The organism is Mucilaginibacter frigoritolerans (assembly GCF_007830615.1).
In the GTDB taxonomy this organism is placed as follows: Bacteria; Bacteroidota; Bacteroidia; order Sphingobacteriales; family Sphingobacteriaceae; genus Mucilaginibacter; species Mucilaginibacter frigoritolerans.
On record NZ_VLLI01000001.1, the window covers coordinates 288,357 to 346,027 of the forward strand.

General features: G+C 39.1%; 42 protein-coding genes, 2 tRNA genes and 1 riboswitch (1 of these 45 only partly in view). Of the genes, 28 read left to right on the forward strand and 16 right to left on the reverse strand.

From position 1 onward, the window contains the following. The first annotated feature begins 98 nt into the window (after positions 1-98). Genes JN11_RS01215 through JN11_RS01225 form a run of 3 tightly spaced genes read left to right on the forward strand, consistent with a single transcriptional unit; the run spans position 99 to position 5,229 of the window. Positions 99-1,643, forward strand: coding sequence for an alpha-N-arabinofuranosidase (locus JN11_RS01215; protein WP_144908834.1), 1,545 nt, complete (start codon positions 99-101; stop codon positions 1,641-1,643). 16 nt (positions 1,644-1,659) lie between these two features. Beyond that, positions 1,660-3,636, forward strand: coding sequence for an alpha-L-arabinofuranosidase C-terminal domain-containing protein (locus JN11_RS01220; RefSeq protein ID WP_144908836.1), 1,977 nt, complete (start codon positions 1,660-1,662; stop codon positions 3,634-3,636). Positions 3,637-3,687: 51 nt separating this feature from the next. Next, the gene (locus tag JN11_RS01225; protein WP_211360613.1) at positions 3,688-5,229 is read left to right on the forward strand and encodes a glycoside hydrolase; all 1,542 of its coding nucleotides are present in this window, start codon (positions 3,688-3,690) and stop codon (positions 5,227-5,229) included. A gap of 202 nt (positions 5,230-5,431) precedes the next feature. On the opposite strand, the gene JN11_RS01230 is transcribed toward JN11_RS01225, so the two are convergent. The 4 genes from JN11_RS01230 to JN11_RS01245 all read right to left on the reverse strand — a co-directional run bounded on the left by JN11_RS01230 (position 5,432) and on the right by JN11_RS01245 (position 13,359). Beyond that, positions 5,432-7,693, reverse strand: a complete 2,262-nt coding sequence (locus tag JN11_RS01230) for an MBG domain-containing protein (RefSeq protein ID WP_144908838.1) — start codon at positions 7,691-7,693, stop codon at positions 5,432-5,434. Positions 7,694-7,731: 38 nt separating this feature from the next. Further along, a complete protein-coding gene (locus JN11_RS24815) occupies positions 7,732-7,854 on the reverse strand; it encodes a hypothetical protein (protein WP_262713252.1) in 123 nt (40 codons plus the stop codon). A 469-nt stretch (positions 7,855-8,323) separates the two neighbouring features. Further along, on the reverse strand, positions 8,324-11,998 hold the full coding sequence (locus JN11_RS01240; RefSeq protein WP_144908840.1) for a YobI family P-loop NTPase: 3,675 nt from the start codon (positions 11,996-11,998) through the stop codon (positions 8,324-8,326). A 221-nt stretch (positions 11,999-12,219) separates the two neighbouring features. Continuing rightward, on the reverse strand, positions 12,220-13,359 hold the full coding sequence (locus JN11_RS01245) for a TlpA family protein disulfide reductase (protein ID WP_144908842.1): 1,140 nt from the start codon (positions 13,357-13,359) through the stop codon (positions 12,220-12,222). A gap of 317 nt (positions 13,360-13,676) precedes the next feature. Here JN11_RS01245 and JN11_RS01250 point away from each other — a divergent pair, with 317 nt between their 5' ends. Beyond that, a complete protein-coding gene (locus JN11_RS01250; RefSeq protein WP_170227667.1) occupies positions 13,677-14,063 on the forward strand; it encodes a nuclear transport factor 2 family protein in 387 nt (128 codons plus the stop codon). 48 nt (positions 14,064-14,111) lie between these two features. On the opposite strand, the gene JN11_RS01255 is transcribed toward JN11_RS01250, so the two are convergent. From JN11_RS01255 to JN11_RS01265, 3 genes are all read right to left on the reverse strand, one after another. Beyond that, positions 14,112-15,251 (reverse strand): sterol desaturase family protein, encoded by a 1,140-nt coding sequence (locus JN11_RS01255; protein WP_144908845.1) that lies wholly within the window; start codon positions 15,249-15,251, stop codon positions 14,112-14,114. Between the two features lie 303 nt (positions 15,252-15,554). Continuing rightward, a tRNA-Met gene (locus JN11_RS01260) sits at positions 15,555-15,627 on the reverse strand. Positions 15,628-15,764: 137 nt separating this feature from the next. Beyond that, a tRNA-Met gene (locus JN11_RS01265) sits at positions 15,765-15,837 on the reverse strand. Between the two features lie 145 nt (positions 15,838-15,982). On the opposite strand from JN11_RS01265, the gene era reads away from it, so the two are divergent. Further along, entirely contained in the window at positions 15,983-16,858 is an 876-nt protein-coding gene (era, locus tag JN11_RS01270) for a GTPase Era (protein WP_144908847.1), read from the forward strand. Positions 16,859-17,027: 169 nt separating this feature from the next. Continuing rightward, positions 17,028-18,329, forward strand: coding sequence for a ribosome biogenesis GTPase Der (der, locus tag JN11_RS01275; RefSeq protein WP_144908849.1), 1,302 nt, complete (start codon positions 17,028-17,030; stop codon positions 18,327-18,329). 124 nt (positions 18,330-18,453) lie between these two features. Here der and JN11_RS01280 read toward each other — a convergent pair whose 3' ends face one another. Further along, a complete protein-coding gene (locus JN11_RS01280; protein WP_144908851.1) occupies positions 18,454-20,049 on the reverse strand; it encodes a S41 family peptidase in 1,596 nt (531 codons plus the stop codon). A gap of 176 nt (positions 20,050-20,225) precedes the next feature. Here JN11_RS01280 and murQ point away from each other — a divergent pair, with 176 nt between their 5' ends. The 5 genes from murQ (at position 20,226) to metF (ending at position 27,722) form a co-directional block, all read left to right on the forward strand. Beyond that, positions 20,226-21,035, forward strand: a complete 810-nt coding sequence (gene murQ / locus JN11_RS01285; RefSeq protein ID WP_144908853.1) for an N-acetylmuramic acid 6-phosphate etherase — start codon at positions 20,226-20,228, stop codon at positions 21,033-21,035. Between the two features lie 77 nt (positions 21,036-21,112). Next, positions 21,113-21,679: a hypothetical protein gene (locus tag JN11_RS01290; protein ID WP_144908855.1), complete on the forward strand. Its 567-nt coding sequence runs from the start codon at positions 21,113-21,115 to the stop codon at positions 21,677-21,679. 137 nt (positions 21,680-21,816) lie between these two features. After that, positions 21,817-22,548, forward strand: a complete 732-nt coding sequence (locus tag JN11_RS01295) for a Bax inhibitor-1/YccA family protein (RefSeq protein ID WP_144908857.1) — start codon at positions 21,817-21,819, stop codon at positions 22,546-22,548. A 133-nt stretch (positions 22,549-22,681) separates the two neighbouring features. Next, a riboswitch (SAM riboswitch) is annotated at positions 22,682-22,792 on the forward strand. 199 nt (positions 22,793-22,991) lie between these two features. Next, a complete protein-coding gene (gene metH, locus JN11_RS01300; protein WP_144908859.1) occupies positions 22,992-26,681 on the forward strand; it encodes a methionine synthase in 3,690 nt (1,229 codons plus the stop codon). 84 nt (positions 26,682-26,765) lie between these two features. Continuing rightward, positions 26,766-27,722 carry a methylenetetrahydrofolate reductase [NAD(P)H] gene (gene metF / locus JN11_RS01305; protein WP_144908861.1) on the forward strand — a complete coding sequence of 319 codons (957 nt, stop codon included), beginning with the start codon at positions 26,766-26,768 and terminating at the stop codon, positions 27,720-27,722. A gap of 83 nt (positions 27,723-27,805) precedes the next feature. Here the strand turns inward: metF and JN11_RS01310 are convergent, their stop codons facing one another. Beyond that, positions 27,806-29,893 (reverse strand): M13 family metallopeptidase, encoded by a 2,088-nt coding sequence (locus JN11_RS01310; protein WP_144908863.1) that lies wholly within the window; start codon positions 29,891-29,893, stop codon positions 27,806-27,808. A 327-nt stretch (positions 29,894-30,220) separates the two neighbouring features. Between JN11_RS01310 and JN11_RS01315 the strand changes: the two genes are divergently transcribed. Beyond that, positions 30,221-32,857, forward strand: a complete 2,637-nt coding sequence (locus JN11_RS01315) for a valine--tRNA ligase (RefSeq protein WP_144908865.1) — start codon at positions 30,221-30,223, stop codon at positions 32,855-32,857. A 108-nt stretch (positions 32,858-32,965) separates the two neighbouring features. Then, positions 32,966-34,771, forward strand: coding sequence for a response regulator (locus tag JN11_RS01320; protein ID WP_144908867.1), 1,806 nt, complete (start codon positions 32,966-32,968; stop codon positions 34,769-34,771). A 2-nt stretch (positions 34,772-34,773) separates the two neighbouring features. Here JN11_RS01320 and JN11_RS01325 read toward each other — a convergent pair whose 3' ends face one another. Further along, entirely contained in the window at positions 34,774-35,226 is a 453-nt protein-coding gene (locus JN11_RS01325) for a type I restriction enzyme HsdR N-terminal domain-containing protein (RefSeq protein WP_144908869.1), read from the reverse strand. Between the two features lie 140 nt (positions 35,227-35,366). Between JN11_RS01325 and holA the strand changes: the two genes are divergently transcribed. Both holA and JN11_RS01335 read left to right on the forward strand, forming a co-directional pair. Further along, positions 35,367-36,389, forward strand: coding sequence for a DNA polymerase III subunit delta (gene holA, locus JN11_RS01330; RefSeq protein WP_144908872.1), 1,023 nt, complete (start codon positions 35,367-35,369; stop codon positions 36,387-36,389). Between the two features lie 62 nt (positions 36,390-36,451). Continuing rightward, positions 36,452-38,380, forward strand: coding sequence for a PAS domain-containing sensor histidine kinase (locus tag JN11_RS01335; protein WP_144908873.1), 1,929 nt, complete (start codon positions 36,452-36,454; stop codon positions 38,378-38,380). Here JN11_RS01335 and JN11_RS01340 read toward each other — a convergent pair. Continuing rightward, positions 38,373-38,798 carry a hypothetical protein gene (locus JN11_RS01340; protein ID WP_144908875.1) on the reverse strand — a complete coding sequence of 142 codons (426 nt, stop codon included), beginning with the start codon at positions 38,796-38,798 and terminating at the stop codon, positions 38,373-38,375. The two genes, JN11_RS01335 and JN11_RS01340, sit on opposite strands and share 8 nt — an antisense overlap. 28 nt (positions 38,799-38,826) lie before the next feature. Further along, positions 38,827-39,216 (reverse strand): hypothetical protein, encoded by a 390-nt coding sequence (locus JN11_RS01345; RefSeq protein WP_144908877.1) that lies wholly within the window; start codon positions 39,214-39,216, stop codon positions 38,827-38,829. Positions 39,217-39,609: 393 nt separating this feature from the next. On the opposite strand from JN11_RS01345, the gene JN11_RS01350 reads away from it, so the two are divergent. Beyond that, positions 39,610-40,755 carry a GAF domain-containing protein gene (locus tag JN11_RS01350; RefSeq protein WP_144908879.1) on the forward strand — a complete coding sequence of 382 codons (1,146 nt, stop codon included), beginning with the start codon at positions 39,610-39,612 and terminating at the stop codon, positions 40,753-40,755. A gap of 74 nt (positions 40,756-40,829) precedes the next feature. Here JN11_RS01350 and JN11_RS01355 read toward each other — a convergent pair whose 3' ends face one another. Further along, on the reverse strand, positions 40,830-40,985 hold the full coding sequence (locus JN11_RS01355; RefSeq protein WP_144908881.1) for a lmo0937 family membrane protein: 156 nt from the start codon (positions 40,983-40,985) through the stop codon (positions 40,830-40,832). Between the two features lie 275 nt (positions 40,986-41,260). Between JN11_RS01355 and JN11_RS01360 the strand changes: the two genes are divergently transcribed. From JN11_RS01360 to JN11_RS01375, 4 genes are all read left to right on the forward strand, one after another. After that, positions 41,261-42,415 carry an acyltransferase family protein gene (locus JN11_RS01360; RefSeq protein ID WP_144908883.1) on the forward strand — a complete coding sequence of 385 codons (1,155 nt, stop codon included), beginning with the start codon at positions 41,261-41,263 and terminating at the stop codon, positions 42,413-42,415. Between the two features lie 89 nt (positions 42,416-42,504). Further along, entirely contained in the window at positions 42,505-42,942 is a 438-nt protein-coding gene (locus JN11_RS01365; RefSeq protein ID WP_144908885.1) for an EVE domain-containing protein, read from the forward strand. Positions 42,943-42,951: 9 nt separating this feature from the next. Further along, positions 42,952-44,085 (forward strand): carbohydrate-binding family 9-like protein, encoded by a 1,134-nt coding sequence (locus tag JN11_RS01370; RefSeq protein WP_144908887.1) that lies wholly within the window; start codon positions 42,952-42,954, stop codon positions 44,083-44,085. Further along, complete coding sequence (locus tag JN11_RS01375) at positions 44,078-45,157, forward strand: family 10 glycosylhydrolase (protein WP_144908889.1); 1,080 nt, start codon at positions 44,078-44,080, stop codon at positions 45,155-45,157. The genes JN11_RS01370 and JN11_RS01375 overlap by 8 nt, the downstream gene beginning before the upstream one ends. Positions 45,158-45,204: 47 nt before the next feature. Here JN11_RS01375 and JN11_RS01380 read toward each other — a convergent pair whose 3' ends face one another. After that, a complete protein-coding gene (locus JN11_RS01380) occupies positions 45,205-45,726 on the reverse strand; it encodes an acyl-CoA thioesterase (protein WP_144908891.1) in 522 nt (173 codons plus the stop codon). Between the two features lie 147 nt (positions 45,727-45,873). Here JN11_RS01380 and JN11_RS01385 point away from each other — a divergent pair, with 147 nt between their 5' ends. Both JN11_RS01385 and dnaE read left to right on the forward strand, forming a co-directional pair. Then, complete coding sequence (locus tag JN11_RS01385) at positions 45,874-48,126, forward strand: S9 family peptidase (RefSeq protein ID WP_144908893.1); 2,253 nt, start codon at positions 45,874-45,876, stop codon at positions 48,124-48,126. Between the two features lie 409 nt (positions 48,127-48,535). Further along, positions 48,536-52,126, forward strand: a complete 3,591-nt coding sequence (gene dnaE / locus JN11_RS01390) for a DNA polymerase III subunit alpha (RefSeq protein ID WP_144908895.1) — start codon at positions 48,536-48,538, stop codon at positions 52,124-52,126. 216 nt (positions 52,127-52,342) lie between these two features. On the opposite strand, the gene JN11_RS01395 is transcribed toward dnaE, so the two are convergent. Next, entirely contained in the window at positions 52,343-53,047 is a 705-nt protein-coding gene (locus tag JN11_RS01395) for a hypothetical protein (RefSeq protein ID WP_170227668.1), read from the reverse strand. Continuing rightward, on the reverse strand, positions 53,037-53,177 hold the full coding sequence (locus JN11_RS24305; protein ID WP_170227669.1) for a hypothetical protein: 141 nt from the start codon (positions 53,175-53,177) through the stop codon (positions 53,037-53,039). Before JN11_RS24305 ends, JN11_RS01395 begins: the two co-directional genes overlap by 11 nt. 138 nt (positions 53,178-53,315) lie before the next feature. Between JN11_RS24305 and JN11_RS01400 the strand changes: the two genes are divergently transcribed. The 6 genes from JN11_RS01400 to JN11_RS01420 form a co-directional block, all read left to right on the forward strand. Continuing rightward, positions 53,316-53,801 carry a hypothetical protein gene (locus tag JN11_RS01400; RefSeq protein WP_144908899.1) on the forward strand — a complete coding sequence of 162 codons (486 nt, stop codon included), beginning with the start codon at positions 53,316-53,318 and terminating at the stop codon, positions 53,799-53,801. Between the two features lie 109 nt (positions 53,802-53,910). Next, positions 53,911-54,489 (forward strand): hypothetical protein, encoded by a 579-nt coding sequence (locus JN11_RS01405; RefSeq protein ID WP_144908901.1) that lies wholly within the window; start codon positions 53,911-53,913, stop codon positions 54,487-54,489. Between the two features lie 101 nt (positions 54,490-54,590). Then, positions 54,591-54,761, forward strand: coding sequence for a hypothetical protein (locus JN11_RS24310; RefSeq protein WP_170227670.1), 171 nt, complete (start codon positions 54,591-54,593; stop codon positions 54,759-54,761). Positions 54,762-55,056: 295 nt separating this feature from the next. Next, positions 55,057-56,538, forward strand: a complete 1,482-nt coding sequence (locus JN11_RS01410) for a glycine--tRNA ligase (protein ID WP_144908903.1) — start codon at positions 55,057-55,059, stop codon at positions 56,536-56,538. Between the two features lie 242 nt (positions 56,539-56,780). Continuing rightward, positions 56,781-57,479, forward strand: a complete 699-nt coding sequence (gene radC, locus JN11_RS01415) for a RadC family protein (RefSeq protein WP_144908905.1) — start codon at positions 56,781-56,783, stop codon at positions 57,477-57,479. A 121-nt stretch (positions 57,480-57,600) separates the two neighbouring features. Continuing rightward, positions 57,601-57,671 carry the 5' portion of a hypothetical protein gene (locus tag JN11_RS01420; protein WP_144908907.1) on the forward strand. Its footprint extends 157 nt past the window's final position, so the window shows 71 of its 228 coding nt (coding positions 1-71); it begins with the start codon at positions 57,601-57,603; its stop codon lies beyond the right edge, outside the window.

The following is a 57,671-nucleotide window of genomic DNA, read 5'->3' on the forward strand; positions in this document are numbered from 1 at the left end:
TTTACTTTCGATTTTAATTGATTTAACACCTGATAGACTGAAAAGCTGTCAGGCCCGGATTAATGATATACTCAATCGGAACAAAAAACAACCTTGATATGAAACTAAGTACTTGTTTAACTATAATTTTCTTTGGCGCTGCAAGTCTAATTTGTAATGCACAAACAACCATCCAGTTGAGTGCAGTTGACAATGGTAAAAACCCCGTCATCAGCAAATACATTTACAGCCATTTTGCAGAGCATTTGGGGCATGGTATTTATGGAGGATTTTATGTTGGGGATACTTCAAAAATTCCTAATACAAATGGTGTCAGGAATGATGTAATTGCTGCACTTAGAAAAATGAAAATACCGGCACTCCGTTGGCCTGGTGGATGTTTTGCTGATACTTATCACTGGAAAGATGGCATAGGGCCCAAAGATAAACGGCCCGAAATGGTAAATCGCTGGTGGGGTGGGGTTACTGAAGATAATAGCTTTGGTACGCATGAGTTTTTAAATATGTGCGAGCTGCTTGGTACAGAGCCATACCTTGCAGGGAATATAGGAAGTGGTACCGTACAGGAGTTGTCAGACTGGGTACAGTATGTGAGCTCTGATAGCAAAAATCCAATGTCGGAGTTGAGGAAACAAAATGGGCGCGACAAATCGTGGAAGGTAGGTTTTTGGGGAGTAGGTAATGAAGCCTGGGGATGTGGCGGCAATATGACTCCTGAATATTACGCCAATGAATTTAGAAAATATTCAACCTTTATGGCAAATGGTGGCGATGGTAAAATGTTCCGTGTAGCATCCGGTGCCAGCGATGATGATTATAACTGGACGGAAACCCTGATGAAGAACATACCACATGGTTTGGTTGAAGGAGTAGCATTACATCATTATGCTATTATTGATTGGGGCAAAAAAGGGCCATCTACCAATTTTACTGAAAAACAATATTTCCAGATCATGCAATCTGCCATGCGCATGGAAGAACTGGTGACCAAACATTCGGCCATCATGGATAAATATGATCCGGGAAAAAAGATAGCCCTTGTTGTTGATGAATGGGGTGGATGGTATGATGTTGAACCTAGTACCAACCCAGGCTTTTTGTACCAGCAGAATACTATACGAGATGCTATGATTGCTGGTGTTACCTTAAATATATTTAACAACCATAGTGAAAGGGTGCGTATGGCTAACCTGGCGCAATGTGTTAACGTTTTGCAGGCCGTTATTTTAACCGATAATGCAAAAATGATACTTACGCCTACTTACCATGTTATGGAAATGTATAACGTGCATCAGGATGCTACGTTAATTCCATTAACTGTCAAAACGGATGATTACACCTTAGGTACAGATAAGTTGCCTGCAATTTCGGCATCAGCATCAAAAGACAAAGATGGCGTAGTACATATTTCCCTGGTGAATATCGATCCTAATAAGGCAAAACAAGTTACTGTAAATTTAGGCGATATTAAATCGACTCACATTACCGGTAGAATATTAACATCACAAAAATTACAGGATTATAATTCATTCACCGAGCCTGATAAAATAAAACCGGAGCCATTTAAAGATGCTATACTAAAAAACGGCGCTATAAATATTACTATGCCTGCTGCCTCTGTTATTGTACTGGCGTTGAATTAAGAGCAAAGACAGAGAAATGAAAAAAATTGTACTTATACTTCTGAATAGTGCTTTTTGCTTATCGGCCTATTGCCAATCAAACGATACCGAAAAAGTATACACTATTAACGCGGCTACCATAAAAGCACAAGTGCGACCCACCATGTATGGGATATTTTTCGAAGATATCAATATGGCTGGCGATGGTGGGGTTTATGCAGAGTTAGTAAAGAACCGTTCGTTTGAATTTAAAGATCCTTTAATGGGATGGGACGAAGTAAAGCAAGATAAGGCAGACGGAAGTATTTTGATATTAAACCGGGGAGAAGCAAATCCCAATAACCCAAGATATATACAAATAAGTTCAAAATCTGCGAAAGGTTACGGATTAATCAATGAAGGCTTCCGTGGAATGGGGATTAAAAAAGATAACCGTTATAACTTTTCTGTTCTGGCTAAAATGGAAGAGGCTTCGGCCATAAGTCTGCAAATTGAATTAGTAAATGGAAAAGGAGAAATTATTGGCAGTACAACAGTTTCGCCATCATCAAAACAATGGAAAAAATACACCGCTAGTTTTATCGCTACAGAAACAGAGCCGAAAGCCAGCTTAAGAGTATTATTAAAGGGTATTGGTTCTGTTGATTTAGATATGATCTCTCTTTTTCCGCAGGATACCTGGAAGCAGCGTCCGGGCGGTTTACGGGCCGATTTGGTGCAAAAATTAGCCGATATGAAACCCGGATTTTTACGTTTTCCTGGCGGTTGTATTGTTGAAGGCCGCGAACTGGATACCAGGTATCAATGGAAACGGACAATAGGCGATGTTGCTAATCGCAGAATGATTGTTAACCGCTGGAATACTGAATTTGCACACCGCCAAACTCCTGATTATTACCAAAGTTTTGGGCTGGGCTTCCTGGAATATTTTGAAATGGCAGAAGATATAGGAGCATCCCCGCTGCCTATTATTAATTGCGGCATGGCTTGTCAATTTAATTCATGCGAGTTGGTTCCATTAAATCAACTTGGCCCATATGTGCAGGACGCGCTCGACCTCATTGAGTTTGCCAATGGCCCCGTGAATTCAACCTGGGGAAAAAAACGTGCAGCACTTGGGCACCCCAAGCCATTTAATTTAACAATGATGGGCGTTGGAAACGAGCAGTGGGGGCCGCAGTATATTGAAAGGTATAAAATTTTTGAGAAAGCCATTCACGCCAGGTACCCTCAAATTAAATTGGTTAGCAGTGATGGCCCTTTCTCTGGCGGTGATATTTTTAATTATTCGGACAAAATTTTCCGCAAGTTAAAAGCAGCCATTATAGATGAGCACTATTACAATTCGCCCGAATGGTTTTTGAAACATGTAAACCGTTATGATCATTATGACCGCAACGGCCCTAAAATATTTGCAGGTGAGTATGCCGCGCAAAGTGTAGGCGGCGGAAACCCTGAAAATAAAAACAACTGGAAATGTGCAATGGCTGAAGCTGCTTTCATGACAGGGCTGGAAAGGAATGCAGATGTGGTTAGTATGACCTCTTATGCACCGCTATTTGCTCACGTTGAAGGCTGGCAATGGAAACCAGACTTAATATGGTTTGATAATTTGCAATCATTTGGTACCCCCAATTACTATGTACAGCAGTTATATTCCTTAAATAAAGGTACAGATGTAGTACCTCTTACCTTAAATAACGAAGCGGTTGAGGGCCAGGACGGTTGCTATGCTTCTGCAACTCTGGATAATAATAAACACGAATTGATCATTAAGTTTGTTAATACAAGTAATGTAGTGCAAAAGGCTGATTTTTCGATGAGCGGAATAACATCAGTAACAAAAGCTTCGCTAACCTTATTGCAGAGTGATAATTTAGATAGCGTAAATTCATTGGATCAGCCGTTTGCAGTTAGTCCCCAAATAAGTAATATTGAGTTTAAGGATAACCATATCAAGCTAAATCTGAAACCATATTCTTTTAATATCATCAGGGTTAATATTGAAAAATAATGCCTTAAATAATAATAGTTATAATACAATATCATTCTTCTTTTTAATTAGATGGGATATAGCTTTATTTTAAAATCAGCAGTTTCAATAATTATAATATTACTGTTTGTTGTATATGCAAATGGGCAAGACAGTACGTTAACGATCAATATTGATCAGTCGAAAATGTACCAAACAATTAATAGTTTCGGGGCATCTGATGCGTGGTCATGCCAGTTTGTTGGTAATTGGCCCGAGGATAAGAAAAACAACATTGCTGATCTGCTTTTTAGTAAGGATACGCTTAAGGATGGGTCGCCTAAAGGCATTGCATTATCATTATGGCGTTTTAATATTGGTGCAGGTACCACTGAGCAAGCCGAACAAAGTGACATAAAAGATGAATGGCATAGAACTGAGTCGTTTTTAAGTAATGATGGCACGTATAATTGGCAAAAGCAAGCCGGACAGATGTGGTTTTTAAATGCTGCAAAGGCGCGCGGCGTAGGTGAATTTTTAGGCTTTATAAATAGCCCGCCTGTCAATTTTACTAAAAATGGAAAAGCATACGCAAATGCCGGTAAAACAAATGTAAGTGCTGACCATTTCGGTGATTTTGCTAATTATATTTCAGTAATTGTAAAAGGAGTTTATGCCCATAACCATATCGAATTGAATTATATCAGCCCGGTTAATGAGCCTCAGTGGAAGTGGAGCGATACCAAGCAAGAGGGAAGTCCCTATAGCAATAAAGAAATTGCATCCCTGGTTAGATGCATTGATTCATCCTTTGCCAAAAATCATGTAAAAAGCAAAATTTTAGTAGCTGAGGCGGGAGATGTTAATTATTTGGTTTCTAATACAAACAAAACGGAGAAAGGCAACCAGATAAATGACTTTTTTCGAGCTGATTCACCCGATTATATTGGCAACCTGAAAAGTGTTTATAAAGCAGTTTTGAGCCATAGCTATTTTACAACCTCGCCAATGGCATCTGCCATAAAACTAAGGCAAGAGCTTGCTCACGATATTAATTCTGTTCCGGGTTTAAGTTTTTGGCAATCGGAGTATTGCATTCTTGGTAATAACAATGGTGAAATTGACGGAAATAAACGCGATTTGGGTATGGATGCTGCACTATACCTGGCCAGGGTTATTCATACCGATTTAGCAGTAGGCAACGCCGCTTCCTGGGCTTGGTGGTTGGCAATTTCTCCGTATGATTATAAGGACGGACTTATTTATGTAGACAAAAACAAAACAGATGGTAACTATTATCCGAGTAAGATGCTTTGGGCAATGGGTAACTATAGCAGGTTTATAAGGCCGGGTGCGGTAAGAATTGAAACCAGCAGTTCCATATCTAAGCCGTTGGAAACACTTCCATTGGTTTCGGCATATAAAAAAGGAAAAAATATTACTATTGTTATCGTAAATAATAACAATAGTAATGTCCCTGTGAAAATAGGTTTGGGGCACGGTAAAATCACCCACGTTCGTAAATTTACAACATCTTCATCGGCTGATCTGCATGCAGAAGCTGTAGCTGATGCTTCGGATAAAATTTTAATTCAGGCCAGGTCAATCACCACTTTAACCGGAATTATTCAATAGCACCGGTATACCCTGAACCATTAGCTTGTATGTTTTATAACCAGGCTTTCAAAATTAAGTTTTTTAAGAGCATGTTGAATTTGAGGGCAACTCATAAACAGGTTCCACAATAAATTGGTACGATAGTATCTGTCATTATAAACAATCGACCAATTTTTTGTAATGGCTTGGATATTATTTCGAAGTGATTTAAAGCTTCTTGCTATTTTATAATTACCACATAGCCGGAAAGCCTTATTGAAGTTCCATCGTTCAGGTTAATAATATAATAATAGGTTCCAAAAGGAAGTGGCTGATTGTTATATTTTCCATCCCAGGCCTGGCCGTAGCCTCGGGAGTGATACAAATGCTGTCCATAGCGATCATAAATTTCCACGGTGCAGTTGGGATAATATTGCAGGTCCTTAATATCCCATAAGTCGTTTACTCCATCGCCATTAGGAGTAAAAGCATTAGGCACTTTGATGTTTTGTGGATCGGTGTAAATTGTTAGTATACCCGGTAAATAGTTTATTATATAATTGGGAGATGCTGCGCCGTACACAATAATCGGGTACTGACCTATGGGCGAGGTGAATAAAGCATCAGTTGATACCACAGGTAAAATGGTAAGTTGGGTGGGGCCTTCGTTATTGACAAATCCTGTATAAGTTACTGTAAGCGTTGGGTTAGGCGTAGCAAAAGCCCTGGATATATTATTGGCAGTAATGAGAAGTGATGCCTGATTAACGGTAATAGCGGCAGGAATATAAGTAATGTTATAATTGCTGGCATTAAAACTACCGCCGGTAGCTGCTGACGGTACTATAGAAGTGTTATAAATGCCAACAGGATCACCAGATGCTGCACCATAACCGAATGTTAGGGTAACATTCCCCACAGTCTCGCCGTTTTGTAACCCAACTGTTGTGAAGGCGGTGGATCCTGTAATGCCTGCTAATAAAGCTCCGTAAATTTTATTTACAGGCAAAGCAGTAATGGTAAGTGCCGCCGGTGTAACTTTACCTATTAATGGTACATTGATATTACCTGTTCCGGTACTGTTCAATATCAGGTTTCCGGTATAATTGCCTACAGGCGTAATTGCAGCGAGGCGGATGTAAATTGTTGTTGCTGATACTGTTCCAACGGCATCTGGGTTAAGTGTAACGGTGTTACCGAAGCTGATGTTATCGATGCTGATTTCAAATCCAGTAGGAGGGGTAACGATAATTGCGGCAGAAATGTTCGTGCCAGATACCTGTATATTAGTAGCTGTAGATGGAGTACCATAAACAGTTTGCAGCATTGATGGAATCCCGGTATATTCAATTACCGGTGGTGGCGGATCAACAGTGAGATTGCCGGATTGATAAGTAATGACATAATTATCAGGCGAAAAAGTCCCCCCCGCGGCATCCAAGGGGATAACAGAACCGGCATATAATCCCGGCGCAGATGATGCAGGTGCTCCCGCATTATAGCTGATACTTACATCGCCTATCGTTTCATTATTCACTAAACCTGATACGGTAAAATTAGTTGAAGCCGGCACATTTGTTAATGCAGTGCCATAAGGCTTACTGACATTGTTAGCCGTTATCGTAATTGGTGCCGGTAACACCACAAGGTCAACAGGAAAGTAATTGATGGCGTAATTGCCTGGCAGGAAACCGTTTTGACCTTCAAGGTCAGACAGTGTTACCGAACCCGTGTAAGTTCCTACTGGTGCAGTGGCAGAAGCACCGCTGCCAAATGAAAATGTGATAGAGTAAAAAGTATTGCCATTACGAAAGCCGGCCAAATCATAAGTAAACCCAGGGGTATTGTAATAGAATGTAGTGTTAGTGAGTACATCGCCGTATGTTTTGCCGACAGTACCGGTAACGTTTATAATAGCAGGCGATACAATACTATTGGGCATATTTACATTGACACTTGTAGCGCCATTGCTGCTTAGTACAATGTTGCCACTGTAAGCACCGGCGTTAGTTATTGCTGCTAACCTTATATAAATAGTAAATGGGCCAGTGGTACCTGCGCCGCCAACCGTAACAGTGCTGCTAAAATTTATATTATCTGTACTCACTTCAAATCCGGGTGGTGGTGTTACCGTAATACCTGTTGATAGGCTTGCACCTGATACCGTAAAACTTGCAGATATAGACGGTATACCATAGGATGTATTAACGGCATAAGGACTGCCCGATTCGATAATGGTAGGTACAAGAGCCAGAACTTTTGGTGAAAATGTTGATGGTATACCAGGACGGGTACTGCTACTGGCAATTGGCTTGTTGGAAATGATAGGATTTAAGCCTACCGGAATATCCAGCTGATCACTAATAGGTGTATTGTTAACCAGGGTGTTACTGATTTGGCTTGCATCAGATGAAATCCTAACTGTTATATTTTGCCCATATAATAGCAGTGATTTTAAACAAAAGAGGTAAATAAGGCTGATTACCAATATCTTATTGTGCATAGTTCAGGCATGGCATGTTACGACTTCGAAGATAGGATTTATTTATTTGTCATTGTAAATTCATACCAGGCTTTTTTGTCAGCAGGGGCGTTTTCTGTTGCCAGTAACACCGCACCACCCCATTCGCCGCCAAGACCTAATCCCTGTCCAAAACGAAACAAGGCTAATAATATCGGGGCCGCAATACCTAAGCTGTAGTTGGATCGCTCCCTGGGAAAAACAGCTTAGGGAATACCAGTACCGGTGGCTTGCTGGTTCATAACTCCAAACATATCAAATTTGAACGAATGCTCCAATTAGATAGGGATTGTACTGTCCCACGAATATATGACACAGTAGAAACACACCGGGCAAGGCGAAACACACAATCGTTATAAATTAATAAGTTAAGCTGCCAGGATGGGCCAGGTTGGGCTAACCTGGGACAAAAAATGACAATTTTTTTTTGAAATTGCTGTCAGGGCTAAGTTGCTTCGGGACAGTATAATTATCTGTGTAGTTATAAACTACTTGCATGCTGATCTGTAGATATAATCCACGGACGGCGGGGATTACAGATGTTCAGCTCGATAGTTTTCGTGGATCTAAAATCAAACATGAATAAAAATTATAGCTTACAGTAAGGTCGATTTATTTTTGAAAGGTCGAGATGCGGATGCCTTTTTTCTCGTCCGTTCGCTTCGATATGTATTCCAGTGTCTTTAAGTTATTGACAAAATAGTTGTTTTCTTCATCATAGGGTAGTAGTGGACGCCGACCTTTTATAGCAATCTCTGAATAAGGCGGTTGCAGTAGTTGTAATATGGGGGTCACTTCGGCGATTGAAAAACTTTTAAAGTTCATATTAAATAATTTGATCCGCTCTGATAACATGAGCGCTTTGGTTAAAACCGCCATCAAGGTTTTCTTTTGTAGCTTGAATGTTGTATATGTGATAGCAAGTCGACCTACTATGTTAAGGAGGGTCGTATTCACAATTACAAGGTTTTCATCTACGGAATAAAGAATAACCAGCTTTTGACCAATATCAAACCTATCAGACCTTAATAACTTAATTAGATCTTCGGCATCAAGCGGGTAGTTTTCGATATTTATGATAAAAGATTCTTTTTGACCCTCTGCTAATCCGATATGCTGACTTTCGAAGTTAGTTTTCAAAGAAGCAAAATTTTCAGGAGAAAGTAACACTAAGTTATTTTCAATCAGAATTTCTGTATGGTCTTCATCTATTTCTGCGAAATCTGGTTCCGGTTCAATTTCCGGTATTGATTTAACGAGAAATTCGAACGCCTTGGCTGTAATTGATGGTGCCCTGAGTAATGCGGCGATTAATAAGTGTTCATTTTCAACGGAAGGCTCGTTATTTGTAATTAAATCTTTGCTCAAGGCTTCAGCATTTGACAAGTGATTTAAAAACAAAATAGCCTGATCTGTTAATGCATTCTCATTATATTCAAAAGTGTGAAGGATATTATCCCATACTGGAGCCACACGTAGAGAGTGCAACAGAAGTGCGTCGAGTTCACTAGTTCCAGATTGATCTAACCGAGAAATAATAGCTGTGGTTTTATCCAAAATAGCTTTTTTGTCCTCAATTTCAAGATCTTCTTTGTTAAGAAGTTCGATGAGTGTTTCTTCAGGTTCCAAGGTATTGGCCTCTAAGGTCAAGTAAACCATGGCGACATATTCCGCTATGTTTTCATTTACATATGTAATTAATTGTGAAGCCTCAGAAGTTTGTATCGCCTCATAATTCGCTTTATCAAAACTGTTTTCATCGTAGATACCTTTCGCTTGAGTAACTCTGCGAAGCATTGTTTCGTTCAGATCATAAGCATTTTTTTCATAAATACAATCAACTGGGCTTTCCGGAGCATCTGCTAAAATTATATCTGTGAATTTTATTTTTAGAGCAGTAATGACAATTTCAATTTTCTCAGGATGAGTTAAATCAGAAAGCAAGCTTTGACGACTTATTAGAACGTTTTCTAGGTTGCTATCCTTTGCCATTTTTTCAATGTCTTCCAGATCTGCATAACTTATAATATGATCCAAATACTTGAACTTGAGTTCGTCCGAAAGCGCACTTTGCTGACTGATGACACGCCAGAACTGTGGCCAGGCTTTTGCGATTTTATTAATGAACTCTTCAATGTTTACGGCGGTGTCGATAAAGCCGTCTATGAATTTCAAAGATTCTTTCGAGGCAAGCTTTAGTAGTTGAAGTGTTGCACTAGTCTGGGAATCATATTTTTTAGTCGATAGCAAGAAATCTAAAAGGGAATAGTTTAAGGTATAAGCTTGTTCAAAATCATTCATTCCAATTTTGGGAACCAATTTTTCCAAATGCCGTAATTGAAAATCAAAATCCGTCACTACCTGGCTTTTTACATTTAGTAAGAAATCGCGGTCATCTTTTGTGATTGACCCCTCATAAAATATTGAAATATAATCCAAATACTCTTCATCAATGTGACCTGCTCTCAGTAAGACATTTAACAACAACGCCTTTTTCTTGTCTTCAATTTCAATTTTTAAAGCCCCTGTGGCCATAAACTCCTTTAACCTTAGATGTCTTGCGCTCGTTTTCTTTTTTTCTTTTTCGATTATCTGACGTCTTAAAGTGGCAATGTTACTGTCACTGTCTTTGGTAATTTCGGCAACCCGTTCCTCATAGGTTCTTTTTGGATCGACTTCTTTCTCAATCGTTTTGAAATCAATATCAACCAAAGCGTTTGAAAAGTTGTAAGAATTACTCCATTGAATAAACGCGAAATTATTATAACGCAATTTTTTGTCAATTAGTAATTGGAAAAGCTTCGCATCAGCCACATCCTCAAGTGAGTATTGCTTATCAATATGGTAAAATCCATGAAAGTATTGAAGGTGCTTTGGATAGCGAACTAAATACAACATTCTCAAATCTTTTATGTCGGTGACTTTAAGTTCAGACAAACGTTTTACTTCTTCTTTGAGGGCCTCGATTTCTTCGCCTATTTGCTTTTGTAAATTGCCTACATGTGTTTGTTTATTTGCAAAAACTTTGTACAATTCACCATCACGGTTGCTGAGCTTGACAAAGTCGTTCGGAAAAATATTTTTGTAAACAATCATGCTCAGTAATTTATTCTGACTGAGCTTTTCATCAAGCAATCCTTTGTAAAGATGGTATTCATTCGTAATGTTATATAATAATCGCATATCGTCAACGAACAATCCGATATCGTCGATCAAATCATCAGAAATGTCATATTTATTCTCCTGTACGATCTTTAACAGTTTATTATTCGAGTTTGATGAATTTATAACCGGGATAACTGGAATAATAAAGTCAAAAAACTTTGTGCGATCCTTATCCTGAAACATATCATCGCGCACCGCATAAACGAATGTCACATCCTTCTTGACCTTTTTTGAATTATTGATTAGCAGATTTAGCTCGCGTAACTTTGTGAATATTTCTGTTTGCTCAAATCGGTCCAGATCTTCAATGATCACAACGTCATAGGGCGTGACTTCAAAAAAATACAAGATCTCATCAAGGTGATTATTAAGGATTGATTTACTGATGCCCTCATCAATTTCAATCTCAGCGTCCTTGAATTTCAGTTTGCTCACTTTCACGCTATTTAGCAAACGTATAGAGCGATACAAAACGTAAAAGATACCGAGAATAAAAACGGCTAAGCTGATGTAATGAACGGTTAATTTATGAGCCTGCGTTATTGTGATTCCGAACAATTTATAAAATTGCTCACTGCTAAAAAGGTTAAAGCCACAAAACAACAACAGTAAAATACTTATTGCCATTCCAATTAAATAAGTTCTTTTGAAACTTCGGATTTTTTTGAACCTTGAGTCAGGAATTTTACTGTCTTTCTCGTGGTAGAATATTTGCTGGAGTATGCTTAGTTCGATAAGCCTCAGCAAATCTTTGGTCTCATCTCTGAGTTCTTTTGTTTTTTTACCTTTTTTGTTAATCTGCTTAAGTTCTTCTTTGAACGTAGCAAGCGAAAGATTTAAAAACTTGAATTGCTTTTTATGTTGCGTTTGAAAGGTCTTTAGGATACTGCTCTTTCCCGATCCGTAAGGACCTGTTAGCGCAATGTTCTTAATATCCTGAATTTTACGATTTTGTAAAGCCCACAGTAGTGCGTCCGTATATTGTCCTTCTTCAACAGTCCCGATTGGAGAAAGAGAATGATAAGGGTAACTTATATTTTGATCTTCAGCAACAGCTGTCTTACGATATTTTTGAAGAAGTTTTATAAACCTGTCAAGCAGGTGAAGCAGCCATGATTTCATGTGATAACAATAGGTTAAACCCGTTAAGATTATAAAGTTACAACCTTTTCATGAGCTTGCGAATTGTGTTAGTATTCTGCTAATCTAAAGACCAGAATAGTGAGCGTTAATAGCCCCACCTGTCTGATTTAACCCCCGCCAATTGTACCAATCACATCTACACCACAAAACAAAAAAGTCCCCAACATTCCAACTAAAGACTTTTAGCCTCCAAAAAAGTACTACTTCATCAGCTCTGCCAGTTTGCTTTCCAGCTCTTTGCCCCGAAGATTTTTAGCAATAATCCTTCCGTTCTTATCCAGCAGGAAACTATTCGGGATAGCGGTTACGGTATACAACGCAGCTGTTGGCCCTCCATATCCATTCAAATCACAAACATTTCCCCAGGTATATCCATCCTGCCTGATGGCGTTCTTCCACTGTGCAGTATTTTTATCGATGGAGACACTTAATATTGTAAATCCTTTGTCCTTATATTGATTGTATAACCTTACTAATGTAGGGCTTTCTTCCCGGCAGGGAGGGCACCATGAGGCCCAGAATTCAACAAATGTGTATTTACCGCGATAGTCTTTAAGATCGACTTTCTTGCCTGCCGTATCGGTTGAAACAAAACCTGGCGCTATAGCACCGATGGCAATCCGTTTGGTGGCATTAACCTTATTCACCAGTTGCCGGGTAAGATCATAATTAGGATATTTTTGCTGAAAGATCGATACCATCTGATTCATCAGCGTAGTATCGGTTTCTGAGTTCCAGCGTATACTATGATGTACTGCTGCAAGCGAATTAATAAAAAAGGGCTGTTCTACCCATTGCGCCAGTTCCGCTTTATAATTTTGAGATGCTTTTTCATGCTCCACATTCCAATATTCTATCCGCGCTTTGTCAGCGCTTTTAACCGCAACTGCCGAGGAATCATAGGTCCGTCTTAAATACTTATTGAATACAATTTTCCGGTTTGCTTCATAATCAATCAAATATTGTGTTTCCTTTGAGCCCGTAACCTCAATACGGTCTTTGTTAATCTTAAGAGCGATTTTGTCACCAGGTTTAGCCAATACCTGAACCAAACTTGAATTGTCCACCCCCAGATCATATATTTCCGGCTCTTTTAACTTAATGGTAAGGGTAAATTTACCATCCTGACTGATCGGGGCCTCCTCTACAACTTTGTCATTCCGGGTTTCATAATTGATCAGGGTGAGTTTGATGGATCTACCAAAAAATTCTGATGAGGTTGTGCCGGTAACGATTGCTTGTTGCGCAGATACACCTATTGATACAAATAGTAAAATTAGGAGCATCCCCATTGTAACCGTACTATTTATTTTTGACTTTGGAGAAGGAGAAGTTATCATGATTATATTTTTATAAAAAAACAAGAGTTTTATTTTATAAAAGTAAAGAACATTTATGTGATTAAATGATGGAAAAGTTACTAATAAGTCAAATCTTCTTCGCTGTCCGAAGTTTTCAATTTCGGACGATTATGCCTGTAGATTACATCTACATCTATGGCTGAAAAATTATAAACGTTTTTATCCGAATGTGATTTAACACCTTTTAACTTGTTTTAACAATAACATCAAGTAATAACGCCGATCTTTATGTTCAAAATCAGCAGTCAATTATGAAAAACTGTATTTTGTTATTGTTACTGAGCCTCTCAATACAAATGGCATCAGCCCAGGAAGCTGATATCAAAAAACTCAAGGAGCTGAATGAAAAATGGATTGCTTCCTTTATCACCCGCGACACTGCAACTATGTGTGGCATCTATGCAGATGATATGGAGTTGGTCTCTCCCGGCGGGAAAATATTTCATAAAACAGATCTTTTGAAGAACCTTTTATCTCCAGATCAGGAATTCTTTTCTTCCAAAGTTGATAGCGTCCGCGTGCGGATTTTTGGCAATATCGGTCTGGTGAACGCCACCTCCACTGTACACGGTAAAGCTGCGCAAAAAGAGTTTACGGTTATTACATGTTATTTGGATGTATATGAAAAACGTAATGGCCGCTGGTATGCAGTTGCATCCCAGGTGACAGTTCCCGACAATTAATGAATTGTTCGTGCCCCGCTGTCTGATTTTTAACTTCGGCCAACTTTCTCACCTGTCGCTTCGCTCTTCCATATTCAAATCGTTATCGAATGGGCTTTTGGTAAACGGATAAATTGATTGCTTTAGAAAGCCTTTGGGATAATTTCCCTCGTGTACACCGGTGCCTGCTGGCCATTCTTTGCCCGGCAGATAATAGGTGCCAAAAATAATATCGATCAAAGGAAAAATTGAGGCAAAATTATGGCCGTAATACTTCGGATCTTCGCAATGGTGCCAATGATGGTATTGGGGTGTAGTGAAAATATACTTTATAAAGCCGAAATTAACACGGGTATTTGCGTGTATAAGCACCGCATGTATGGCGATAAAAATGATGTAAACATTAAAAACGGTTGTTGAAAAGCCCAGTACATACAATGGTATGAAAGTCATTGCCCTGGTAAAAAATATATCCATAAAATGAGTGCGGCTGCCTGCCAGCCAATCCATATGTTGTGTAGAGTGGTGAATGGAATGGAAACGCCATAAATAAACCCGTGTATGGAAAAACCTGTGCGCCCAATACTGAAACAAGTCTGTTGTGAAAAAAGCAAGGAGTAATCCTGCAATAAAAGGCAGGTTTTGTACCCATAAATGTAACTTATCCAGACCTATCCATCCAAAAAACAATATTGCGGGCTTTTGAGTAACAATGCCAAAAAACTGGATGAACAAATGACTTATAACAAAATACATCAGGTCGGTACGCCACTCTTCATGAAACTTGGTTTGGAATTTATTTTTAGGAAAAAATAACTCCAGAGGGATAAAAATTACTGTCATTAAAAGCAAGTCGAGTAACATCCAATCTAACCCAAAGTGCCAACTCACTTTTTCAACACTCCGGCCCTGTACGGTAAAGGCACCCATTAATATGGCTAAACCCGCAATACCCGATCCTAATAAAGCGAGTGTGAACTTTTTGCTTAGTATGATGCTAAGCAGAGCAAAAAAAAATGCAGCTATGATACCGGATGCCATTAAAATTTGCACACTTTCCTTAGTGTAGATATTTCTAAACTCGGGTGTGGTTAATTGTTCCGGGTAACGGAAACAAAAAATCCCTAATAACACCAATACGGCTAAAAAAATAGATATATATCCACTTATCTGCCCTTCCCCAATCTTCAGCCTTTCTCTTTTCGACATGTTTTTAAATTATCCGACAAAAAATATTAATTAAATTGTGTCACAATCTAATCAATATACTCAGAAGTACAAACAGGATTGACTATATGCGCGGTATTCAGCCTTTTAGTGAGTATTATCACCGCACTATTAACTATACAAAAAGCCTCTAATCTCGCGTGTAAAGATTTCTCGCTTAATAAGCAGGAGCAAGACTCGGACTTCCATTTACCTTAGATGGGTATGAACCCGACAGGCTATCAACTGTCCCTGAACCAAAAAAGCCTCAAATCTTTCGACTCAAGGCTTTTAACTTTTAAAAGGTAGCGGGAGCAAGACTCGAACTTACGACCTTCGGGTTATGAGCCCGACGAGCTACCAACTGCTCCATCCCGCACTGTGTTTTTGGTATGATACGATTCGCTTCATTACTGCGAAAAGGGCTTTTTTTATTTGGTGCAAATCCCGCCAACTATCCCCGTGGATAAAAAAAGTCTTTAGACTCACGACTAAAGACTTTTGACTTTAAAAAGGTAGCGGGAGCAGGACTCGAACCTACGACCTTCGGGTTATGAGCCCGACGAGCTACCAACTGCTCCATCCCGCACTATTTTTTGGTGTTTTAACCTTCCGTCATAACTTCAGAAAGTTGTTTTCAATTATCAAAAATGCATTTTGCACTCCGTTTTAATTGGACTGCAAAGATATAATTCGTTTCTTTGCAGTCCAAATATTATTTTAATTATTTTTCTATGGCGCATAAGGCAGGTTTCGTGAGTATAATAGGCAAGCCAAACGCAGGTAAATCAACATTGATGAACGCGTTAGTTGGCGAAAAAATGTCCATTATAACTCCAAAGGCGCAGACCACACGTCACCGTATTTTGGGTATTGTTAACGAGGATGATTATCAAATTGTGTTTTCTGATACCCCTGGTGTTATAAAACCACATTATGCGTTGCACGAAAGTATGATGCACCAGGTTGACGGATCAATTGTAGATGCTGACCTGATTTTGTTGGTTACCGATATTTACGAAGAATACGATGAAACCGACGTGCTGAAAAAACTGGAGGGCTCATCAGCGCCGGTAGCAGTGTTGATCAATAAGGTTGATCAGTCGGATGAAGAAACCGTAAAAGCCAAAGTTGAATTTTGGGAAGAGAAGCTGAAACCGAAGGCTGTTTTTGCCATATCGGCTTTAAAAGACTACAATGTACTTGCCGTAATGAACTTTGTGATAGAGCATCTGCCCGAGCACCCGGCTTATTATGAGAAAGATGCTTTGACTGATAGGAACGATAGGTTTTTTGCGTCAGAAATGATTCGAGCCCAAATATTAAAGCAATATAAAAAAGAGATCCCATACAGCACCGAAGTTATTGTAACTGCTTTTGTTGAGGGTGAAACCCTGCACCGTATCAGCGCGGAAATTATTGTGGAACGCGATTCACAAAAAAATATCATTATAGGTAAAGGCGGCGAAATGCTTAAAATAGTTGGTACCTATGCCCGCCGTGATATGGAAGAATTTTTCCAAAGAAAAATCTTCCTCGAAATGTTTGTAAAAGTTATACCCGACTGGCGGAGCAAGAAAAATTACCTTAAAAAGTTTGGGTACGAGTAAGATTTGAGATATTAGATGTGAGATTTGAGAGCCATGCAAATGGTAACCTATCTTAAATCTGAAGTCTTCTATCAGGAAATAAATAAATAATTTAGATGTAGATTTTGATATGGCGCAGGTGACTAATTCCTGTCTCACGTCTTAAATCTCACATCTCCAATCTAAAAATATGAGTAACATAGTAGCCATAGTGGGCAGGCCCAACGTAGGTAAGTCAACATTATATAACCGTTTAACCGAAAGCCGCAAGGCAATTGTTGATGACTTTAGCGGCGTAACCCGCGACAGGCATTATGGCGTATCTGAATGGATCGGCCGTCAGTTTACAGTAATTGATACCGGGGGCTATGTAGCCAATTCAGTTGATGTTTTTGAAGCAGCTATCCGCGAACAAGTAATAATCGCTATTGAAGAAGCAACTGTAATTTTATTTATGGTTGATGTTACTACCGGCATTACCGATCTGGATGATGAAATTGCCAACCTTTTACGCAAAGGCAAAAAACCGGTATTTGTAGTGGTTAATAAATTGGATAACACAGCTTTACTGGCCGATTCTATGGTGTTTTACAGCCTCGGCTTAGGTGAGCTGTACAATATTTCGTCCATGACTGGTTCGGGTACAGGTGAACTGCTTGACGAAGTGGTAAAACACTTTGATGATGAACCGCTTGAAGAAAATACATTACCTAAATATGCTATTATAGGACGCCCTAACGTAGGTAAATCATCCATTATCAATTCATTAATTGGTAAGGATCGTAATATCGTAACCCCAATTGCCGGCACCACCCGCGATTCTATCCATATTCATTACAACCAGTATGGTCATGATTTTATGCTGATTGATACTGCAGGGATGCGTAAAAAAACAAAGGTTAAAGAGAACATTGAGTTTTACTCGGTAATGCGTAGCATAAAGGCACTGGAAGAAGCCGATGTAGTGATCCTGATGATAGATGCTGTAGAGGGAATAGAATCGCAGGATATCAATATTTTCCACCTGGCAGAGAAGAATAAAAAAGGGGTAGTTATTGTAGTTAACAAATGGGATTTGATCGAAAAAAACAATAAAACCATTAAAGTTTTTGAAGAACAGATCAGAGAGAAAATTGCACCATTTACAGATGTACCTATAGTATTTACTTCGGTTACAGAAAAACAGCGTGTATTAAAGGTTATTGAAACTGCCAACCTTGTTTATCAAAACAAAATCAGGAAAATTCCTACTTCTAAATTAAATGAGATCATGCTGCCTATTATTGAAGCTTATCCGCCACCATCAATAAAAGGTAAATACGTAAAAATTAAATATATAACCCAAATTGCCGGTTCTTCGCCAATGTTTGCCTTCTTCTGTAACTTACCTCAATATATTAAAGAACCTTATTATCGCTTTATTGAGAATAAGATAAGGGAACACTTTGATTTTAACGGAGCACCTGTTCAGGTGTGGTTCAGGCAGAAATAATGTTTGATTTCGGATTCCGGAGGTTCGATTTCGGATTTATTATTCATTTAAATCGGATCTCCGAAATGCTGAATTATTCAACCTTTCAAATCCGAAATTGAACATTCGAAATCCGAAATCGAAATCAATTCACCGCTGCTATTGCTTTTTGCAACGTGATATCCGTACTGTTTATTGCTTCAAAATAAGCATCATTTCCCCATTTAAAATGGGCGGCATAAGCTTTTAGCATAGTTTTTATTGTAGGCTTTGATATCAGCAAATCGTGCGAATCAATTTCTTTAATGGTCTGTGAAGCATACAAAATGAAACGATCAAGCTCATCATCGCTTACGGTGTATTGCTTTATAAATTCTTCAGCGGTTGTAAATTTGTTTAATTGAGGCTGAAGGTTGTCAATAACATAAGCTGTAAATACCTGTCGGCTATTTAATTGTTGTACCAGGTAAGTGTTGGCTGTACTGTCTTGCGGTACAAATACATCGGGCATAATGCCACCTCCGCTGAAAACTTTTTTGCCACTTATGGTATGATAAGGTGAGGCTCCTTTAAAAACACTATCGTTCAGGTTGCTTTGGGCCGAAAAGAATTCACCTTTTCGCATGCGTTCAGCTATTTCATTATGATAAGTTTCAATGCCGTCTTTGTATGATTTTTGGATTGATCTACCCGATGGTGTATAATACCGTGCCACAGTTAAATTTACAGCAGAGCCATCAGGAAAAGAAAATTGTTGCTGTACCAAACCCTTACCAAAAGAACGGCGACCAACAATTATGGCGCGGTCAAGATCCTGCAATGCACCGGCCAATATTTCGCTAGCCGAAGCGGAATACTCATCAATAATCACTGCCAGTTTTCCATCCTGAAATGTTCCTGAGTCTGTCGAAAAATAATCTTTCCGCTCTTCATGATCACCTTTTGTGTAAACAATTAATTTATTCTTCCTTAAAAATTCATCAGCCAGGGCAGTTGCAGCATTTAAATAACCGCCTCCATTTTCCCTGATATCTAACACCAATTTTTTAAGGCCCAATGTTTTAAGTTTACTGATAGCTGTACGGAAGTCGGGATCGGTAGTAATGGCAAATTTGCTTATTTTTATATATCCTATGTCAGGAGTCACCATATAAGCAGCATCAATACTGCTTAAATTAACTCTGCCACGTTTAATGTGATAAGCTTTAATTGCAGAACTTGCCGGAGTCAATACAGATAATACTATATCAGAACCACTTTCGCCTCTGAAAATATCGTTTACATGTTCAGCAGTAATGCGTTTTCCAGAGAATTTTTTTTGATTAACCTTGATTATCTTATCTCCGGCAACTAAGCCTGCAGTGGCTGCGGGTCCGTCTGGATAAACCGTGGTAATTACCAGTGTGTCCCTAAGTAATTGATATTCAAGTCCAATTCCGGTGAATCCACCCTCCAGGTTTTCATTGATGTATTGTGCCCGTTGGGGTTGCAGGTAAAGCGAATGCGGATCGAGACCTTGTAGAAGGTTATTTACAGTAACACCCTGCAAACTGTCAACATTTACAGAATCAACATAGTTGTTTTTAACCAGATTTAAAACCTTTGTAATTTTATCTGAACTGCCAATAGTAAATCCGATGTTATGATTATTGATATTATTGTCGCTGATAAAGAAGCCAATAGTAATTCCTATCAAAATTAATATTATCGACCTGAACACTATGCCCGCTGAATTTTTCATAAATAATTATCATTACAAAGTTAATAATTAGTTGTTTAAGTTGCCTTTGGTTTATTATCTGATTTTCATATTAAAGAGAATTAAACAATTCGGGATAATCCGTTTGTTTTGAAATTAATTGTTAGAATAAACTCTCAACATTTTTACCGAATTTTGCTAAAAATCATCAACCTTAAATGGAGAGAACAACAGAAAAGGATTCACTGTATAACAATCTGGAAAAGATGTCTGTATTGGAAATTCTTCAAAATATTAATAAAGAAGACCAGACCGTTCCTTTAGCTGTGGCCAAAGTGCTGCCTCAAATAGAAGCACTAGCAACAATAACGGCCGATAAAATGAAACAAGGCGGAAGGCTTTTTTACATTGGCGCCGGTACAAGTGGAAGGTTGGGGGTAGTTGATGCCTCAGAGTGTCTGCCAACTTTTGGTGTTCCGTTTGATATGGTGGTGGGCCTGATTGCCGGTGGTGATGGAGCCATCCGTGCAGCAGTTGAATTTGCTGAGGACAATGCGGAGCAAGCCTGGCTTGATCTGGGTAAATACCAGATAAATGAAAAAGATGTTTTAGTGGGTATTGCTGCTTCTGGAACAACGCCCTATGTAATAGGGGGCCTCCGTAAAGCAAATGAAAATAATGTTACTACCGGTTGTATTGTATGTAATGGCGGTAGTCCGGTTGCTGCTGTTTCTCAATATCCGGTTGAGGTAATAACCGGTCCCGAATTTTTAACCGGATCGACGAGGATGAAAGCTGGGACTGCTCAAAAGTTGGTGTTGAACATGTTAAGCACCAGTGTAATGATTCAACTAGGTAAAGTAAAGGGGAATAAGATGGTAGATATGCAATTATCTAACAGCAAGCTTATTGATAGGGGAACCCATATGGTAATGCAGGAAACCGGACTGAGCGAGGAAATTGCTGCCGACTTACTTAAAAAGCATGGAAGTGTTAGAAAAGCAGTAGAGAGTTATAAATTTGATTAATAACAAAGTAATTATTGATATGTACAGATCGAAAATCTATACATATCAATAAAATTGCAAATTTTGGAGTTAAAGAAATGCACGAAATAGAGCCATATTACAAATGGAGGGATGATTATGTTGCGGCAGAGGATGAATATTCTCCATTTTATGCAACAGAATACAGTGAATTTGAGTTTGATAAACAGGTATATAATTACCTGCTGCATCCGCAATGGGATTCATTCGGTTCAAGTACTTTGTACCTGAAAGTATTATTTGCTGATTATGAACGTTCTTATACCATAATAGAATTTATTGGGGAATGGAATGATGCCATCAATAATGATATTATGATGCTGAAGAGGGAGTTGCTGGATCTGATGGTTGACAGTGGTATCAAATATTTTATTCTGATAGGAGAGAATGTACTCAATTTTCATTCATCTGATGATTGTTATTATGAAGAGTGGTTTCAGGATGTGGAAGATGGCTGGATAGCCGGAATCAATTTCAGGGAGCATGTAATAGATGAATTTAAACGGAACAATATCGACTATTATATCAATTTTGGTGGTGTGCTTGATGATTTGGCATGGAGAACGCTTAAGCCTATACAGGTATTTAAAAAGGTTGAAGAACAATTGATACGCAGACTGAATTAAGATTAAACCCGGCTTTCAACATAGAAACCAATCTTTAACTGCAAGCGTATAATCGGCCAATTAAACTTTTTCTTATATTGCTCATCTAATATCCCGAATCAATACTTAAATTTGAATAATTAATTTTTTTATAAAAAATGGAAAATAACAGACCTGATTACGTTTACGACAACGTAATGCAAATAAATGATGCTGACGCATCACGTAAATTTTTAGCTAACGTGTTTATGTGGATGTTTGTGGCTTTAGGCATATCTGCACTTTGTGCTTATGTGTTTGCTAATAGCCCTGCATTCCTTTCAACCTTAGTTGATGCAGATACGCATCAATTAACTGGTTTTGCTTACATTATTATGTTTGCGCCACTTGCATTTGTACTTTTAATGAGATTTGGCCTTAACCGTATTTCGTACCCGGTGTTAGCTTTACTATTCGTTGCCTACGCAGCTGTAACTGGAATGAGTTTAAGCTTTATACTATTAGCTTACACAGCATCATCTGTATTGGGTGTATTCTTAACTTCTTCGGTAGTATTTGGTGTTATGGCAATTGCCGGTTACACAACAAAAACTGATTTAACTAAATTCGGCTCCATATTAATTATGTTCCTGATTGGTATAGTTGTTGCAAGCTTAGTAAATATGTTTTTACATAGCAGTGGACTGGACATGATTATCAGTTATGTTGGTGTTGCCGTGTTTGTTGGCTTAACTGCTTACGACGTTCAGAAACTGAAAAATATTGGTGCTGGTTTAACTTATGGTGATGCAACAGCTTCAAAAATGGCATTAATGGGAGGTTTAACATTATATCTTGATTTTATCAACTTATTCCTAATGTTACTGCGTATTTTTGGCAGAAGAAAATAATCAATAAAACGATTTTAAAAGAGCTGCCTGATAAAAACGGGCAGCTTTTTTTATGCACTAAAATTACGTTATAATGAAGGTTGGGGACTTAACACCCTATTGCATATTAACTGTTTATTACGCATCTTTGCGGTGCTTATGGAGAAAGACGGAGGGATTAGACCCTGCGAAGTCTTGGCAACCTGTGCTTACAAGGTGCTACATTCTACTCGGCTGGTAATTACACCATCGGGAAAGATAAGCGAAAGTCATTATACAACCGACTTTTCGATATAAGCTTTATTTTTTGTGATTACACTGATTAAATTTTGATTACACAGATTTGTTGTTGATTGCACTGATAATTTTACATTGTAGAGATCGGTGAAATCAAAAAAAAGAATCAGTGTAATCATTCAAGAAAATCGGTGAAGTCATCCAAAAAGAATCGGTGAAATCATAAAATGAGTATTAAAAAAGAATTAGAGAAACGCATCCTGGTAATTGATGGAGCAATGGGCACCATGATACAGCGTTACGAATTATCGGAAGATGATTTTCGTGGCGAGCGTTTTCGTGATCACGCTTCTGATCTTAAAGGAAATAACGACTTACTGAATATTACACGTCCTGACGTGATTAAAGCTATTCATGCCGAATATCTGGATGCCGGGGCCGACATTATTGAAACCAATACCTTTAGTACCCAGCGTATTTCTCTTGCAGATTATCACCTGGAAGAACTGGCTTATGAACTAAGTTATGAAGGTGCGCGTTTGGCTCGTGAAGTGGCCGATGAGTATACTCAAAAACAACCCAACAAGCCTCGTTTCGTAGCGGGTGCAGTAGGCCCAACTAACAGAACTGCATCACTTTCACCAGACGTAAATGATCCAGGCTATAGAGCAGTTACTTTTGATGATTTGGCTGAGGCTTATTATGACCAGGTACGCGGATTGGTTGATGGCGGCTCGGATTTGCTTTTAATAGAAACCATATTTGATACCCTGAATGCAAAAGCAGCCTTATTTGCCATTGACAGATATGCTCATGAATCAGGCAAGCAATTGCCGGTAATGATTTCAGGTACCATCACCGATGCTTCAGGACGTACATTATCGGGCCAAACGGTTGAGGCTTTCTGGAACTCTGTCCGTCATGCTAATTTGCTGTCGGTAGGTTTAAACTGTGCCTTAGGAGCAAAAGAAATGCGACCGCATTTGGAGGAATTATCAACAAAAGCAGATGTATTTATATCGGCCTATCCGAATGCCGGTTTACCAAATGAGTTCGGTCAGTACGACGAAACTGCTCATGAAACCGCCCATCAGGTTGATGATTTTATGAAAGCTGGGTTGGTAAATATTGTAGGTGGTTGTTGTGGCACTACTCCTGATCACATTAAATGTATTGCTGAAAAAGCCGCTAAATATTCACCTCGTTTGAAGCCCGAAATTGAGTCCTATCTCCGTTTAAGCGGACTGGAAGCGGTTACCCTAACTCCCGAAACCAACTTCGTAAACATTGGTGAACGTACCAATATTACAGGTTCACCAAAGTTTTCAAAACTCATATTGGCCGAAGATTATGAGGCTGCATTAGCTGTTGCATTGCAACAAGTGGAGGGTGGCGCACAGGTTATCGATATAAACATGGATGAAGGGATGATTGATTCGGAAGCTGTAATGGTTAAATTTTTGAACCTGGTAGCTTCTGAACCAGATATCGCTAAACTGCCTATTATGATCGATTCATCTAAATGGACGGTTATTGAGGCTGGTTTAAAATGTTTGCAGGGAAAAGGTATTGTTAACTCCATCTCTCTAAAAGAGGGTGAGGATAAGTTTAAAGAATATGCCCGTAAAATTTTGAGTTATGGTGCCGCTACTGTGGTAATGGCCTTTGATGAAAAAGGACAGGCGGATTCTCTTGAACGCAGAAAAGAAATCTGTGAGCGTTCCTACCGAATTTTGGTTGATGAAATTGGTTTCCCCCCACAGGATATTATATTCGATCCTAATATATTAACCGTTGCAACCGGGCTTGAAGAGCATAACAACTACGCGGTTGATTTTATTGAAGCAACCCGCTGGATAAAACAAAACTTACCCTATGCCAAAGTAAGCGGCGGTGTAAGTAATATATCCTTCTCCTTTAGGGGAAACAACGTAGTGCGCGAAGCAATGCACTCTGCGTTTTTATACCATGCTATTAAAGCAGGTTTGGATATGGGTATTGTAAACGCCGGTATGCTGGAAGTTTATGAACAGATTCCACAAGACTTGTTAGAACTTGTTGAAGATGTATTGCTGAATCGTCGCGATGATGCAACTGAACGTTTGGTTGAATTTGCAGATACCATCAAATCAAAAGGCAAAGAAATAGTAAGGGACGAGGAGTGGCGCAAAGCACCGGTTGCTGAGCGTTTATCGCACTCATTGGTAAAAGGTATCATCGAATACCTGGATGATGATGTGGAAGAAGCAAGGCTGCAGTATGCCAAGCCGCTGGAGGTAATTGAGGGTCCGCTTATGGACGGAATGAATGTAGTAGGCGACTTGTTTGGTGCAGGGAAGATGTTCTTGCCACAGGTAGTAAAATCAGCACGTGTAATGAAAAAGGCCGTTGCTTATTTATTGCCATTTATAGAGTTGGAGAAACAACGGGTTATTGATGCCGGCGAAGATTCAAGCGATAGCCGGGCCAATGCTGGCAAAATATTAATGGCTACTGTAAAAGGCGATGTGCACGATATCGGCAAAAATATAGTAGGCGTGGTTTTAGCCTGCAACAACTTTGAGGTGATAGACTTGGGCGTGATGGTGCCTGCACAGAAGATAATTGAGGAAGCCAAAAAACAAAATGTGGATATCATCGGTCTGAGTGGTTTAATTACCCCTTCGCTGGATGAAATGGTGCATTTTGCCAAGGAAATGGAGCGTGAAGGTTTTACCATTCCTTTAATTATTGGCGGAGCTACCACTTCCCGTATACACGCTGCTGTAAAGGTTGATCCGCATTATTCAGGACCTGCCATTCATGTACTGGATGCTTCACGCAGCGTAACTGTTTGTAGCAGCTTAATGAGTAAGGAAAACCGCGGTGCCTACATTCAAGGTATAAAAGATGAATATGCAAAAGCCCGCGAAGCGCATCTGAACAAAAAATCAGATAAACGCTTTGTGACTATTGAAGAAGCAAGAAACTCGAGATTCCAAATCAGTTTAGACGGGGATGTTGCGCCAAAGCCAGCATTTACAGGTACTAAGGTATTTGAAGATTTTTCATTGGATGAATTGGTTCCCTATATCGACTGGACGCCATTTTTCCATACCTGGGAATTACGTGGCAGTTATCCGAAAATTTTCAACGATAAGTACGTGGGTGTTGAAGCTAAAAAGCTGTTTGATGATGCACAAGTATTATTGAAAAGAGTTGTAAGCGAAAAACTGTTTAAAGCAAAAGGTGTAATCGGTTTTTGGCCAGCAAATAGTGTGGGTGATGACATTGAACTTTATACTGATGATACCCGCACAACCTTGCTTACCCGTATCCATACTTTACGTCAGCAGGCCGAAAAAGTAAAGGGCGAGCCATATTATGCATTGTCAGATTTCATCGCACCAAAAGAAAGCGGTGTACCTGATTATTGGGGTGGCTTTGCCGTTACCACAGGTATTGGTTGCGATGAACTGGTTGCTGAATTTGAAAAAGATCATGACGACTATAACAGCATTATGGCCAAAGCTATTGCTGATCGTTTAGCTGAAGCTTTTGCCGAAAAAATGCATGAGCTGGTACGTAAAGAGTATTGGGGATATGCCAAAGGCGAGCATTTAGGTACCGACGAACTGATCAAAGAAGAATACCAGGGAATTCGCCCGGCACCGGGATATCCTGCCTGTCCGGATCATACCGAGAAAACAACCTTGTTTGAATTGCTAAAGGCCGAAGAAAATGCAGACATGCATCTAACCGAAAGCCTGGCGATGTTGCCGGCAGCAGCCGTAAGCGGGTTTTATTTTGCACACCCGCAGGCTCGTTATTTTGGCTTGAACAAGATCAGTAAAGATCAGGTGGAAGATTACGCCATACGTAAAAATATGCCGTTAGAAGAAGTTGAACGCTGGCTTGGGCCAAATTTGAATTATTAAGCCACTGACCCCGAGAGGGTGAGCAAAACAAAAAAAATATCACAACTAAATATAAAAAATTCCCCCTTAAGGGGGGTAGGGGGTATGAAAATAACCGAACACATCAGCAACGCTAAAGGCAAAACACTTTTTTCTTTTGAATTGATACCACCTTTAAAGGGACAAAGTATCCAGGGGATTTATGATGCCATTGACCCTTTAATGGAATTTAAGCCGCCCTTCATTGATGTAACTTCACTGCGTGAGGATTTTATTTATAAAGAACATTCAAATGGCTTGCTGGAGAAATTAAGCTATCGTAAACGACCAGGCACTATTGCTATTTGTGCGGCAATTATGAATAAGTACAAGGTGGATACAGTTCCTCACTTATTATGCGGAGGCTTTACCAAAGACGAGACAGAGAATGGCCTTATTGATTTGCAATTTTTAGGAATTGAAAATGTGTTGGTTTTGCGTGGAGATGCCCGTAGAGGGGATGCTTCCTTTGTGCCAACACCAAACGGTCATAATTATGCTACCGATTTGTTACAGCAGGTAGTTAATTTAAACAATGGCATTTATTTACACGAATCTAATGACGAAATTCTGAAAACAAGTTTCTGCATTGGTGTGGCAGGGTATCCTGAAAAACATTTTGAGGCGCCGAATCTGAAAACTGATTTCAAATACCTAAAGCAAAAGGTAGATATGGGGGCCAACTTTATTGTTACCCAAATGTTTTTTGACAACCAGAAATATATCGACTTTGTAAATAGTTGCAGGGCTAACGGAATTAATGTACCTATTATTCCGGGTTTAAAACCGGTTGTTAATTCAAAGCAATTGGTTAACCTGTCAAAAACTTTTCATATCGATATGCCTGAAGATCTTTGCGATGCAGTAAACAGTTGCAAATCAGAAAAAGAAGTAAGAGAAGTAGGCATAGAATGGACAATAAACCAATGTAAAGAGCTGATAAAATTTGGAGCACCAGTATTACATTTTTATACCATGAGCAATGCAGGGCCAACCAAAAAAATAGCTGAAGCAATATTTTAAAATAAGAAGGGGCGGAAAATTTCCGCCCCTTCTTATTTTATGTAACATGTAAAGGCCAATTTTTAGTGCCTTTGCATTATATCTTACCAAACTTTCGTTCTGTCCTCAGGTTTCTTGTACATCTTATCGCCTGGTTTAATACTAAAGGCAGTGTACCATGCATCAATATTGGTTAATGGCGCATTGGTTCGGTATTGTTCAGGAGAGTGCGGATCAACTAAAATCCTTTGTGCCGCAGCTTCCGGACGTTGAGAACCTCTCCAAACCTGGGCCCATGACAAGAAGAAACGTTGATCAGGAGTAAAGCCATCAATCTTTTTAGTTGATTGTCCTTCTTTGGTTTTCTTAAAGGCAGCATAAGCAACATTCAATCCGCCCAAATCAGCAAGATTTTCACCTAATGTTAATTTACCGTTTACGTGTAAAGTGTCTAACACAGTAAATCCATTGTATTGGGCAACAACCTGGTCAGCACGGGTTTTAAACTTATCTGCATCATCTTTGGTCCACCAATCACGTAAAGTTCCGTCAGCATCATATTGACGACCCTGATCGTCAAATCCATGGGTCATTTCGTGACCGATAACTGCACCTATACCACCATAATTTACAGCATCATCAGCTCCAAAATCAAAGAATGGAAACTGCAATATACCTGCCGGGAACACAATCTCATTATTTACCGGGTTGTAATAAGCGTTTACAGTTGGCGGCGACATGCCCCAACGGGTTTTATCTACCGGTTTGTTAATCTGGCTAACACCATAGTTATATCTCCAGATAGAAATCGCCCTTAAATTACCCACATAATCATTACGGGTAATTGTTAAACCTTCATACAACTGCCACTTGTCTGGGTAACCGATTTTTACAGTAAATGCATTTAGTTTTTTAAGTGCGCGTGCTTTGGTAGCATCGCTCATCCAGGTTAAGTTTTGAATTCGCTCGCCCAAGGTAACCTTCAGGTTATTTACCAGATCAACCATGTATTGTTTAGCGGCCGGGGTAAAGTATTTAGCTACGTATAACTGGCCCAATAATTCGCCAATGCTGCCATCAACCAGGCTAGACATACGCTCGTTACGTGGAGTTTGTACTTTCTGGCCGCTCAGAGCACTTGAAAAGGCAAAATTAGCCTCAACAAAAGGATTGCTTAGGGCCGATGCTGAGCCTTTTAAAATATTCCATTTTAAATAAACTTTCCAATTATCTATTGGTGTTGCGGCCAATAAAGTGTCCTCAGTTTTGAAAAATGCAGGCTGTCCAACGTTCATGGTATCCTGTCCGGCAACTTTCATCTGCGGTAATAGCTCAACCCAGTTTAAGTGCGGGGTGGTTTTTGCAAAGTCAGCAACGGCAAATTTGTTATAGGTGACATTTGGATCGCGCATGGCAACACGGCTTAATTGTGCTTTAGCCAGGGCTGCCTCAATGCTGAATATGGTAGCTGCATTTTTAGCTGCATCTTCTTGACTGCTGCCTGTTAATGTAAAAAGCGCAATAATATATTGTTTATAGGCATCCTGGATCTTTTTGGTACGCCCATCGCTCTTTAAATAATAATCGCGATCGGGTAGGGTAGTACCACCCTGGTTTATGCCCGCAACATGTTTGGTTACATGTTTTTCATCCTGGCTAACACCAAAACCAAACAACGGACTTCCTTCACCATTTGTACGTTCAAACACGGCTTCGGTAATCACTCCATTCAAGTCAGTTATTTTGTCAATCCGCTCTAAATCTGCTTTTATAGGATTATAGCCTAATTTTTCAATTGCTACACTATCCATTCCGCTGGCATACAAATCACCTACACGTTGCTCCAGGCTGCCAGCAGGATGTGTGGTTTTACTTACCTCATTTAATATACCTAATAGTCGGTCGGTATTTTCCTGGTGAAGGATGTTAAAGCTTCCCCAGCGGGTTTCTTTAGCTGGTATGGCATTTTGTTTTATCCAGTTACCGTTGGCGTATTCAAAAAAGTTGTCGCCAGGGTTAACGGTCAGATCCATATTAGCAGGATCAATAAATTTTTTAGGTGGAATAGCTATGCTTTTTGGCTTGCTTTTTCCTTTGCTTTTCTTACCGCCACCGGCAGCAAAAGCATTAACCGATAAGCCTATTAAGCCAATCAGCATAAAATTAGTTAGTTTGGTCAGTTTCAGTTTCATATCTTTTTAACAAAAACTTAAAGATAATAATTTGACTCGTGCATACAAGTAAGCATAATCCCTGTGCTTGGCAGTTAAGCTATTTTATTAAAAAGGATAATACCATCTTCTTCATATCCTTTTGAAAAAGTGCTGTAAATGCTATCGTTTTCTTAATAAGGAGTACATTTTATAGGTCGAATTTTTGATTGTAAAAATGTTGTTGCCTGTTTAGAGGCTAAGCTCAAATCTTTTCCAAAGGAGATGACTTGAAAAAAAGATTAAAAAAGCGTTCTCTTTAGGATAGAGGTTTGGGCTAAGGCTCAGAAAAAGCTATTTTTGCACATTATGAGTATTTCTAAAACATATCTGCCTAAAGAGACCGAAGAAAAGTGGTACAGTTACTGGTTAAAGCATAACTTTTTTAAATCAGTACCTGATGAGCGCGAACCTTACACTATAGTTATACCGCCACCAAACGTCACCGGTGTTTTGCACATGGGCCATATGTTAAACAATACTATTCAGGATGTTTTAATCCGTCGTGCCCGTATGAAAGGTAAAAATGCCTGCTGGGTGCCCGGAACAGATCATGCCAGTATTGCTACTGAAGCAAAGGTTGTAGCCATGCTAAAAGAACGTGGCATCAGCAAAAAAGACCTTACCCGTACGGAGTTTTTAAGCTATGCCTGGGAATGGAAGGAAAAGTACGGTGGTATTATTCTAGAACAACTTAAAAAACTGGGCGCATCATGCGACTGGGACCGTACCCGTTTTACCATGGAGGATGATTTATCTGAAGCGGTGATTGATACTTTTATTCATCTGTATAAAAAAGGTCAGATTTATCGTGGCGTACGTATGGTAAACTGGGATCCGCAGGGAAAAACGGCGGTATCAGATGAAGAGGTTATCCGTAAAGAGGTTAATCAAAAACTTTATTATATCCGTTATACTATTCAGTCGGGAACCAATAGCGAACCAGGATATCTGGTGGTAGCTACTACCCGCCCTGAAACAATTATGGCCGATGCCGCAATCTGTATCAACCCTAATGATGAAAGATACCTGCATTTGCATGGCAAGACTGTTTCAATACCTTTAATTAACAGGGAAATCCCGGTTATACTGGATGAGTATGTAACCATGGATTTTGGTACCGGCTGTTTGAAAGTTACTCCGGCGCATGATTTAAATGACTATGAGCTTGGGCAAAAACATAACCTGCCGGTTATTGATATTTTGAATGATGATGGAACACTGAATGAAAGTGCACAGATACTGGTAGGGGAAGATCGTTTTGTGGCCCGTAAAAAAATTGCGATATTACTTGAAACAGATGGTTATCTGGATAAAGTAGAAGATTACAAATCACAAATTGGTTTTTCTGAACGTACGGATGCCGTTATCGAGCCCAAATTATCAATGCAATGGTTTTGCAAGATGGATGAAATGGCTAAACCCGCATTGGATTATGTTTTGAAAGGTGATATAAAGCTCATCCCTGAAAAATTCATCAACACCTACCGTCATTGGATGGAAAATGTGAAAGATTGGTGTATTAGTCGCCAATTATGGTGGGGGCAGCGTATACCAGCCTGGTATTTACCAAACGGCCAATTTGTAATTGCAAAAACGCTTGAAGAAGCATTTGAAGCGGCTAAAAGTATCCTTCCGGAGGTTAAGGCTGAAGAATTGAGACAGGATGAAGATGTGCTGGATACCTGGTTTTCTTCGTGGCTATGGCCAATATCAGTATTTGATGGTTTTAAAGATCCCAACAATGCAGATATAAATTATTACTATCCAACCAATGATCTGGTAACTGCTCCAGAAATTTTGTTTTTCTGGGTTGCCAGGATGATAATGGCTGGGCATGAGTTCAGAGGTGAAGTTCCGTTCAAAAATGTTTATTTAACCGGGATAGTGCGTGATAAAATTGGCCGTAAAATGTCAAAATCATTAGGCAATTCGCCAGATCCTTTGGACTTAATAGAGAAGTACGGTGCAGATGGGGTAAGGACGGGAATGCTTCGTAGTTCACCGGCTGGTAATGATTTAATGTTTGATGAAAGTCACTGTGAGTGGGGTCGTAATTTCTTTAATAAAGTTTGGAATGCTTTCAGACTAGTTAAGGGCTGGGAGGTTGATGATAAGCTTGAAAATAAAAATAAGGTTGCTATTGAATGGTTTGAAAGCCGGTTTAATGAGTCGTTGATTGAGATTGAAAGTAATTTTGCTCAATATCGTATTTCAGAGGCTTTAATGACCACTTATAAGCTGGTATGGGACGACTTTTGCGCCTGGTACCTGGAAATGATAAAACCTGCTTATGAGCATCCGATTGACAGGGAAACATTAAATACCACTATAGCATATTTTGAGAATATTTTAAAAATTCTGCATCCGTTTATGCCATTTATAACAGAAGAGTTGTGGCATGACGAGCTTTTTGGCGAACGTACAGATAACGATTGTTGTATCGTTGCTCAATTACCAAGCAATGGGAAAATTAATTCCCGTGTATTATCTGAAATTGAAATAATAAAGCAAGTTATCACCCAGATAAGAAATATTCGAAATAATAAACAAATATCTCCTAAAGAGAAATTATCGCTTTCGGTAATGGAAAATTCTGTTGTTAACTATAAAGAATATGAATCGATCATAGCCAAATTAGGAAATATTGAGAGTTTGGAAATAGTTGCGGATAAAGTAGTTGGTGCTGTGAACTTTATGGTTTCAACAGATGAGTTTTATGTACCGTTAAATGAAAATATTGATCCGGTTGCAGAATGTGCCCGTTTACAAAAAGAGAAAGAATACTTAATTGGTTTCTTAAAATCGGTTAACTCTAAGTTAGGAAACGAACGGTTTATGGCTAATGCTAAGCCCGATGTTATTGATATAGAATTAAAGAAAAAGGCTGATGCTGAGGCAAAACTAAAAATACTGGAAGAAAACATTTTGGCTTTGGCTTGTTAATTGCATATAGATTTGCGATAAATTATTGGTGGGAGGGCATTCATCTTTCCTCACCATTTCTTAATGCAAATTTTTATATTGAAATTTAACTAATAAGCCATAACCTTAATGAGCAGGGAAGTCAATTTTTTTAATTTTTCAATCAGTAAAATACTTTCAAAAGATCAGTCAATTCTTGATCAGGCCCGCATACGTCTTTTATATTATGGTTTTTGGATCGTAGCTGTAGCAACAGCGGGCTTGTTTATCAATGTTTATTTTCAACATCAGGTTTTATTATCTATCACCGCAGGTATACTGTTTGTATCAGTTGCCGTATTATTTAAATATCTAACCTATAAACCCCAATGGAGGCCAATATCGCATGCATTGCTGGTAATTGCCACGCTTATCAACTTAAATAACGTATTTATAGCATTACAAAACGTTGATATAATTACAGTTCAAATTATATTACTCATCATATTGTTCAGTTTTTACATGCTTGGGCAAACCTGGGGCCTGGTTTATACTTTGTTAAATCTTATTCCAGTGCTGGCCTTTATGGTGATGGAATATAATACGAGTTATTTTATAGCCTTACGCCCCGAAAAAGTAGATCAATCGACTATCATCATCAGTATTTTCGCCAATTTTATTATCATTGTTTATATCCACAGCCATTTCTATGGCGCATTCTTTAATAACATTAAGCAGTTAAAAGAAACCGGGGAGGAGCAGCTCAGATTAAATGCACAACTTGAACTGGCTATTGATAAAGCGGAGAAATCATCGCAGGTAAAGTCTGAATTTTTGGCAACCATGTCGCATGAAATCAGAACGCCGCTTAATGCTATTATCGGCATGAGCAATTTAATGATTATGGCCAATCCAAGGCCTGATCAGCGCGAAAACTTAAATGTATTGAAGTTTTCTTCCAATAATCTTTTGGCTATTGTAAACGATGTGCTCGATTTTAATAAAATAGAATCGGGCAAAGTGGTTTTTGAAAATACAAAGTTTAATATTATTGAGCTGATGCAAAATATTTGCGGAGCTGAAATATTAAAGGCGGAACAAAAAGGGCTAACATTTACCTTGAAAATCGATCCTCAGTTACAGAATAAAGTACTTTTCGGCGACCCAACACGGGTGAGCCAGATTCTTTTTAATCTGATTAGCAATGCTATAAAATTTACACAAAAGGGTAATATTTGGGTAAAAACATCTCTTTATGAAGATAAGCACAATACGGTTATAATAAATTTTGTAGTAAAGGATACCGGTATTGGTATTGAAAAAAGTAACCTTGAAAGTATTTTTGAACCCTTTACACAAGAGTCAATTACCACCACACGTCAATATGGAGGTACCGGATTAGGTTTGGCCATTGTTAAACGGTTACTTGAGTTACAAGGGTTAAATATGAATGTAACCAGTAAAGTTGGTGAAGGATCTGAATTTTCATTTAATATGGAATTCCCGGTATCCACAGAAAAAATGAAACCGAGTGGCGAAAAATATTCTTTACTTCAAAATAATGAGGTATTAAATTCACTACGGGTTTTGATTGCTGAAGATAATCCGGTGAATGTTTTGTTAATGAAAAAATTATTATCAAAATGGAATATTTTACCTATGATAGCTGAAAATGGTGAACGGGCTATTGAAATTTTGCAATATGGCAATTTTGATATTATTTTAATGGATCTTCAAATGCCGGTAATGAATGGCTTTGATGCGGCCAGAGAAATACGGAGATTACCTGATCCTAAAAAAGCAAGTATACCCATCATAGCTCTTACTGCAGCTGCTTTAAATGATATAAGGGAACAGGTTTTAAATGCCGGAATGAATGACTATGTATCAAAGCCGTTTAAGCCCGAAGATTTAATGGAGAAAATTCATGGATTGGTTGTAGCTGTACACTCATAATGCTACTTATATTCTGGTAATTCTTCAATAAATTTATAATTTCCTTTAATAAAGTCAATACTGCAATAAAAATGCTGTAGGCCATTGGTAACCGCCAATAAGTTTACCTTATGTACCATATTGTACCGGGCTACCTGGTCAAACGTGCTTTGATCAATAGTTACCGATGGTGCCTTGCACTCAACCAATAAAATTTTCTCTCCGGCTGAATTGAAAACCACAATATCAGACCTTTTAGCCTTTCCATGTAACTTATGGCCACCTTCCAGTTTTATTAGTGTTTTTGGGTACTTTTTTTGTTGGATAAGATATTGCACAAAATGTTGCCTTACCCACTCTTCGGGAGTAATGATGATATTTCTTTTCCTGATTACATCAAACATTATTAACTGACCATTCTGATCACTTATTTTAAATGGGTAAGGGGGTAAATGAAGCGGCAGCAGCAATTCCATATTGCGAAAGTGATTATTTTATGGTTCTAATCCTAATGAATGAACAAGAGTGTATCATATTAAGCAGCGCTTGTATTTACTGTTTGACCGATCACTATTCCATTTATCATTCACAATAAATCTGTAATTTGCACCTTGAAATGACTGCAACGGATTTACTTAAAGACCTCAAAAATAAAAAATACAAACCTCTGTACTTACTACATGGGGACGAACCTTATTTTATTGACCTGGTAAGCAATTTTGTAGAGCATAAGCTTTTACATGACGCAGAAAAGGGATTTAATCAAACGGTGCTTTATGGGAAAGATACAGATATCATGACGGTACTTAACGCTGCTAAACGTTACCCAATGATGGCTGATTACCAGGTGGTATTAGTAAAAGAAGCCCAGGACATGAAGTGGGGAAGTGATGATGCAGACAAAAAGGGGATGAATCCTTTGTTGAGTTACCTGGAGAACCCATTGCCCAGCACAATATTGGTGTTTTGCTATAAGTATGGCAAATTTGATAAGCGAAAAAAAACCTATAAGGCGATTGAAAAAAACGGAATCATCTTTGAATCAGCTGCATTATATGATAGTAAAATACCTGCCTGGATAGAAGGTTTTATAGCCGAAAAAGAATACAAAATAAATCAACAGGCCAGCATGATGTTATCTGAATATTTAGGGAATGATCTGTCGAAAATTGCCAACGAACTGGAAAAACTAAAGTTGAATGTTTCCTCAGGTCAGGAAATAACGCTCAAACATATTCATGATAATATAGGCATCAGTAAGGAGTATAATGTTTTTGAACTACAAACAGCGCTAGGCAAAAAAGATGCTTTTAAAGCCAATCAAATCATTAATTATTTTGAAGCAAACCCTAAGGCCAATCCAATCGTATTAGTTTTGGGTAATTTGAATAACTTTTTTAGTAAAGTACTGATTTATCATTATGTAAGGGATAAATCACAGCAAAACCTTGCCCGTGAGCTAGGCATAAGTCCTTATTTTGTGAAAGACTATGAACAAGCTGCCCGAAGCTATAATTACGGAAAAACCATGCAGATTATAAGTTATCTGCGCGAGTATGATCTTAAAAGTAAAGGTGTAGATTCTACTACGGACCATGGCGGCTTGATGAAAGAATTGGTGTTTAAAATTTTACATTAAAAAGGTGTGAAACAAAATTTTACCAAAGTGGTTGTATAGTCCTGATAGTTAAATAATTAAAAATGTTATTTAGATCGTCGTCAGACAATAATATTCAAAAACTGGAGGACGCTCATCCTGATTTGATGGCATTTTTTAATGCTATGGATGAGGTGTTTTTTTCTGTTGATATGACTACCTCCACGCTGATACAAATATCAGACTCCTGCGAAAGCTTGTATGGATATAAACCTGTTGATTTTTTAGTAAATAATAAGCTTTGGTTTGAGGTGATACACCCGGATGACCAATACCTTGCTCTTGGCGAAGATAAGATATTAAACCAGGGCAAGCAGGTAAACAGTCAGTATAGGATTATTCATAAAGACGGTACCATCCGGTGGGTAGAAAAAAAGATTGTTCCCCGTTTAGATGAAACTGGAAATTTGATTAGAGTTGACGGCATTACAAGAGAAATAACATCGCGCAAGCTGAACGAAGATGCAAACCGGGAGCAGGATATCAGGTACAAACAAATTGTTGAAAGTGCACAAGAAGGGATTTGGACAATTGATGCCGATAATAAAACCAATTTTGTTAATAAAAAGATGGCCGACATGTTGGGATATGCCCCAGCAGAGATGATGGGGAAAGGTCTTTATGATTTTATGGATCCCGAGCAAAAGGAATACGCCATGGCCTGTATGGAGAGACGTAGAAAAGGGGCTAAGGAGAACCTGGATGTGCGGTACACAAAGAAAGATGGGGAAGAGTTTTGGGCAAACATTTCTGCCAATCCTATTTTTGATGAAACGGGCAGATATCGTGGAGCACTGGCAATGGTAACAGATATTACCGAACGAAGAATAAATGAAGAGGCGATGAAGAAGTCGGAAGCCAATCTTCGTACTATATTTGAAAACACAGATACCGCTTATATACTGGTAGATCCCCAGTTAAATATAGTCTCCTTTAATTTATTGGCACAGAAATATTCTGAAGAGCATAATCATAAAATGCTGGAGATTAATAAAGAGATCAAATATTATTTTTCGGAGGAAAGATGGCCCAGCATAGTACAGATGCTTGAAAATGTAGCCGCTGGCGAAATGGTTGCTTATCAATTATGTTTTACGCAAAGTGATGGAACTATTCAGTGGAATGATGTACGATGGTTGAATGTAAAAAATAATGAAGGGGAAAACTGGGGCTTTATTTTAGCTAATAAAGATATTACCGAAGCTAAAAACGCCACCCTTGAACGGGAAAGGATAACCGCTGATTTGATTCAGCATAATAATGATCTTGAACAGTTTACCTATATTGTTTCGCATAATTTGCGTGCTCCGGTAGCCAATATAATTGGTTTAACTGACATGCTTAAGGATGAAGATGTTGATCATGAACTGAAAAATGAAGTAGTTGACAGGGTTTCACTCTCCATACAAAATATTGATACTGTAATTCAGGATCTTAATTACATATTGCAAGCCCGTGGTGTAATAAATGAAAAACGGGAAATAGTTTATTTTCAGGATATTATAAATTCAATAAAAACAAGTATTTATAATATGTTGCTAATTGAAAGTGTACAATTTAAATGCTCTTTTAGTGATGTCGAATCCATATTTACCATACGTAGTTACATTTATAGCATATTTTATAACCTCTCATTAAACAGTATAAAGTATTCGCGTTCAGGAGTAACGCCGGTTATAACGATTACAAGCCGTAGGGTGAATGATAAAGTTGAACTATGTTTTGAAGATAACGGAAAAGGAATTGATCTTGATAAAAACGGTGATCAATTATTCGGGCTTTACCGGCGTTTTGACACCTCAACAGAAGGTAAAGGAATAGGCTTGTTTATGGTGAAAACGCAGGTAGAAGCACTCGGAGGTTCTATAAAAATAAAAAGTAAACTAGGAGAGGGTACAGAGTTTACCATTCAATTTAACATGCAGTCGGTATTGCCAGGCACAACACCAACTGCAAGTGGAAAAGTTAACTAGCCTCTTCAAATTTAACTACAGTTACCCTGATTCTGTCGTCAGGCATACCATCCGTTTCAAATAGCAGCGTAACTTTACCATCCTTTCCTTCAATAGTTATGGTTACCTCTCTGTCTGTTCCCTGTTCATCTGTTACCGTTGCTTTGATAACTGATTTTCCATCCTTATAAGGCACTTTCCAGTTACAGGTATCAGATTTTATTTTGCCGGTCATTTTGTGTTCATCATTCACATTAATTGCCAAATCCGTTTTATTAATTTCAACTATGGCTTTTTCGTCAACAGTCCGTTCTACGGCTCCGCTGGCATCCAGGTGCTGGGTGCTGGCTGTTGTAAGTACTACTTTTTTACCGCATTGCGCAAAGCTAACGGCACATCCTGTAATTAACAGGGAAATGATAAGAGTAAGGGTTTTCATGTTGTTTTTTATTTGTAATTTGTTTTGATTATTTTCCGGTTAGTAGGTTTTTTATCCCATCGCACATTTTTCTGATTCGGTAGATGGATGCATTTGAATTTTTCCTTTTATCGATCTCTATTTTAAGCTTCCCGGGTGATTCGTACGCATAGAATTCGGTTTTGTCTGCAAGCGTGGTTGTCACGTCAAAATAATCGTCGCTTGATTTAGCCAGTTTATTAGGCGAAATACTTTTATTGATATATTCCTGGACGCGAGTCGTGTTTCCATCAGGAAAAGATGCGGAGAATTTGTATTTGTCATTGTCGTCATTCACAGCAATAGCAATGTCATGATCATTTATCCTGAATTTTGACCACATCAAAAAAATACTTAATGATACCAGGCAGATGGCGGTTAGATAAAAGCTAGTTTTCATTTGTTTACGGTTTAATTTTTAATGGTTTTATTGTTTGAGTTTTTTTTCAATTCAGGTAAATCATTTACTTGTTGAACAAAGATATATGTTTTGTATGGTAATATGCAATACATAGTTCTATAATAATATACTTTATTTTATAAGTAATTGATTGTTAGTGATATATTTATTAAATTGATTTGGGTTTTTAATTTTTTATACTGTAGATGTATGTATTTCGGATTAAAAATGATTGAGAACATCAACCTTAAATTACCTTTTGTAAGATTATATTTACATGAAAACTATCCCTCTTATTTCTTCGTATAACAAAAAAGCTGTTAAGGTGGCATTTTAAATATATGCGTTTGAAACGTTTATTTTAGCCCCTATTAAGCACAATTAAGACCATTGATGATTGAAGATTTAGAACAGAGGGCTATTGAACACTTTTTGCATTTTGGTCTGGAGGACGATAAAGAACTTCTGGAAATTGTTGAGCTTGCAGCAGCAGTGGCCAATGTGCCCTATGCTGTTATTACATTTTCAGATAATGAAACAGTATATTTAAAAGTTCGCAAAGGGGTTACTATAACCTCTTCTCCGCGCCATTTGAGTTTCTGTACACATATTGTAAACCGTGATGAGGTTATTGTTGTAAAAGATACTTTAAAAGACAAACGATTTTATGACCACCCTAAAGTGACCGGTGGCCCGGCTTTGAGGTTTTTTGCAGGTATGCCCATACTGGCACCTAACGGCACAAAAGTAGGATCGCTTATTGTTTTAGATACCAAACCCCACACACTTGATGCACACCAGGAACTTGTTTTGAAGATATTGGGGAACCAGGTGATGAAGATAATTGAAGTAAGAGCCGGTGCGAAATTGCTCAAGAAAAAGAATGAGGAACTTGAAGAGCAAAAAAAGCTAAATATTCATGCCAATATTCGCTTGCGTTCGTTTTTTGAAAGCTCAACAAACTTTCAGGTATTGTTAAACAGGAATGCAGAAGTAATCGACTTTAATAAAACCGCCTTTAATTTTATTAAAGCGGTGCATAAAACTGAAATGAAAAATGGCGATCAGTTTATAAAATACCTGCACCCTGAGTTTATTGCCACCTTTATTGATAAATATAACCTTACGTTGCAAGGCGTAAAGTCAACAGTTGAAGGATCTACCGATTATGCTGAAATGGGTATAATTTGGTGGGAGGCTACATTTGAAGCTGCCCGTGATACTAATAATGAAATAATAGGGGCATCCTATATTATCCGGAATGTTACTGAACGGAAATTAAAAGAACAAAAGATAATAGCACAAAACAATTCTTTAATAAAGATAGCACATATACAAACTCATCAGTTTCGGGCACCTCTAACTACCATTATGGGATTAATGAGTTTAATTAAAGAAGAAAATTACGAAGCTCCTTCTGAATATATTGACTTACTTGAGCAGGCAGTAGATGCATTGGATGTTCAGGTAAGGCATATCGTGAGCGATATTGATAATATGGTTATACCTAATTATGCAGGTGGTTCAAACAAAGATTAATAGTTTATAAGTGCCGTTAAAGTAAAAAAGCGGCCCTTTGGGACCGCTATAAGTGAAAATAATGGAATTACCTTCTATATAGTGGAAGGACTCCTGATTAAGCCAATTAAAAATGCAATTATGGCGATTACTAATAAGGCATGTATTATGCCACCTGCCGAATAAGCAAATACTCCAATCGCCCATCCAATTACCAGGATAACTGCGATAATATAAAGAATTGATCTCATGATATTATGTTTTTTATGTTAGATGTACCAATACATATTGCAAAACCGTGCCATAGTTTACCTTGCTATGTAATTTAATAAAAACTGAGTTTTTGTTTAGAATAGGCTACAACTTATAGGAAAGGAAGGACATTTTACTTCTTTTAATGAGAAGTGACTTAAAGTTGTGTTTGCCCTTACAATTAGTAAATTTCATAAAGCGAACGTAATAATTTTTAACGTTGATGAAGATTTTATGACTGATTAACTCCATATCTTAGACCCGATTAATATCTATGAAAAAACATTTACCAAACCTTGATGGTCTCCGATTTATTGCTGCATCTACTGTTTTATTCTACCATATTGACCTTGCCTTGGTAATGAATAAATATAAAAGCAATACGATTGATTATTTCCCTTTTGGCTTTGGTGAACTTTCTGTAGTTCTATTTTTTGTTTTAAGCGGATTCATTATCACTTATCTATTGATTAATGAAAACGCAAACAAGGGTATATCCATTCCCCAATTTTATTTAAAAAGAGTTCTACGTATCTGGCCATTATATTATTTAATAATTATCCTTGCCTTTGTTTTTTTTAATCATAATCCATTATTCACCTGGATAGGGGGGACTTCTAATGTCATTATCCAAGGCCACCGAAGTATAATAACTGTCTTACTGCTTTTTATCTGTCCTAATATTGCATTAATATTTACGCCGAGTTTGGGTTACGCAAATCCAACCTGGAGTATTGGTGTGGAAGAGCAATTTTATTTAATCTGGCCTTTCATTATGAAAACTAAAAAACCTCTTTATTACATCTTTTCTATAATAGTATTAATGCTCTTTTTAAGTAATAATGGTATTTTACATATATTAAATCACTTTCACATTTTATCTAATACAGGTCTCAAATTGAACCTATTTTTCAATTCAAGTTATGGGTTTAAAATTGACGCAATGGCAATTGGTGCATTAGGCGCTTTTATTGCCATAGAGTATACGTACTTTCTAAAATACATTTTTTCAAAAACAGCTCAACTTCTGTTTTATTTACTGATGATTCCTTTATTATTTTATCCGCATATTGTGAGCTACCAGGTATATTGCTTGTTTTTTATATTTCTTATTTTAAACCTCGCAATTAATGATGATTCCATTTTACGTATGGAAAATCAGATTTTCAAATATTTAGGAAAAATTTCATATGGAATATACATATTCCACGGCTTAACTATAATTCCGGTTATAAAACTTGTAACTGGTGTACTGAATTTGAAGGTCAATATTATCAGTGAAACTTTAATTTGCCTTATTGCTTTAGTAATTACTATTGGAATAGCTTCTATCTCCTATAAATATTTTGAAAGCTACTTTTTGAAATTAAAGGACAGAATAACAGGTAAAGGTAATAAGCTAGTATTACGTAGTGAACAATCGATATAGTCATAATTAAAAAAAACGAAAATGGTGTAATTAACTCCTTTTACTTTCTCAAATCTTCTTATTTTTGAAACTTGTCTTGACACCTCACAATGGAAAATAGCCTTAACAACATCAAAAACGTACAATATTGGCTCGTAAAAAGTGAACCTGTAAAATATAGCTGGGAAAAATTTAACCAGGATGGTCGCACCTTTTGGGATGGCGTACGCAATTATCAGGCACGCAATAACTTAAAAGAGATGAAAGAAGGCGACCTTGTACTTTATTACCACAGTAATGAGGGTAAAGCAGTAGTTGGGATTGCCAAAGTGGTAAAAGCATTTTACCAGGATCCCACTACTACCGATCCTAACTGGGTTGTAGTAGACCTGGCACCTGTTGAAAGCCTAAAAACTCCGGTGACGCTTGAAGAAATAAAAGCCGATGAAAGACTAAAAGATATTGGCCTGGTAAGACAAGGCCGTTTGTCTGTAATGGGCTTAAAGGCCGAAGAATTTGATCGCATTGTTGAACTTGGAAGTAAATAACCACATTTAATGTACAAAAAACTAATAACCAACCTATTTACTGGGTTAGGGGCTATCGCTTTGTTTTCGGTTTTACCAAAAAATGGAAATGCCCAGCAGGAATTTAAACCTTTTGAGAATTTATTTACAGCCCCTAAAAGCTATGTAGTTACCCATACTAATACACCACCTGTTATTGATGGTGATGTTAATGACGCTGTTTGGCAACAAACCCCATGGACTGATGATTTCAGGGATATTGAGGGTGATCTGAAACCCAATCCACCATTGCGCACTAAGGTGAAAATGCTTTGGGATGATAGCTGTTTGTATATTGCTGCTCAAATATATGATCCTGCGGTTTGGGCTACCCTTAAACACCACGATGATATCATATATCGTGATAACGACTTCGAGGTTTTTATTGACCCAAACAAAACAGGGCACCAGTATTTTGAAATAGAATGCAATGCCCTCAATACCATTTTCGATTTGTTTTTGAACAAGCCTTATCGTAATAACGGTAATGCCATGATAGGATGGAACGCTGAGGGATTAAGATCTGCGGTGAAGATACAGGGAACATTGAATAATCCCTCAGATACCGATCAGGGTTGGACAATGGAAATGGTTGTTCCATTTAAATCTATAAGCCTTGGCGATAATGTACAAATACCACATGACGGAACTCTATGGCGCATTAATTTTTCGAGGGTGGAGTGGGATACTAAAGTGGTTGATGGTAAGTATATTAAGCTGAAAGATAGTACCGGGCGCAATTTAAAAGAGCATAATTGGGTATGGTCGCCGCAGGGAGTGATAAATATGCACTTTCCCGAAAGATGGGGATACCTGCAATTCAGCAAGGGTAACACAAATAATACAGTGTTTACCTTACCATATTCTGAGCAACAAAAACGATATTTATGGCTGTTGTATTACCATCAAAAACAATGGCAGCAGGAGCATGGTACTTACGCAACATCAATTAAAAAGTTTGGGTTAAAAAGTAAAATGAACATTGGTGATAAAATCAATATACTGCAAATGGAAGCCACCGCTCACCAGTTTGTAGCGTTTATTACCGACAAAACCGATAATACCACCTGGAGCATTAACCAGGAAGGACTGATCGGTAAAATAAAATCTCCTTCTAATGAATAAACGTGATTTTTTAAAGGCAAGCCTGTTGGTTGGCGTAGCATCGCAATTACCTTTAAGCAGCGAGGCCGCTGTTACTTCAAAGAAAAAAAGTAAAAAGCTTAAAAACTGGGTATGGACCAATCCCAACCAGAAAGATACTGATGATGAGCTGAAAACCCGTTACGCATCTTATAAAGCAGCAGGTATTACCGGTATGTTTTTTGAGGCTGATAGCGAGCGGCACTTCCGTGCAGCCAAGGCACAGGGATTAGAAACGCATCGTTGGATGTGGACCTTTAACCGTGCCGAACTGATCACCGTTCACCCTGAATGGTATAGTAAAAACAGGAATGGAGAATCATGTGCAGATAACCCGCCATATGTAAATTATTACCGCTGGTTGTGCCCGTCACGTCCGGAAGTACAGCAGTATTTGGAACAGCAGGTAACTGATATATTGAGCAAAGATTACGTTGATGGTATTCACCTTGATTATGTACGTTACTGCGATGTGGTATTACCTTTAAACTTGTGGGATCATTACAAAATTGAACAAACCCGCGAATTGCCTCAATATGATTACTGTTACTGTGATGTTTGTAAAGCTCATTTTAAAGATCAATACGGAATTGAGCTTACCGATTTACAATACCCTGAAGCCAGCCTTTCATGGCGTTTATTCAGGTATGGTAATATTAGCAGGGTAGTAAACAGTTTATCTGATATTGCTCATCAGCGTAAAAAGCAAATAACAGCGGCTGTTTTCCCAACGCCTGAAATTGCCCGCCGAAACGTAAGGCAGGATTGGACTAACTGGCGGTTAGATGGCGTATGCCCGATGATATACCACGGATTTTATAAAGAGAAAGTAAGCTGGATAGGGGATGCTGTTAAAGAAGGTGTTCATTTTCTGGCCGGTTCATTTCCTTTATACGCAGGCCTGTATTTGTCAGATTTTAAAAGTGATGACGAATTAAGGCAGGGAATGCAATATGCAATGAAAAATGGCGCTGCCGGAGTATCGTTGTTTGGTAATGTAACGCAACCTGTACTGGATATTTTAAAGCAGGAAATAACTACGCCCTTAACTTAGGGGCGTAGCGACGCATTTTTCTTTACTTGAGATAGAAGGAAGATTAATTACGCCTCATTCCCAAAAAAGAGCGCTTTCAATTCTGTAGCATCATTGGGTTTCATTTTGCCACCCAGTATAAGACGCAATTGCCTGCGACGAAGCGCTCCTTCATACAAAATCATATCTTCTTCTGTTTCCGGTATCAATTCAGGTACAGGAATGGTACAACCATTTGAATCAAGAGCTACAAAGGTGTAATAAGCCTCATTACTTTTAACTTTTGAGCCTGATGGAATATTCTGTGCCCAAACATCAAGCCTAACCTCTACAGAAGTATTAAAGGCCCGTGAAACCTTGGCTTCGATGGTAATTACATCGCCTAGTTTTATCGGCTTTTTGAAGGAAACATTATCCACTGAAGCGGTAACCACTATGCGGTTGCAATGTTTTTGTGCCGATATAGCCGCAGCAATATCCATCCAGTGCAGCAGGCGTCCTCCCATTAAATTATTCAGCGTATTGGTATCATTGGGTAATACCAGTTCATTCATTATGGTATGTGATTCTTGGGGAGACTTTCCGTTCATTGAGCGTGTTTTTTACAAAGATAGTTATTAACGTGAAAGGTTAAGATGGATGATGGATATTTACAATGAGCCTTTCGCCCTAAGCTATTTGACAATTCAAGGTAATTCAATTAGCTTTATGAGCTTAAAAAAAATCAAATAGTTTTTATGAAATATCAATTTGTGCGGGGCAGCTTAATAGGAATGCTCGCGTTAGGTATTGTTTTACCTTTAGGGTTAATGGCGCAGAGCAAACCGCAATATGGCAGTTTAGCCGAAGCTTTACGTTCTGCCGGTAATTTGTATGGCAGCCAGGGACCGCAAAGTGTAAACTGGACCAACGGAGGTAACAAATATTCGTACACCAATAATGATGAGATCCACTCCATGGATCCTAAAACCCTGAATGATGAATTGATATTTAAAAACCAGGGACTAACTTTCCCGGGCAGTGCCAAAGGCTTTGAGTATGAATCGTTCCAATGGTCGCATGACTCTAAACATTTGGTATTTAAAACCAATTTGAGAAAGATTTACCGCCGTTCGGGTATATCAGATTATTATATCTATGATCTGGACAGCAAGCAGCTAAAGCAAGCCGCAAAGGATGCACGTTCGGCCGAGCTATCGCCCGATGGTTCAAAGGTGGGTATTGAACGCGGTGGCAATATGTTTACTTATGATTTTGCCACCGGCCAGGAGAAACAATTAACCGGCGACTCCACCAGCGAGAATGGCATTTTTAACGGGCATTATGACTGGGTTTACGAAGAAGAGTTTGGACAGGAGCAAGCCTGGAACTGGTCGCCTGATAGTAAGTACATGGCCTTTTGGCAATTTGATGAGCATACAGTGCCCGATTTCCAGATGACTAATTATGAGGGTCAACATCCTGATAATATCCATATCTCTATTCCGCAGGTGGGCGATGCCAATCCAGTAGTTAAAATTGGGGTTATTGATGTTGCATCTGGCAAAAAGGTATGGTTAACGCCCGATGAAACCGGCGATTTCTATATCCCCCGTATTTACTGGACAAGCAACCCCGATGTATTGGCCATGATGACTTTAAACCGTGCCCAAAATCACCTTAAACTTTACTTTTTTAATGTGAAGACAGGTGAGCACCACGTGGTAATGGAAGAGCAGAACAGCACCTGGGTGGCTATATTTAACTTTTATACCAATGTGAACGATATGATCTATTTCCCCGAAAAATCGAAAGAGTTTTTCTGGGTGTCTGATCGTTCGGGATATTACCATATCTATCGGTACAATTACGATGGCAAGCTGATTAACCAGGTAACCAAAGGCAACTGGGATATGATCAAGGTATCAGGCATCGATCCTGAAAGTAAAAAGATCTATTACCTATCGGCAGAGACTTCCGGTTTGGAGCAGCAGTTTTACGCTATTAAGTTTGATGGCAGCGATAAAACCAAACTTTCAACCGTGCCTGGTTTCCACGACATCAATATGTCGCCCAATACCAAATACTATTTGGATTCTTACAGCAATGTAAGCACACCACTGCACGTGGCATTAAACGATGATAAAGGTAAAACCCTGAAGATGCTGGAAGATAACAAGGGCGTAAGCGATTTTATAAAAGATCATGCTTATTCGGCACCGGAGTTTTTCAACTTTAAAACTGCCGATGGTACCAGTTTGGATGGCTATATCATTAAGCCTTTCAACTTCGATCCAAATAAAAAATACCCGGTGGTAATGACCGTTTATGGTGGTCCTGAATCGCACGATGTATTTAACAGCTTCTCGGCAGATATGTGGCAGCAATGGCTGGCTCAAAACGGTTATATTGTAGCTAATGTAAACAACCGGGGTATAGCTAATTATGGCAGTGCCTTTATGAAAATTGTTTACAAGCAACTGGGTAAATACGAAAGCAATGACTTTGCCGAAACTGCCGGATACCTGGCTAAACTGCCCTTTGTTGATGCTTCAAAAATGGCCATTATGGGTACCAGTTATGGCGGTTATAGCACCACTTATACCTTGTTAACCCACCCTGGAGTGTTTAGTGTGGGTATAGCCAACTCGCCGGTTACCGACTGGCGTTTGTATGATGATATTTATACCGAGCGTTACATGGCACCATTAAGTGATAATGAAAATGGCTATAAAAACAGCTCAGACATGACTTTTGCCGGTAACCTGAAAGATCATTTATTACTGATCCACTCCATGAGCGATGATAACGTACACCCGGCTAATACCATGCAGTTGTTAACCGCTTTAACCAATTCGGGTAAAGATGTTGATTTGCGCATTTATCCACCAGGTGCACATGGAGCTGCTTATAACTGGGAAAGCTATATCCTTATTGAAAGTGTAAGCTACCAGTACCTGGAACGCTACCTGAAAGGCAATTGCGATTTGCCCAATTTGAATGCGAAGTAGTTTTTGAATTTCGGAATTAGATGATTTATAAAAGCTTGTCCGTCCGCTCTCCAGGTCAACCACCTGCGGACGAACGGACAAGCTTTTTTTATACCCCATGTCATCGAGCGATAGCGAGAAATCTCCTGCGATATGCTATGCGAACTATGCAGAGCGGATATACATGGCGTAAAAGTTTTTTCGCTACGCTCAAGAGATAGTTTCTCCTCGGTACCCTCGTTCGAAATGACATTTTTATTTCCTCACAATAAGCTTCTTTCTACACAACTCTGAAATTGAAATTCCGAAATTCGAAATAAAAATTACTTATCAACCTATCAGCATTTTCTCCACAAATCCGAAATCAAACATCCGAAATCCGAAATTCACCATAACTTTGCTATCTTCAAACAAAATAGGATTAGCTGTCATGCCGGATTTTTCACACTTACACGTACATACTCAATTTTCACTGCTGGACGGTGCTGCCGATATCTCAAAATTATACAAAAAGGCAGCTAAAGACGGGATGAAAGCCCTTGCTATTACCGACCATGGTAATATGTTTGGCGTGTTTAAGTTTGTAGCCGAAGCCGGTAAGCATGGCGTAAAACCTATTGTAGGCTGTGAGTTTTATGTGGTTGATGATCGCCATAAAAAACAATTTACCAAAGAGAAAAAAGATAAGCGCTACCATCAGCTCATGCTGGCTAAAAATCCCGAAGGGTATAAGAACCTGGTAAAGCTTTGCTCGCTGGGTTATATGGAGGGCCTGTACAGTAAATGGCCACGTATTGATAAAGAGCTGATATTAAAACACCATAAGGGCCTTATTACTACTACCTGTTGTTTGGGTGCATCGGTACCGCAGGCTATTTTAAGAGGTACTGAAGAAGAAGCCGAAATTGAGTTTAAATGGTGGCTGGATCTGTTTGGCGAAGATTACTACATCGAGCTTCAACGACATAACATCCCCGAGCAAAATACCGTTAATGCGGTGCTGCTTAAATTCGCTAAAAAGTATAATGTAAAGGTTATCTGCTCAAACGATTCGCACTATGTGGATCAGCAGGACTCTAATGCCCATGATATTTTGCTTTGCGTAAACACAGGCGATATGCAAAGCACGCCGATAGCTACTGATGAAGAAGGTGGTAAAGGCTATCGTTTCGGTTTCCCTAACGACCAGTTTTATTTTAAAACGCAGGACGAAATGGGTAAGCTGTTTAATGATCTGCCCGAATCATTGGATAATACCAACGAGATTGTTGACAAGGTGGAGGTATTAAAGCTTAAACGCGATATTTTACTGCCCAACTTCATTATCCCCGATGAGTTTAAGATCCACAGTGAGCTCACTCCCGATTCAGATACCCTTAACCAATGGGAGTATTTAAAGCATTTAACGTATACCGGTGCCAAGGAAAGATATATTGATATCTCGCCCGAGGTACAGGAGCGGATAGACTTCGAGCTGTTTACTATCCGAACCATGGGTTTTGCAGGTTACTTTTTAATTGTGGCCGATTTTATAAAGCATGGTCGTGAAATTGGGGTATTTATTGGCCCTGGTCGTGGTTCTGCTGCTGGGTCTGTGGTAGCTTATTGTACCGGGATTACCAATATCGACCCAATGAAATACAACCTCCTGTTCGAGAGGTTTTTGAACCCGGATCGTAAGTCGATGCCCGATATCGATACGGATTTTGATGATTCCGGCCGACAGAAGGTGATTGATTATGTGGTGGAGAAATATGGCAAGAACCAGGTAGCACAGATTATTACCTATGGCTCCATGGCTGCCCGAACCAGTATACAGGATGTTGGCCGTGTGCTGGATATGCCATTATCTGACGTAAACGCCATTAAGAAACTCGTTCCGGATACCCTGGGCATCACCTTAAGAGATGCTATTGAACAGGTACCGGAGCTGAAAGATATATTAAAAGGGAACGACCTGAAGGCCCAGGTACTTCGTGAAGCCGAAAAGCTGGAAGGCTCGGTACGTAACACAGGTGTACACGCCGCAGGTATCATCATAGCCCCTTACGATTTAACGGATATTGTACCCGTTGCCGTAGCCAAAGATTCTGACCTGCTGGTTACCCAGTATGATGGCCGTGTAATTGAAGATGCAGGCGTTATTAAGATGGACTTTTTGGGACTAAAAACCCTGACCATTTTGAAGGATGCCCTGCGTTTAATTAAACAGAACCATGGCGTATCTATCGATATTGATTATATCCCGCTGGATGACCTGAAAACGTTTGAGCTTTACCAGCGTGGCGATACCAACGGAACGTTCCAGTTTGAAAGTGACGGTATGCAAATGTACCTGCGCGACCTGAAGCCCGATAAGTTTGAGGATTTGATTGCCATGAACGCCCTTTACCGTCCGGGACCGATTGAGTACATCCCCAGCTTTATTAAACGTAAACATGGCGTTGAGCCTGTAGCGTTCGACTTACCGGATATGGAGGAATACCTGGGCGAAACCTATGGTATTACCGTATACCAGGAACAGGTGATGCTTTTGTCGCAAAAACTGGCAGGCTTTAGTAAAGGCGATGCCGACGTATTGCGTAAGGCAATGGGTAAAAAGCAAATTGAGGTACTGAATAAAATGGAGGCCCAGTTTATGGATGGTGCCGCAGCTAAGGGTCACCCTAAAGATAAACTGACTAAAATTTGGACCGACTGGAAGGCTTTTGCCCAGTATGCGTTCAATAAATCGCACTCTACCTGTTATGCCTTTGTGGCTTACCAAACGGCTTACCTGAAGGCGCATTATCCATCTGAGTACATGGCAGCGGTTTTAAACAACCAGAACAACATGGAGAAGATTACCTTCTTTATGGAGGAATGCCGCCGTATGGGTGTGGGGGTTTTAGGACCGGATATTAATGAAAGCGACATGTCTTTCGCGGTAAACAAAAAGGGACAGGTGCGTTTCGGATTGACAGGCGTAAAAGGTGTGGGCGATAAAGCCGTTGAAAGCATTATTGAAGAGCGTAATGAACGTGGTCCGTATAAATCTGTTTATGATTTTGCACAGCGCAGTAATACCCGGAGCGTTAACCGTAAATCGTACGAAAACCTGGTTTATGGTGGTGCCTTTGATGAGTTTGGCCTTAACCGTGCCCAGTTTTTTGCCAAAACCGAAAATGGCATATTAACTGGTATTGAACGCTTGATTAAATATGCCAACGACTATCAGAATGTACAAAGCAGCTCCCAGTCATCCTTATTTGGTGGGGGAGTGGCATCATACGTGCCTGAACCTGCTATGCCTGAATCAGAAGAATGGGCACTGATAGAGAAGCTGAAATATGAAAAGGAAGTAATAGGCATCTACCTAACCGGTCACCCGCTGGATAATTACAGAGTAGAGCTGGAAAGATATTGCAACACCAATATCAGCGATTTGAAGATGATGCAGAAGGCCCGTTCGGGCGAGGGTGGTGAAGAGATTATGACAGCTTTTGCCAACCTGCGTAAGCGCGGTGAAATCTGTATCGGCGGTCTGGTATCAACCGTTCAGCATAAAATGACCAAAACGGGTAAACCATTCGGCACCTTTGTTTTGGAAGATTACAATGAATCGTACGAGTTTGCTTTATTTGGCGATGATTATGTGAAGTTCCGCAACCTGTTGGTGAGTGGTTATTTTCTGCACCTGAAAGGGATTATTGAAGAAAAATTCAGGCAGAAGGATAACTGGGACATGAAGATCATCACCATGAGCCTGCTTTCAGAAATGCGTGACAGGTTAACCAAATCGCTTACCGTTTGCCTGGAGCTGAATAACCTGAACAGCCAGCTGCTGGATAATATTCAGGAGCTTATTGACATAAATAACCAAAAGTACCCGGTAAAAAACTGTACGCTCCGCTTTATGATTAAGGATAGGGACGATAACCTGCTGGTTGAACTCCCCTCCAAAAACTTCAAAGTAAACCCCAGCGATGATTTAATGGCCGAGATTTACAGCTTAACTAATGTACAGCCAGTGTTGAATTGATTCTGAAAAAATTAGCGGCAATGACGCTTTTTGGGGATTTTTGTCCGTCCGTTCGGATGCCGGTGCTTCCGGACGAGCGGACAAAATAAGATAAATAAGCTCCCATTGTCATGCTGAATGTAATCAAGCATCTTCTTCCGTCTTTATGTCGACGACTGTTCTGCTGAAGAAGATCCTTCTCCGCCATTTGGCGGATCAGGATGACAACCTGTTTACTTAATTCAACCTAACCCTCGCAGTATCCTTATTTGCAGCATCATGAAAGGGATTGGAAGCATTCATTCCATCCTGCTTAAACTCCTTAAAACACTTTCTGATATACACTTCCATATCGTAATCAGTCGCTTTTTTAGCAAACTCATAGTTGGGTCTGTAATTCACTAAAAAGGTTGATAGGGTATCGTCCTTTAATCCTGTTATGCGGCCAACATTGCCACGATTAAATTTATGGTCAACAAAGGCAGCATGCTCATCGTTCAGTAGTATTTTATTGAATTTGTATTCGGGTGTGCTCTTTTTGGTTAGTACATCAACAACAGTAAGCAGGTTTATAGACAGCAATTCGCCCGGCTGCTTATTAGCATCAGTCGAAAACGCATCTGTCAATTTAGGTGCCCTGTAATTAAACTGACGGGCATAAGCCAGTCGGTTATCAAGGCTATCCTGCTTAAAATCCCTGGTCCCGTGTATGGTAACCGCATCTAAATTAATGGTAGCAGGCTCCATTTCAATGCGTAATACAGTAGTGGTTTTGGCAGATACAACAACAGCGTTATAGGCAAAATGCGTGATGCGCAGGCTATCGGTAGTATTATTGGCTGGTATTTCAAACATGCCTAATGTGTTGGTATAGGTTTTTGCCGTACCCAAAGTAACCAGTGCATTATTAACGGGCTGCTTGTTTGCTTTGTTAATTACCACGCCGGTTATGGTTTGGCAATAGCTGTTTAAGCAACAGCAGAGCAGCAGCAATGGGTAAGTTATCCGTTTTATGAGCAGCATTACCAAAAGTAGCGAACTGATAATCAGCAATAAAAAGGTTTAACATCATTTAACAAGTTTGTCCGCTCGTTCGGAGATAGGGTACTTGCGGACGGACGGACAAAATGTGGTCCCGATGAAGTATTATCGGTCGGCTTAAATTGCGAAAATTATCTATATTGGGTTCCTGTTAAACTACAAACCTTACATGAAATCAGACCGAACGAAAAAGATAGCTTTTATTTTTATTACAGTGATAATGTCGTTGGTTGCCATTGATTGTCTGCTAACCCAACCTGCAAATGAACAAAATATTACTACGGTTAAAGGTCATTTTAAAGCGATTGAGGTGGGCGTTGCTAAAGGAGATACTTCCTATTGTTTATACATCAATGAAAATCAAACTAATTATAAAATCTCAGCCGATTGGTCAGGTTGTTTTCAATATCATAATTTTATCAACAACGTTAAGCAGGGGGATGAGCTTACTGTTTCTTTTAAAATCGAACACTTTTTAGGTTTGTTTAACTCCATCAGGGCTGTATCTGTTGTTGCAGGTGATAACACTTTTATGAGCGTTGATTGTGTAAACTTTAAGATAGAAGATAATAGATTTAAAATGCCATTAATGTGCCTTTTAGTAATAGCATTTATATGGGGCTACTGGTTTTTAAGAGGTACTAAATTGAAATAGTTTGTCCGGTCGTCCGGAGTACCTGTACCTGAGAACGGACGGACAAATTCTTTGTAATAAATACCTTTCTATTAGCTTTACAGCATCTTTACTTTATCAATAAGTTTCAATGAAAAGGAAAATATCCATTTGTTTATTAATTTCTTTAATCATAATGTCATGCCAGCATACCAAAAAGGAATTGCCAATTGTGAAAATAAGGAAACGAAAAACTGAATCAGTTACAGGTGATACAACTAAAATACTGATGAGTAGAACCTATTTGCACGTATTTTCAGATCCGATGAAACCTGATACATTTAAGATTAGCTTAATCGGAAGCTCTATAAATAAGGCAAAATTTCTATTTGAAATAGTTTCTGTCAATAATGGAAAAGTTTATTCTGAAAAGGATGACGCCAGTGATTTATTAGGCGATCTTGATGATATGACGGTGAAACAAAACGAAGACACTATTCGTGTTCGATTTGATAACTTTCTCAGCGCTGATGTTTTTTTTAAACCAGCATTAGATAAACCAAAGGCAACGGCAATTGATACTGATTATGTTGATTTAAAAACCCAAATTGATATCAGCTCAGATTCAACTGCTGTTGGCTTTTCTTACAACATGGGGTATGAAAGTAATTTTGAGATAGCCTATTCAAAAAGCCAAAAGAAAACTGTAATATGCTTTGCGAGTGACTAATATAAATAGTTTATAATGCTAAATTATAAAAATACCCCTTCCTTACCCACTTACTTATCAATGTAAAGGACGGCTGTTGTTATAGTGGCTTAAAATGGGGGATGTATTTAGCGGTTGGCTATACTAACAAAGTTAGCAAAAATAATATTCATTTGCAACAAAAAGGTGTAGTATTTTTTATGCTGATAGGTTTGGCTTTAAATAGTTTGTCCGCTTGTTCGGGCTTGCACCTTACCGGACGAACGGACAAAAAATTAACAAAAGAAGTATAACTCACCATCCCGTCATTGCGAAGAATGAAGCAATCTATAAGCTCTGCAAATCAACAGAGACAAATTTGGTTAGATAAATAATGCCGTACTGCTGATTGTCCTCAGTAGAGATGGCTTCGTTCCTCGCCAAGACGCGGGTTGGTTTTGTCCGCTTGTCCGGGAGTGCACCTTATCGAACAAGCGGACAAAATACTTTACCTGCATTGCCCATAAAGCATCAGCCTAAACATCTTCCTAACTTCTTTTAAAACTTCTCCTTTTGCACTTTCCTGTTAAAAACTATCTTTGCCTCATTATGAGCAAATCAACCGACGAACTTTTTAAGAATGTTATCTCGCACGCAAAAGAATATGGCTTTGTTTTCCAGTCAAGCGAAATTTATGATGGTTTAAGTGCTGTTTATGATTACGGGCAATTTGGCTCGGAGTTAAAAAACAACATCAAAACCTACTGGTGGAAAGCAATGGTTCAAATGCACGAGAACATTGTGGGTATTGATTCGGCCATATTTATGCACCCGAAGATTTGGAAAGCCAGTGGCCACGTTGATGGTTTCAGCGATCCGATGATTGATAACAAGGACAGCAAAAAACGCTATCGTGCTGATCAGTTACTGGAAGATAAGATTGCCCGCTACGATAAAGACGGCAAAACCGATAAGGCCGAAGAGCTACAGATAGAAATGGACACCGCCCTTAAAAATGAGGACCTTGCCCGCTTAAAAGAGTTAATATTAGAACACGAAATAGCCGACCCGGTTAGCGGTACCCGCAACTGGACCGATGTGCGCCAGTTTAACCTGATGTTTAGCACCCAGATGGGCGCCGTGGCCGATGATGCCGATGTGGTTTACCTTCGCCCGGAAACTGCTCAGGGTATATTTGTAAACTACCTTAACGTGCAAAAATCAGGCAGGATGAAAATTCCTTTCGGTATTGCGCAAATAGGTAAGGCTTTCCGTAATGAGGTAATTGCCCGCCAGTTTATTATCCGCATGCGTGAGTTTGAGCAAATGGAGATGCAATACTTTGTTCGCCCTGGCACACAGAAAGAGTGGTTTAACAAATGGAAAGAAACCCGCCTAAAATGGCACCTGGCACTGGGTACCGACGCTGCCAAATACCGCTACCACGAACATACCAAGCTGGCCCATTATGCCGATGCTGCTTATGATATTGAGTTTGATTTCCCATTCGGCTTTAAAGAGGTTGAAGGTATCCATAGCCGTACCGATTTTGATTTAAGTCAGCACCAGAAGTTTTCGGGCAAAAAGATGCAGTACTTTGATCCGGAGATAGACCAGGCAACCGAAAAGCCTTACGGTAACTATATCCCTTACGTTATCGAAACTTCGATAGGGTTAGACAGGATGTTTTTACTAACGATGATCAACGCTTTTGAAGAAGAGGACCTGAGCACCGAAGAAAAACAGGATAGCCGTACCGTACTGAAGCTTCATCCTTGTTTGGCACCAGTAAAAGCAGCCATATTCCCGCTGATTAAAAAAGACGGATTGCCGGAAAAGGCACGCGAAATAATGGACAAGCTGAAGCTGGATTTTAACCTGCAATACGAAGAGAAAGACGCTATTGGTAAGCGTTATCGCCGTCAGGATGCTATTGGTACACCTTTCTGCATCACGGTTGACCATCAAACACTGGAAGACGATACCGTAACCATCCGCTACCGCGATACCATGCAACAGGAACGCGTAAACGCCGCCGACCTCGAAAAAATAATCGGCGACCAGGTAAGCTGGAAGAATTTGTTGGGGTAGAAGGATATTCATACTATGGCTTTACCCTCTTTATCGCTCGCGATAGAGAGGGTGGTCCAGCGTAGCGTAGACCGGGTGAGTTGAATATGCGCGCGATATCGACGTCAATGCATTGGCGTATGGACTCACCCCGACATTGCTTCGCTCGTCGTCCCTCTCTCAGGCAAGCCGCAAAGAGGGAAAGTATATTAATGACTTACCTAACACCTTAACACATTTGATTTTTTTCCTAACTTAATCCCGTGAATTCATACGAAACCAAAATCGGCATAAAATCATGGGCAGAGGAAGACCGTCCGCGTGAGAAACTGAGCGCACAGGGCAGGCGGGCCTTAACCGATGCTGAGTTGATTGCCATTTTAATAGGTTCGGGCAGCAGGGATGAAACAGCGGTTGAGCTGAGCAAACGCATCCTGCATCATTATGATAACGATTTAAATAAGCTCGGCAAGGCATCCATTAACGAACTATCCAACTTTAAAGGTATCGGCGAAGCCAAAGCCATCTCCATCATTGCCGCATTAGAAATAGGCCGCAGAAGAAACGATTTTGAAACCAAACCCGCAGATGTAATCGGTAGCAGCCGCGATGCATACAACATTATGCGCAGGCATTTGGTTGATTTAAATCACGAAGAATTCTGGATCATATTAACAGGCAGATCGCAAAAGGTATTGACCAAAGAGCTGGTGAGCAAGGGCGGATTATCAGAAACAGTGGTTGATCCTAAAATCATCTTCGGCATGGCATTACAGCATCAGGCAAGCGGAATTATCCTCATCCATAATCATCCTTCGGGCAGTTTAAAACCCAGTCAGAATGATATTCATCTTACTAAAAGACTAGCCGACGCAGGCAAAATACTGGGCATCAATATCCTCGATCATTTAATCATCAGCGATACCGGTTACCTGAGTTTTGGCGATGAAGGGATTATTTAAGGTTGAGTAATTGGATGATTAGCACAGCGGTAATATTTTAGTCATTTACGTTAGCCCTTTGTCTTTTTACCAAACAAAGTGCTTAGCTTTATAGTTATCATCAAACAAAAAAACAAAAGCCATGATCATACCAGACAACCAGATTCCATACGACGACGAAGATAAGTCAGAAGCTGACGATCAGCAAAGCCA

Excerpts from the sequence above, each read along its gene's own strand:
- JN11_RS01215 (WP_144908834.1), top strand. The coding sequence starts at position 99 with ATGAAACTAAGTACTTGTTTAACTATAATTTTCTTTGGCGCTGCAAGT.
- JN11_RS01220 (WP_144908836.1), top strand. The coding sequence starts at position 1,660 with ATGAAAAAAATTGTACTTATACTTCTGAATAGTGCTTTTTGCTTATCG.
- JN11_RS01225 (WP_211360613.1), top strand. The coding sequence starts at position 3,688 with ATGGGATATAGCTTTATTTTAAAATCAGCAGTTTCAATAATTATAATA.
- JN11_RS01230 (WP_144908838.1), bottom strand. The coding sequence starts at position 7,693 with ATGCACAATAAGATATTGGTAATCAGCCTTATTTACCTCTTTTGTTTA.
- JN11_RS01240 (WP_144908840.1), bottom strand. The coding sequence starts at position 11,998 with ATGAAATCATGGCTGCTTCACCTGCTTGACAGGTTTATAAAACTTCTT.
- JN11_RS01245 (WP_144908842.1), bottom strand. The coding sequence starts at position 13,359 with ATGATAACTTCTCCTTCTCCAAAGTCAAAAATAAATAGTACGGTTACA.
- JN11_RS01250 (WP_170227667.1), top strand. The coding sequence starts at position 13,677 with ATGGCATCAGCCCAGGAAGCTGATATCAAAAAACTCAAGGAGCTGAAT.
- JN11_RS01255 (WP_144908845.1), bottom strand. The coding sequence starts at position 15,251 with ATGTCGAAAAGAGAAAGGCTGAAGATTGGGGAAGGGCAGATAAGTGGA.
- era (WP_144908847.1), top strand. The coding sequence starts at position 15,983 with ATGGCGCATAAGGCAGGTTTCGTGAGTATAATAGGCAAGCCAAACGCA.
- der (WP_144908849.1), top strand. The coding sequence starts at position 17,028 with ATGAGTAACATAGTAGCCATAGTGGGCAGGCCCAACGTAGGTAAGTCA.
- JN11_RS01280 (WP_144908851.1), bottom strand. The coding sequence starts at position 20,049 with ATGAAAAATTCAGCGGGCATAGTGTTCAGGTCGATAATATTAATTTTG.
- murQ (WP_144908853.1), top strand. The coding sequence starts at position 20,226 with ATGGAGAGAACAACAGAAAAGGATTCACTGTATAACAATCTGGAAAAG.
- JN11_RS01290 (WP_144908855.1), top strand. The coding sequence starts at position 21,113 with ATGCACGAAATAGAGCCATATTACAAATGGAGGGATGATTATGTTGCG.
- JN11_RS01295 (WP_144908857.1), top strand. The coding sequence starts at position 21,817 with ATGGAAAATAACAGACCTGATTACGTTTACGACAACGTAATGCAAATA.
- metH (WP_144908859.1), top strand. The coding sequence starts at position 22,992 with ATGAGTATTAAAAAAGAATTAGAGAAACGCATCCTGGTAATTGATGGA.
- metF (WP_144908861.1), top strand. The coding sequence starts at position 26,766 with ATGAAAATAACCGAACACATCAGCAACGCTAAAGGCAAAACACTTTTT.
- JN11_RS01310 (WP_144908863.1), bottom strand. The coding sequence starts at position 29,893 with ATGAAACTGAAACTGACCAAACTAACTAATTTTATGCTGATTGGCTTA.
- JN11_RS01315 (WP_144908865.1), top strand. The coding sequence starts at position 30,221 with ATGAGTATTTCTAAAACATATCTGCCTAAAGAGACCGAAGAAAAGTGG.
- JN11_RS01320 (WP_144908867.1), top strand. The coding sequence starts at position 32,966 with ATGAGCAGGGAAGTCAATTTTTTTAATTTTTCAATCAGTAAAATACTT.
- JN11_RS01325 (WP_144908869.1), bottom strand. The coding sequence starts at position 35,226 with ATGGAATTGCTGCTGCCGCTTCATTTACCCCCTTACCCATTTAAAATA.
- holA (WP_144908872.1), top strand. The coding sequence starts at position 35,367 with ATGACTGCAACGGATTTACTTAAAGACCTCAAAAATAAAAAATACAAA.
- JN11_RS01335 (WP_144908873.1), top strand. The coding sequence starts at position 36,452 with ATGTTATTTAGATCGTCGTCAGACAATAATATTCAAAAACTGGAGGAC.
- JN11_RS01340 (WP_144908875.1), bottom strand. The coding sequence starts at position 38,798 with ATGAAAACCCTTACTCTTATCATTTCCCTGTTAATTACAGGATGTGCC.
- JN11_RS01345 (WP_144908877.1), bottom strand. The coding sequence starts at position 39,216 with ATGAAAACTAGCTTTTATCTAACCGCCATCTGCCTGGTATCATTAAGT.
- JN11_RS01350 (WP_144908879.1), top strand. The coding sequence starts at position 39,610 with ATGATTGAAGATTTAGAACAGAGGGCTATTGAACACTTTTTGCATTTT.
- JN11_RS01355 (WP_144908881.1), bottom strand. The coding sequence starts at position 40,985 with ATGAGATCAATTCTTTATATTATCGCAGTTATCCTGGTAATTGGATGG.
- JN11_RS01360 (WP_144908883.1), top strand. The coding sequence starts at position 41,261 with ATGAAAAAACATTTACCAAACCTTGATGGTCTCCGATTTATTGCTGCA.
- JN11_RS01365 (WP_144908885.1), top strand. The coding sequence starts at position 42,505 with ATGGAAAATAGCCTTAACAACATCAAAAACGTACAATATTGGCTCGTA.
- JN11_RS01370 (WP_144908887.1), top strand. The coding sequence starts at position 42,952 with ATGTACAAAAAACTAATAACCAACCTATTTACTGGGTTAGGGGCTATC.
- JN11_RS01375 (WP_144908889.1), top strand. The coding sequence starts at position 44,078 with ATGAATAAACGTGATTTTTTAAAGGCAAGCCTGTTGGTTGGCGTAGCA.
- JN11_RS01380 (WP_144908891.1), bottom strand. The coding sequence starts at position 45,726 with ATGAACGGAAAGTCTCCCCAAGAATCACATACCATAATGAATGAACTG.
- JN11_RS01385 (WP_144908893.1), top strand. The coding sequence starts at position 45,874 with ATGAAATATCAATTTGTGCGGGGCAGCTTAATAGGAATGCTCGCGTTA.
- dnaE (WP_144908895.1), top strand. The coding sequence starts at position 48,536 with ATGCCGGATTTTTCACACTTACACGTACATACTCAATTTTCACTGCTG.
- JN11_RS24305 (WP_170227669.1), bottom strand. The coding sequence starts at position 53,177 with ATGATGTTAAACCTTTTTATTGCTGATTATCAGTTCGCTACTTTTGGT.
- JN11_RS01400 (WP_144908899.1), top strand. The coding sequence starts at position 53,316 with ATGAAATCAGACCGAACGAAAAAGATAGCTTTTATTTTTATTACAGTG.
- JN11_RS01405 (WP_144908901.1), top strand. The coding sequence starts at position 53,911 with ATGAAAAGGAAAATATCCATTTGTTTATTAATTTCTTTAATCATAATG.
- JN11_RS24310 (WP_170227670.1), top strand. The coding sequence starts at position 54,591 with ATGTATTTAGCGGTTGGCTATACTAACAAAGTTAGCAAAAATAATATT.
- JN11_RS01410 (WP_144908903.1), top strand. The coding sequence starts at position 55,057 with ATGAGCAAATCAACCGACGAACTTTTTAAGAATGTTATCTCGCACGCA.